The organism is Virgibacillus sp. W0181 (assembly GCF_051846915.1).
Classification (GTDB): domain Bacteria; phylum Bacillota; class Bacilli; order Bacillales; family Amphibacillaceae; genus JBPYCR01.
In genome coordinates, this window is sequence record NZ_JBPYCR010000006.1 from 1 (window position 1) to 57,671 (window position 57,671).

General features: G+C 36.5%; 60 protein-coding genes and 1 other annotated feature (1 of these 61 running past the window's edge). Of the genes, 8 read left to right on the forward strand and 52 right to left on the reverse strand.

The features are described from left to right. Positions 1–1,631: Na/Pi cotransporter family protein (locus ACLIBG_RS03830; RefSeq protein ID WP_439311398.1), on the reverse strand; the 1,631-nt coding region annotated here is incomplete at its 3' end. Between the two features lie 155 nt (positions 1,632–1,786). Next, on the reverse strand, positions 1,787–2,428 hold the full coding sequence (locus ACLIBG_RS03835; protein WP_439311399.1) for an NfeD family protein: 642 nt from the start codon (positions 2,426–2,428) through the stop codon (positions 1,787–1,789). Positions 2,429–2,476: 48 nt separating this feature from the next. Between ACLIBG_RS03835 and ACLIBG_RS03840 the strand changes: the two genes are divergently transcribed. Next, positions 2,477–2,815, forward strand: coding sequence for a hypothetical protein (locus tag ACLIBG_RS03840; protein ID WP_439311400.1), 339 nt, complete (start codon positions 2,477–2,479; stop codon positions 2,813–2,815). An 81-nt stretch (positions 2,816–2,896) separates the two neighbouring features. Here the strand turns inward: ACLIBG_RS03840 and ACLIBG_RS03845 are convergent, their stop codons facing one another. Further along, on the reverse strand, positions 2,897–3,313 hold the full coding sequence (locus ACLIBG_RS03845) for a hypothetical protein (protein WP_439311401.1): 417 nt from the start codon (positions 3,311–3,313) through the stop codon (positions 2,897–2,899). A gap of 169 nt (positions 3,314–3,482) precedes the next feature. Between ACLIBG_RS03845 and ACLIBG_RS03850 the strand changes: the two genes are divergently transcribed. Next, complete coding sequence (locus ACLIBG_RS03850; RefSeq protein ID WP_439311402.1) at positions 3,483–3,767, forward strand: DUF2624 family protein; 285 nt, start codon at positions 3,483–3,485, stop codon at positions 3,765–3,767. A 116-nt stretch (positions 3,768–3,883) separates the two neighbouring features. Here ACLIBG_RS03850 and ACLIBG_RS03855 read toward each other — a convergent pair whose 3' ends face one another. The 37 genes from ACLIBG_RS03855 to gpr all read right to left on the reverse strand — a co-directional run bounded on the left by ACLIBG_RS03855 (position 3,884) and on the right by gpr (position 42,617). Beyond that, positions 3,884–4,777, reverse strand: a complete 894-nt coding sequence (locus ACLIBG_RS03855; RefSeq protein ID WP_439311403.1) for a deoxyribonuclease IV — start codon at positions 4,775–4,777, stop codon at positions 3,884–3,886. Between the two features lie 18 nt (positions 4,778–4,795). Next, complete coding sequence (locus ACLIBG_RS03860; protein WP_439311404.1) at positions 4,796–6,112, reverse strand: DEAD/DEAH box helicase; 1,317 nt, start codon at positions 6,110–6,112, stop codon at positions 4,796–4,798. 48 nt (positions 6,113–6,160) lie between these two features. Continuing rightward, positions 6,161–7,273: a Nif3-like dinuclear metal center hexameric protein gene (locus ACLIBG_RS03865; RefSeq protein WP_439311405.1), complete on the reverse strand. Its 1,113-nt coding sequence runs from the start codon at positions 7,271–7,273 to the stop codon at positions 6,161–6,163. Further along, entirely contained in the window at positions 7,263–7,970 is a 708-nt protein-coding gene (locus ACLIBG_RS03870; RefSeq protein ID WP_439311406.1) for a tRNA (adenine(22)-N(1))-methyltransferase, read from the reverse strand. The genes ACLIBG_RS03865 and ACLIBG_RS03870 overlap by 11 nt, the downstream gene beginning before the upstream one ends. A 108-nt stretch (positions 7,971–8,078) precedes the next feature. Further along, positions 8,079–8,456 carry a cytochrome c550 gene (gene cccA / locus ACLIBG_RS03875; protein WP_439311407.1) on the reverse strand — a complete coding sequence of 126 codons (378 nt, stop codon included), beginning with the start codon at positions 8,454–8,456 and terminating at the stop codon, positions 8,079–8,081. Between the two features lie 98 nt (positions 8,457–8,554). After that, positions 8,555–9,100: a hypothetical protein gene (locus tag ACLIBG_RS03880; protein WP_439311408.1), complete on the reverse strand. Its 546-nt coding sequence runs from the start codon at positions 9,098–9,100 to the stop codon at positions 8,555–8,557. Between the two features lie 96 nt (positions 9,101–9,196). Beyond that, a complete protein-coding gene (gene rpoD / locus ACLIBG_RS03885) occupies positions 9,197–10,318 on the reverse strand; it encodes an RNA polymerase sigma factor RpoD (protein ID WP_439311409.1) in 1,122 nt (373 codons plus the stop codon). A 31-nt stretch (positions 10,319–10,349) separates the two neighbouring features. Beyond that, positions 10,350–12,161, reverse strand: a complete 1,812-nt coding sequence (dnaG, locus tag ACLIBG_RS03890; protein ID WP_439311410.1) for a DNA primase — start codon at positions 12,159–12,161, stop codon at positions 10,350–10,352. A 426-nt stretch (positions 12,162–12,587) separates the two neighbouring features. Next, positions 12,588–13,391: a pyruvate, water dikinase regulatory protein gene (locus ACLIBG_RS03895; RefSeq protein ID WP_439311411.1), complete on the reverse strand. Its 804-nt coding sequence runs from the start codon at positions 13,389–13,391 to the stop codon at positions 12,588–12,590. 16 nt (positions 13,392–13,407) lie between these two features. After that, positions 13,408–14,034, reverse strand: a complete 627-nt coding sequence (locus tag ACLIBG_RS03900) for a helix-turn-helix transcriptional regulator (protein ID WP_439311412.1) — start codon at positions 14,032–14,034, stop codon at positions 13,408–13,410. A 145-nt stretch (positions 14,035–14,179) separates the two neighbouring features. Further along, on the reverse strand, positions 14,180–16,267 hold the full coding sequence (gene glyS, locus ACLIBG_RS03905; RefSeq protein ID WP_439311413.1) for a glycine--tRNA ligase subunit beta: 2,088 nt from the start codon (positions 16,265–16,267) through the stop codon (positions 14,180–14,182). Beyond that, positions 16,268–17,146, reverse strand: coding sequence for a glycine--tRNA ligase subunit alpha (gene glyQ, locus ACLIBG_RS03910; RefSeq protein WP_439311522.1), 879 nt, complete (start codon positions 17,144–17,146; stop codon positions 16,268–16,270). 61 nt (positions 17,147–17,207) lie between these two features. Continuing rightward, positions 17,208–17,381, reverse strand: a binding site (T-box leader). Positions 17,382–17,438: 57 nt separating this feature from the next. After that, complete coding sequence (recO, locus tag ACLIBG_RS03915; RefSeq protein WP_439311414.1) at positions 17,439–18,188, reverse strand: DNA repair protein RecO; 750 nt, start codon at positions 18,186–18,188, stop codon at positions 17,439–17,441. Between the two features lie 20 nt (positions 18,189–18,208). Next, a complete protein-coding gene (locus ACLIBG_RS03920) occupies positions 18,209–18,331 on the reverse strand; it encodes a YqzL family protein (protein ID WP_439311523.1) in 123 nt (40 codons plus the stop codon). 109 nt (positions 18,332–18,440) lie between these two features. Then, complete coding sequence (era, locus tag ACLIBG_RS03925; protein WP_439311415.1) at positions 18,441–19,343, reverse strand: GTPase Era; 903 nt, start codon at positions 19,341–19,343, stop codon at positions 18,441–18,443. A 168-nt stretch (positions 19,344–19,511) separates the two neighbouring features. After that, positions 19,512–19,874 (reverse strand): diacylglycerol kinase, encoded by a 363-nt coding sequence (locus tag ACLIBG_RS03930; protein ID WP_439311416.1) that lies wholly within the window; start codon positions 19,872–19,874, stop codon positions 19,512–19,514. Further along, positions 19,864–20,328 carry an rRNA maturation RNase YbeY gene (gene ybeY / locus ACLIBG_RS03935; protein ID WP_439311417.1) on the reverse strand — a complete coding sequence of 155 codons (465 nt, stop codon included), beginning with the start codon at positions 20,326–20,328 and terminating at the stop codon, positions 19,864–19,866. The genes ACLIBG_RS03930 and ybeY overlap by 11 nt, the downstream gene beginning before the upstream one ends. Further along, complete coding sequence (locus tag ACLIBG_RS03940; RefSeq protein ID WP_439311418.1) at positions 20,328–22,469, reverse strand: HD family phosphohydrolase; 2,142 nt, start codon at positions 22,467–22,469, stop codon at positions 20,328–20,330. Before ACLIBG_RS03940 ends, ybeY begins: the two co-directional genes overlap by 1 nt. A 51-nt stretch (positions 22,470–22,520) precedes the next feature. Then, positions 22,521–23,477 (reverse strand): PhoH family protein, encoded by a 957-nt coding sequence (locus ACLIBG_RS03945; RefSeq protein ID WP_439311419.1) that lies wholly within the window; start codon positions 23,475–23,477, stop codon positions 22,521–22,523. Between the two features lie 33 nt (positions 23,478–23,510). After that, positions 23,511–24,734, reverse strand: coding sequence for a sporulation protein YqfD (gene yqfD / locus ACLIBG_RS03950; protein ID WP_439311420.1), 1,224 nt, complete (start codon positions 24,732–24,734; stop codon positions 23,511–23,513). A 25-nt stretch (positions 24,735–24,759) separates the two neighbouring features. Beyond that, complete coding sequence (yqfC, locus tag ACLIBG_RS03955; protein ID WP_439311421.1) at positions 24,760–25,041, reverse strand: sporulation protein YqfC; 282 nt, start codon at positions 25,039–25,041, stop codon at positions 24,760–24,762. 293 nt (positions 25,042–25,334) lie between these two features. Continuing rightward, the gene (locus tag ACLIBG_RS03960) at positions 25,335–25,871 is read right to left on the reverse strand and encodes a hypothetical protein (protein WP_439311422.1); all 537 of its coding nucleotides are present in this window, start codon (positions 25,869–25,871) and stop codon (positions 25,335–25,337) included. Positions 25,872–25,904: 33 nt separating this feature from the next. Next, positions 25,905–26,900: a flotillin-like protein FloA gene (floA, locus tag ACLIBG_RS03965; RefSeq protein WP_439311423.1), complete on the reverse strand. Its 996-nt coding sequence runs from the start codon at positions 26,898–26,900 to the stop codon at positions 25,905–25,907. Between the two features lie 27 nt (positions 26,901–26,927). After that, positions 26,928–28,265: an NfeD family protein gene (locus ACLIBG_RS03970; RefSeq protein ID WP_439311424.1), complete on the reverse strand. Its 1,338-nt coding sequence runs from the start codon at positions 28,263–28,265 to the stop codon at positions 26,928–26,930. A 609-nt stretch (positions 28,266–28,874) separates the two neighbouring features. Continuing rightward, positions 28,875–29,321, reverse strand: coding sequence for a GatB/YqeY domain-containing protein (locus tag ACLIBG_RS03975; protein ID WP_439311425.1), 447 nt, complete (start codon positions 29,319–29,321; stop codon positions 28,875–28,877). Between the two features lie 17 nt (positions 29,322–29,338). Continuing rightward, positions 29,339–29,512 carry a 30S ribosomal protein S21 gene (rpsU, locus tag ACLIBG_RS03980; RefSeq protein ID WP_439311426.1) on the reverse strand — a complete coding sequence of 58 codons (174 nt, stop codon included), beginning with the start codon at positions 29,510–29,512 and terminating at the stop codon, positions 29,339–29,341. Positions 29,513–29,633: 121 nt separating this feature from the next. After that, positions 29,634–30,980, reverse strand: coding sequence for a tRNA (N(6)-L-threonylcarbamoyladenosine(37)-C(2))-methylthiotransferase MtaB (gene mtaB, locus ACLIBG_RS03985; protein ID WP_439311427.1), 1,347 nt, complete (start codon positions 30,978–30,980; stop codon positions 29,634–29,636). A gap of 1 nt (position 30,981) precedes the next feature. Then, a complete protein-coding gene (locus ACLIBG_RS03990) occupies positions 30,982–31,743 on the reverse strand; it encodes a 16S rRNA (uracil(1498)-N(3))-methyltransferase (RefSeq protein ID WP_439311428.1) in 762 nt (253 codons plus the stop codon). Positions 31,744–31,752: 9 nt separating this feature from the next. Next, positions 31,753–32,688 (reverse strand): 50S ribosomal protein L11 methyltransferase, encoded by a 936-nt coding sequence (gene prmA, locus ACLIBG_RS03995; RefSeq protein WP_439311429.1) that lies wholly within the window; start codon positions 32,686–32,688, stop codon positions 31,753–31,755. A gap of 103 nt (positions 32,689–32,791) precedes the next feature. Further along, the gene (dnaJ, locus tag ACLIBG_RS04000) at positions 32,792–33,910 is read right to left on the reverse strand and encodes a molecular chaperone DnaJ (RefSeq protein ID WP_439311430.1); all 1,119 of its coding nucleotides are present in this window, start codon (positions 33,908–33,910) and stop codon (positions 32,792–32,794) included. A gap of 163 nt (positions 33,911–34,073) precedes the next feature. Then, positions 34,074–35,933, reverse strand: coding sequence for a molecular chaperone DnaK (dnaK, locus tag ACLIBG_RS04005; protein WP_439311431.1), 1,860 nt, complete (start codon positions 35,931–35,933; stop codon positions 34,074–34,076). 30 nt (positions 35,934–35,963) lie between these two features. Further along, entirely contained in the window at positions 35,964–36,542 is a 579-nt protein-coding gene (gene grpE / locus ACLIBG_RS04010) for a nucleotide exchange factor GrpE (RefSeq protein ID WP_439311432.1), read from the reverse strand. A 102-nt stretch (positions 36,543–36,644) separates the two neighbouring features. Then, entirely contained in the window at positions 36,645–37,676 is a 1,032-nt protein-coding gene (hrcA, locus tag ACLIBG_RS04015; protein ID WP_439311433.1) for a heat-inducible transcriptional repressor HrcA, read from the reverse strand. A 277-nt stretch (positions 37,677–37,953) separates the two neighbouring features. Next, positions 37,954–39,762, reverse strand: a complete 1,809-nt coding sequence (gene lepA, locus ACLIBG_RS04020; protein WP_439311434.1) for a translation elongation factor 4 — start codon at positions 39,760–39,762, stop codon at positions 37,954–37,956. 178 nt (positions 39,763–39,940) lie between these two features. Continuing rightward, complete coding sequence (locus ACLIBG_RS04025) at positions 39,941–40,243, reverse strand: hypothetical protein (RefSeq protein WP_439311435.1); 303 nt, start codon at positions 40,241–40,243, stop codon at positions 39,941–39,943. A gap of 2 nt (positions 40,244–40,245) precedes the next feature. Next, positions 40,246–41,412 carry a stage II sporulation protein P gene (spoIIP, locus tag ACLIBG_RS04030; RefSeq protein ID WP_439311436.1) on the reverse strand — a complete coding sequence of 389 codons (1,167 nt, stop codon included), beginning with the start codon at positions 41,410–41,412 and terminating at the stop codon, positions 40,246–40,248. A 113-nt stretch (positions 41,413–41,525) separates the two neighbouring features. After that, on the reverse strand, positions 41,526–42,617 hold the full coding sequence (gpr, locus tag ACLIBG_RS04035; RefSeq protein ID WP_439311437.1) for a GPR endopeptidase: 1,092 nt from the start codon (positions 42,615–42,617) through the stop codon (positions 41,526–41,528). Positions 42,618–43,116: 499 nt separating this feature from the next. Between gpr and rpsT the strand changes: the two genes are divergently transcribed. Next, positions 43,117–43,383 (forward strand): 30S ribosomal protein S20, encoded by a 267-nt coding sequence (gene rpsT, locus ACLIBG_RS04040; protein ID WP_439311438.1) that lies wholly within the window; start codon positions 43,117–43,119, stop codon positions 43,381–43,383. A gap of 89 nt (positions 43,384–43,472) precedes the next feature. On the opposite strand, the gene holA is transcribed toward rpsT, so the two are convergent. Continuing rightward, positions 43,473–44,498 (reverse strand): DNA polymerase III subunit delta, encoded by a 1,026-nt coding sequence (gene holA, locus ACLIBG_RS04045; protein ID WP_439311439.1) that lies wholly within the window; start codon positions 44,496–44,498, stop codon positions 43,473–43,475. Between the two features lie 285 nt (positions 44,499–44,783). Between holA and ACLIBG_RS04050 the strand changes: the two genes are divergently transcribed. Then, positions 44,784–44,915, forward strand: a complete 132-nt coding sequence (locus ACLIBG_RS04050) for a YqzM family protein (protein WP_439311440.1) — start codon at positions 44,784–44,786, stop codon at positions 44,913–44,915. 105 nt (positions 44,916–45,020) lie between these two features. On the opposite strand, the gene ACLIBG_RS04055 is transcribed toward ACLIBG_RS04050, so the two are convergent. From ACLIBG_RS04055 to ACLIBG_RS04105, 11 genes are all read right to left on the reverse strand, one after another. Further along, complete coding sequence (locus ACLIBG_RS04055; protein WP_439311441.1) at positions 45,021–47,303, reverse strand: DNA internalization-related competence protein ComEC/Rec2; 2,283 nt, start codon at positions 47,301–47,303, stop codon at positions 45,021–45,023. A gap of 43 nt (positions 47,304–47,346) precedes the next feature. Further along, positions 47,347–47,799, reverse strand: a complete 453-nt coding sequence (locus tag ACLIBG_RS04060) for a ComE operon protein 2 (RefSeq protein ID WP_439311442.1) — start codon at positions 47,797–47,799, stop codon at positions 47,347–47,349. A 60-nt stretch (positions 47,800–47,859) separates the two neighbouring features. Beyond that, positions 47,860–48,456 (reverse strand): helix-hairpin-helix domain-containing protein, encoded by a 597-nt coding sequence (locus ACLIBG_RS04065; protein ID WP_439311443.1) that lies wholly within the window; start codon positions 48,454–48,456, stop codon positions 47,860–47,862. Between the two features lie 156 nt (positions 48,457–48,612). Continuing rightward, positions 48,613–49,365, reverse strand: coding sequence for a class I SAM-dependent DNA methyltransferase (locus tag ACLIBG_RS04070; RefSeq protein WP_439311444.1), 753 nt, complete (start codon positions 49,363–49,365; stop codon positions 48,613–48,615). Beyond that, positions 49,352–49,729, reverse strand: a complete 378-nt coding sequence (gene rsfS, locus ACLIBG_RS04075; RefSeq protein WP_439311445.1) for a ribosome silencing factor — start codon at positions 49,727–49,729, stop codon at positions 49,352–49,354. The genes ACLIBG_RS04070 and rsfS overlap by 14 nt, the downstream gene beginning before the upstream one ends. Before the next feature lie 3 nt (positions 49,730–49,732). Beyond that, positions 49,733–50,302: a bis(5'-nucleosyl)-tetraphosphatase (symmetrical) YqeK gene (gene yqeK, locus ACLIBG_RS04080; RefSeq protein WP_439311446.1), complete on the reverse strand. Its 570-nt coding sequence runs from the start codon at positions 50,300–50,302 to the stop codon at positions 49,733–49,735. Next, positions 50,289–50,858 (reverse strand): nicotinate-nucleotide adenylyltransferase, encoded by a 570-nt coding sequence (locus ACLIBG_RS04085; RefSeq protein ID WP_439311447.1) that lies wholly within the window; start codon positions 50,856–50,858, stop codon positions 50,289–50,291. The genes yqeK and ACLIBG_RS04085 overlap by 14 nt, the downstream gene beginning before the upstream one ends. Positions 50,859–50,883: 25 nt before the next feature. Further along, complete coding sequence (gene yhbY / locus ACLIBG_RS04090) at positions 50,884–51,180, reverse strand: ribosome assembly RNA-binding protein YhbY (protein WP_439311448.1); 297 nt, start codon at positions 51,178–51,180, stop codon at positions 50,884–50,886. Then, positions 51,181–52,029 carry a shikimate dehydrogenase gene (gene aroE / locus ACLIBG_RS04095; RefSeq protein WP_439311449.1) on the reverse strand — a complete coding sequence of 283 codons (849 nt, stop codon included), beginning with the start codon at positions 52,027–52,029 and terminating at the stop codon, positions 51,181–51,183. It lies immediately after the preceding gene. A gap of 178 nt (positions 52,030–52,207) precedes the next feature. Beyond that, on the reverse strand, positions 52,208–53,311 hold the full coding sequence (gene yqeH / locus ACLIBG_RS04100) for a ribosome biogenesis GTPase YqeH (RefSeq protein WP_439311450.1): 1,104 nt from the start codon (positions 53,309–53,311) through the stop codon (positions 52,208–52,210). A 3-nt stretch (positions 53,312–53,314) separates the two neighbouring features. Beyond that, positions 53,315–53,830 carry a YqeG family HAD IIIA-type phosphatase gene (locus ACLIBG_RS04105; RefSeq protein WP_439311451.1) on the reverse strand — a complete coding sequence of 172 codons (516 nt, stop codon included), beginning with the start codon at positions 53,828–53,830 and terminating at the stop codon, positions 53,315–53,317. Between the two features lie 524 nt (positions 53,831–54,354). Between ACLIBG_RS04105 and ACLIBG_RS04110 the strand changes: the two genes are divergently transcribed. The 4 genes from ACLIBG_RS04110 to ACLIBG_RS04125 all read left to right on the forward strand — a co-directional run. After that, positions 54,355–54,495 carry a sporulation histidine kinase inhibitor Sda gene (locus ACLIBG_RS04110; protein ID WP_439311452.1) on the forward strand — a complete coding sequence of 47 codons (141 nt, stop codon included), beginning with the start codon at positions 54,355–54,357 and terminating at the stop codon, positions 54,493–54,495. 311 nt (positions 54,496–54,806) lie between these two features. Beyond that, positions 54,807–57,137, forward strand: a complete 2,331-nt coding sequence (locus ACLIBG_RS04115) for a Na+/H+ antiporter subunit A (RefSeq protein ID WP_439311453.1) — start codon at positions 54,807–54,809, stop codon at positions 57,135–57,137. Beyond that, positions 57,138–57,476, forward strand: a complete 339-nt coding sequence (locus ACLIBG_RS04120) for a Na(+)/H(+) antiporter subunit C (RefSeq protein ID WP_439311454.1) — start codon at positions 57,138–57,140, stop codon at positions 57,474–57,476. Further along, positions 57,469–57,671, forward strand: the beginning of a protein-coding gene (locus ACLIBG_RS04125; RefSeq protein ID WP_439311455.1) for a Na+/H+ antiporter subunit D. It continues 1,273 nt past the right edge of the window; 203 of the gene's 1,476 nt are visible here — the first part of the coding sequence; its start codon is at positions 57,469–57,471; its stop codon lies beyond the right edge, outside the window. The genes ACLIBG_RS04120 and ACLIBG_RS04125 overlap by 8 nt, the downstream gene beginning before the upstream one ends.

The window sequence follows — 57,671 nt, forward strand, 5'->3', positions numbered from 1 at the left end:
TATAATTTTTCGCTTAATACTTCTTCTGCTATGTTAACTGCATGATCCCCTATACGCTCTAAGTTACTAATAATATCAACAAAAACAATCCCGGCTGAACCAGAGCATTTCCCTTCATTTACTCGAATAATATGTTTTTTACGGTAAGTGCGTTCCATTTTATCAATTTGGTCCTCTTTTTGAACAACTACAAGTGCTTCCTCTCTATCCATTAAATTAAAGGCTTTTACTGCTTGCTTTACGGTTAAAATAGTTAGGTCAAACATATTATTTAAATCTTCAAGTGCACTATCAGTTAGATTGATTTTATTTGATATTTGGTAATCAATTAATTCAACAATGTTTTCAAAATGATCACCGATTCTTTCTATATCGCGAACCGAATCCATTAATGCGGTATGCTTCGCACTTTCTGCTTCGGATAAATTACCACTGGAAATACTAATTAAATAATCCGTAATATTCTGATCAAGGTTATTTAACGCCCCTTCTATTTGCATAGCCATTTCTGAATGTTTCTGTTGCTGGGTCGTTAAATATAAACTCGTCTCTTCCAACCCTCTATATGAATATTCTCCCATTCGAATAATTTCCGATTTAGCTTGGTCAAGGGCTAACGTTGATGATTGCTGGATGAAAATTGGGTCGAGATGTTTAGGCTTATATTCGACCACCACATCTTCTCCGGGAATTATTTTCGTTACGATCCAGGCAAGCATAGCAATAAATGGGAATTGAATAACTGTATTTGCTATGTTAAAACTCCCATGTGCAAATGCAATAGTCATTTCGGGATTTAAGTTAAATTGACTTTGTAAAAATAACACATATTTTGTAAATAAATCTAAGATTACTAAAAAAACAGTCGCACCTACTAAGTTAAAGATTACGTGTGTATAGGCGGCTCTTTTAGCTGCCACTGTTGCGCCTAACGAAGCAATGATGGCTGTAATCGTCGTACCAATATTATCTCCAAATAAAACTGGTACAGCTGCTTTTAAACTAATCGCACCTTCACTAAATAGACCTTGTAAAATACCAATAGTCGCACTGGAACTTTGTACAACTAACGTAAATACGGTTCCAATAGCAACGCCAAGTACCGGGTTAGAACTCATGTCGACGGTTAATTCATGGAACATTTCCAAGCTTCGTAAAGGTTTCATCCCAGAACTCATTAAACCTAGCCCAAAAAATAAAGCGCCAAAACCGAATACAGTCTGACCTACTGCATTTACTTTCTGATTTTTAAAGAAAAACAATAAAAAACATCCAGCAGCTATGATTGGTAAAGAATATTCACCAATATCAATACCGATAATAAATGCAGTTACAGTCGTACCTATGTTTGCACCCATGATAACGCCAATCGCTTGTCTTAACGTCATAAAACCTGCATTGACAAGTCCCACGGTAAGTACAGTCGTCCCCGAGCTGCTTTGAATTAGAACAGTAACAATTACACCAGCTAATACCCCAAGAAATGGATTACTCGTAAATTTATCGAGTATATCTCTTAATCGATCACCAGCCGATTTCTGAAGGCCTTCTCCCATGTATTTAATTCCGAGAAGAAATATCCCCAATCCACCGACGAACTCAAAAATGAGTTGTTGTACATTAATATCCAATTATTATTCAACCTCACTCATGTTGTGGCTTTTATGAATAGCTTGTCCACACCCTATTATCAAAAACTAAGCATTATTTGTAAAGTGATTTTAGAATAATTTACACTATGTTTACAATTGCTATACAAGGGTTGTCGTTTTCCAGATCCTTAGTGTTATGATTTCGATTTTTTTACAAGTATTCTTGTGCCGTTAACAGAGACAACTTCTATTGAACTGTCCTTTTCAATCCACTGTGCATTTGAAATACCGCTATAATCTTGTCCGTTGATTGTTATTGTGCCAACAGGACGTAAATCGGTAATTGCTTTTCCTTTCTCTCCAACGAGCTTTTCATATTCTTTATTCATGGAATTATACCCTCGGTCTTTTGTCATACGATCCTTAAGAGCAATTTTTTCCCACATATTTCTGCTTTTGAATCGTTTAAGTAATAAGAATGAACAACCACTTCCAACCAATACCCCGGTAATTGCATATAGCCCTGCATTAATCGTAGGTGCTGCTAAAGCTGTTGCTAATAGCATACTAGCCAAACCTAACGTTGCCAGTGTTCCATCATTGATAATTTTACCATCAATAATTATAAGTAATAATCCAATAAAGTATATAATAAGCATAAGTATAAAGGTGCCTGGTTCAACGATATTCTCATAAAAATAAAATGTTATAAGACTTATACCCAATAAACCAAACAATCCACGCATATTAACGAGTATTTCTCCAATTAAAAACATCGTCCCAAAAAAAGTAATAGCAAACAACATCCAGTCTGCATCAAATATACTTGATTCCATGTCCCATACCTCCTCCATTAAGCCACTCAACAGGATGTGAATATAAAAATGAATTGGTTTAAGAGAATGGCTATTTATCTGTTCGTTATTCTGTTATTAATGAGTATATATAATGACCTTACAAAAGGTACGCCATTGAAAAGTAAAGATTTCTTTGCTGAGGATGAAGTGGTTACACCTAAAGAAATAGGTGTTGTAAAAATTCAAGCTCATCATGGTGATACGATATTGACCTTATCTGAAAAACTGGAACAAACACGAACAGGAAAAATAAATATGAAAGATATAATTACCGACTTCAAAACACTTAACCCTGATGCAGATCCCTATAAATTGGATCCAGGTGCATATTATTACTTTCCTTTAAACAAATTCGACTCCCAATAGTATATCATTAATAATCAAAGCACGCTGAATTTCCCCATTAAATTTCAAGAAAAAAGAAGCTGAAATAAATCAGCTTCTTTTTTAAAAAAATGGCAAGATAAACAAGCTAAGGGCAATCGAGATTGCTCCAACAATGATAGCTGTATTGCCTAACATTTCCGCATTTCTACGTCTAGCCATAAAACCAAGAACTATACCGGCACCTCCAAATATTATCGGCATAATGAAGAAAGATATTACAGATAACGCTGCTGCAATCCATCCATATGCGCTATTAACGCCAGCATCTGATTCCTCAATTTCTTCTGAATCCGCCAAGGGATAATTATTATCAGCTAATTCTGCTGCTGTTTCTTCGTCTCTTGAACCATTTCTTTGAATATCTGCTTGATCATACATATGATTACCTGTGACTTCTGTATGATTTATTTCATTTGCATTCTCCACAGGCTGTAATTGTTTTTGCTCCCCGTTACGGTGTTGATTCAATTCATCCATAAACAAACTCCCTTTCTTGAGGTGCAACGTTAGTTTATGGATCTTTTTAATTTATAATGGTGTTATATTTTGGAACGAATCTGTTTCATTTTTAGTACTTAAACATAAAGTAAAGTAATGGGTCTTTAGATCAATGTATTTATACAAAAAATAATAAAGGAGCAGATTGATGTCTGATTTTATTAAAAGTATTGTGAAGACAAAGTTGCAAAACCTTACAACACAGGAATTGCTGTTCTACAGTAGAAAGTATCACTTTAATATTTCTTCCAGCGAAGCGGAGCAATTAACGGCTTATATACGAAACATGCGAGCCGATCCTTTTAAAGCAAACGGTCGATTAAAAATTCATCGCGAAATAAGTCGAATTACGACAAAAGATACCGCCGATAAAGCACAAAACTTGCTTGTAAAAATTGTTAAAGAACATGGTTTTGCACATTTACTTGAATAAGTGTGATTAATAAATTAAATATAAAAATCCAGAATCTATATCGAGCAACCAGCTTTGTGTTAATAAAACAATTAGATTTCTTAGCAGACTAATGGCAACACTGTTCTTTTAATTTATTATTGATTCATAATATGATCTTTTAATTCTGGGACAAATTTTCCGCCTTTAATCATTTCTATTTCAAATTTGTAAGGCGGCTTTTTATTTTTTTTGTCTTCACCTACATAAGGGGTCTCCAATATTTTTGGGAGGTTTTTTAATTGATCATGGAAAATCACATCATGCAAAGCATCAAATCCAATATGACCAAATCCAATATTTTCGTGTCTGTCTTTCCCAGCTCCCATGATATTTTTGCTGTCATTGACATGAACAACTTTAAGCCGGTCTATTCCGATTATTTTATCGAACTCATTTAATACCCCATCAAAATCATTGACGATATCATAACCTGCATCATGTATATGGCATGTATCTAGACATACGGACAGGTTCTCATTATGGTTCACACCATCGATTATTTTAGCAATTTCTTCAAAATTTCTTCCAATTTCAGTACCTTTTCCTGCCATCGTTTCCAAAGCAATCTGAACAGGTTCCTCATTTGTTAATACTTCGTTCAGCCCGGTGACAATTTGTTTAATACCCATTTCGACGCCTGCGCCAACGTGAGCTCCTGGATGCAACACAATTTGCTTCGCTCCAATTGCTGAAGTTCTGTCCAATTCATTACGTAAAAAGGAAACACCAAGTTCAAACGTTTCTTTTTTCGTCGTGTTTGCAATATTGATTATATATGGTGCATGCACAACAATATCAACCATATTATGTTTTGACATATGCTGTTTCCCAGCTTCAATATTTAATTCTTCAATTGGTTTTCTGCGTGTATTTTGTGGTGCTCCGGTGTATATCATAAATGTGTTAGCGTCATAAGATGCCGCCTCTTCACTTGATCCTAACAACATCTTCTTCCCGCTCATTGAAACGTGTGATCCCAATTTAACCAAGTATTCCACCCCATTAAATTATTTTTTATTTCGTCTAGTCTTTTTCTGTAACTGTTTTTTTATTGATTGTTGTTGCTGTTTCATTTTTTTCTTATAGCCCGGCTTTATTTTTTTGGGCTTTTTAACATAACGCCATGCTTCTTTATCCAAATTTGTTGTAGTATCTGTTCGCATTTTTCTTTTATTCCATGGATTGGCATTTTCCCATTCACCGTTCTTAACCTCACTATAAATAAAGGATATTCCTTTGTTTTCCAATTTATTTATTAAGGAAATGTCCTGTTCACCATAAATGCTAATTACGTCGCCTTCCATACCAGCTCGTGCAGTCCTGCCAACTCGATGGGTATAAAAATGTTCCTCTTTAGGGAGCTCTGCATTAATTACGTGACTAACCCCTTTAATATCAATACCTCTTGACGCCAAGTCAGTAGCAACGATATATTGACATTGTAATTGTTGAATTTGTTTTAATGCACGTTTTCGCTCTCTCGGACTTAAACCTCCATGCAGTATGACCGTATTTAGACCTTTTTCCTGAATTGATGCCCCTATCTCATTTGCTTTTTCTTTGCCGTTTGTAAAAATAATTGCTAAATAGGGCTGGATAACCTTACTTATATCCATAATGATATGAGTTATATCTCGATGCTTTAATGCAATTAACCTGTGCTCCAATGTTTCTGGCGAAATACCATCATCAATCTTAACGTATATAGGCTGATCCAAATATTTTTTAAAAAAGTGTTCCAACCGTTGAGGAATGGTTGCCGAAAAAACAAGCAGTTGAATATCTTTTTGACATCGAACTAACAATTGATCAACCGTTTGGATAAACCCTAAGTCAAGCATTAAATCCGCTTCATCAATAACAAAGGAAGAAGCTGAATAAATAGATAAGGCGTTTTCGTTTACAAGATCCATAATTCTTCCCGGTGTACCTACAATAATATCCGGGCTTTTTTTTAGTTGCCGAATCATTCGCTGTTTATCCGTACCACCAATCAATAGCTTGGCTGTCCATTCGTCTTCCTTTTCAGCCAGTTTAATAATCTTTTTCACTTCATCATAAATTTGTGTCGCTAGCTCACGTGTAGGTAGCGTTATCACAAGTTGAACTTCATTAATACCTGAACGAAGCTGATTCATAAGCGGCAATAAATAGGCGTGTGTTTTTCCTGACCCTGTCTGGGATTTACCTATCACGCTTTTTCCTTGTAAAATTTCAGGTATTGCCTCATGTTGTATATCCGTAGGTTTGGAAAATCCCAGTTTTTGAATGACTTCCAAAGTAGATAAATTAAACTCATAAGCATTGAAACGTTTATTATTCATACATTACTACTCCTTAGAATCCAGATAGGTACAGCGGTGTAGCATCTGTTATACATACTTAAAAGGATCTGTATTTGTTTCTGATATATAAATATCAAGTGATTGGCCAAACTTCTTTTTGAGAAATTGTTGTAACGCTTCTTTCATTGCACTTTCTATATAATGACCGGCATCGATAACTGCCAGTCCCATCTCCAATGCATCCTGGGCCTGGTGGAAACTCATGTCGCCAGTAACGTATACGTCAGCATCTTTTTGCTTAGCCTGCTGAATAAACTTTTCTCCGCTTCCACCTAAAACAGCAACTTTTTTCACCTTTTTATCCTGTTTCCCAATTAATCTAACGTGTGATTGTTGAAATGCTTTTTTGACTTGTTCGGCAAACACACCCAACGGTACACTGTTAGCTAAATTACCAATTCGTCCAAGACCAAGAGCCTTCCCTTTGTTTTGCAATGGGAATATATCATATGCAGGTTCTTCATATGGGTGGGCTGTTATCATTGAATCGATAACTTTCGTAAGATCGGATGATTTGACGATCGTTTCTATTTTTATTTCATTCACAAATTCCAATTCGTCCTTTGTACCGATATAAGGGTTTGTTCCTTGTTGTGGCTTAAATGTTCCTTGACCTTCTGTTTGAAATGTACAATGACTATAATTTCCTATATGCCCTGCGCCTGCGAGACTCATATTATTTCTTACTTTTTCGGCATGTGATTTTGGTATATATACAACCAGCTTAAAAAGCTTTTCATGTTCCAGATCAACAAGATTGTCCGTTATATCGATACCTAACAGATTACAAAGTATATCATTAACTCCATTTTCTGCGATATCGAGATTTGTATGCGCAGCGTAAACGGATATGTTTTGAGAAATTAACTTTTGAATAACTCTCCCTTTAACACTATTTATATTTATTTGCTTGATCGATTGAAATAATAACGGATGATGTGCAATAATCAGATCGATTTCCTTATCAATCGCTTCATCTACTACAGCTTCAGTAACATCCAATGTGACCATGACCCTTTTTGGTGTTTGCTTATAAGATCCAACTTGCAACCCTACATTATCCCAATCAAAAGCCAGATTTAATGGTGTCTCTTTCTCCATTGTTTGAAAAATAACATCATTGGTCAATTCATTCGTCAACTGTTAATACCTCCTTGATCCATTCCAGCTCAAGTTCATATTGCTTCAATTTTTCTGTGTTTAGTTCGTTGGCTTTTTTCATCTGTTTGGTTACACGTTCCAGTTTGTTTCGCTCTAATTCCCATTTTGTTAAAAATTGATCGGATTTTCTATCAAGTAATTTAGGTCCAAATAACAGCTGTCTGGGAGATAAATTCTGGCCCGTTTCACTGAGTTTATCAGCAATAATTATCTCGTATATGTGTCCATTTTCTTCTATAATATCTTCATTTGTAATGGTGAATTTGTTTTCTGTAAACCACTTTCGAACATCAATCGCACCTGTATTCGGTTGAATAATCATTCTCTTTACAAACGGAATGTTTTGTCTCCCATTTTGTAGTATATCTTTAATTAATGAACCGCCCATACCGGAAACTGTAATGGTCGTTACTTGTTCTTCAGGCGATAATACAGCTAATCCATCACCGAGGCGGACTTCCACTTTATTCTGCAGGTTCAAGTCCTTAACAGTAGTCTTTGCTCGTGAATATGGACCAGTGTTCACTTCACCTGCGATAGCCTTTGCCCGATCATCATGCAAACATATAAAACATGGTAAATAGGCGTGGTCTGATCCTATATCTGCTAAAAAGCTTCCCCTATCTATATAGGAAGCAATTGTTTCTAAACGTTTGGAAAGATGTAATGAACGCATCGCTTTCCCCTTTAAAGTAAAATAATAGCATATATTTATTTTTCATCTTGTAATTTTATAATGAAGAAAAGCTTTCTGTTTTATATTCAGAAAGCTTACTTTTTTCGTTTATTTCATTTCTCCTAGCCACTCGGCTAATGCTTCAGCTTGTCCATCGTTGACAAGACCGCCTGGCATGCCGCCATCTGTTCCATTTATAATAATTTCTTTTATTTCATCTTTTGACAGGTCACCGCCAACTTTTGTTAAATCCGGTCCAGCCCCTCCTGACAAATCAGCACCATGACAACTGGCACAACTGTTTGCAAAAATTGCTTCCGGGTCATCAGCGGATGCCTCTTCAGTATCCTCTGTTTGCGGTTCGCCACCATTCTCCTCAGCTTGTTGAATCTCTGCTCGTTGGGTCAATCCAATATAAGAAACGATAACAATTGCAAATAGACCTACAACGGCTATTGCTGCGAAAGGGAGAAGATTTTTCTTCATTGTAGTTCCTCCTTATGTAATCTCTGCATTATTTAGACAAAGGCTATACTTATTTTACTCGAAATTGAAATGACTTTAAAGCTAAATGTGTGAAAAAATTAGTACACTATATATACAATTAATAAAATGGCTCCAATAATGCCGCCAACCGAAATAAATAGGCTCCTTTTATAATAACCTATTATTAGCCAGCTGAACAAATTAATGAACATTACGATGTATAAAAACAATTGATTTAAAAAGAATGCATTTATTATTTTTATACATAACATCATAATTAAACATAAAAAGATAAAAACGGCTAAATTATAATAATGTTTATAACTATGTTTTTTGTACGAAACAATTGACCAATAGGCAGCCATTAAGAAAAGAATCAACATACATACTTGCCATATAAAATGCAAAGCGGAAAAGTATATAATCGAAAAGGATATGGGTATCATAATAACGAGAAAGAAAATTTGTAATAAAAAAAGCCATTCTACCTTGTCGTTATCGTTATTTTCTAACTCATCTACCTCATAATCGCCTTTCGTATACAATGCCAATAAAAAGTCACAGTAATGACGAGGCAGTAAGTTATGCGCTTTCCAATACTTTATCTCTTTAATAATTACCTCTTTACGCTGGCCTTCTTCCAAACCCAGAGCAGCTCACCTCCAGCCATTCCTGCCCGATATAGGACGGAATGTACTGGCCATTGTTCACAACTTGATAGATGTGAACAATGACTATTTTTATTCAAGAAAATCTTTCAAGCGTTTACTGCGACTAGGATGTCTTAATTTACGCAAAGCTTTTGCTTCTATTTGCCGAATTCGTTCTCTGGTTACCCCAAATACTTTACCGACTTCTTCCAGTGTCCTTGTGCGACCATCATCCAGTCCAAAGCGAAGGCGCAATACATTCTCTTCCCTATCTGTGAGTGTATCGAGAACATCTTCCAATTGTTCTTTCAACAGTTCGTACGAAGCATGATCGGATGGAGAAACAGCTTCCTGGTCTTCGATAAAGTCACCCAGGTGTGAATCATCTTCTTCCCCTATTGGGGTTTCAAGAGAAACCGGTTCTTGCGCAATTTTTAGTATGTCTCTTACCTTGTCCGGGGTTAATTCCATTTCTTCTCCAATTTCTTCCGGAGTCGGTTCTCTTCCAAAATCCTGTAATAGTTGCCGTTGTACGCGGATCAATTTGTTAATGGTTTCGACCATATGAACCGGAATACGTATCGTCCTAGCTTGGTCAGCGATTGCTCTCGTTATTGCTTGGCGGATCCACCATGTTGCATACGTACTAAATTTAAAACCTTTCTCGTGATCAAATTTTTCAACAGCCTTAATTAATCCCATATTTCCTTCTTGTATGAGATCAAGAAATAGCATTCCACGACCGACATAACGTTTAGCAATACTTACGACTAACCGTAGATTTGCTTCTGCCAGCGCTCGACTCGCTTCTTCGTCTCCTTCTTGAATCCGAATGGCCAAATTAACCTCTTCTTTTGCCGATAATAAATCAACACGACCGATTTCTTTTAAATACATACGAACCGGGTCATTTATTTTCACGCCAAGAGGTACACTAAGATCTTTTAGATTAGCTTCTTCCTCTTTAGCAATTTCCTTCATGGTTGGATCGCTATCCGATTCCCCTATTATGTCAACACCTTGACCTTCCAGGTACTCATAAAACTCTTCCAATTGATCCGGTTCGATGACAAATCCTGATAAACGATCTGCAACTTCTTCGTAAGCAAGCACACCTCGCTTTTTTCCAATTTCAAGTAATTCATCTTTAGCTTGTTCAATTGTCAAATCGCTATCATTATTCACTATTTGAGAAGACTTATTTTCTGACATGAGTCCCCCTCCTTCCAAAACTACATAAAATTTATTTTAACTGTTTTAGCAGCTTTTCCTTTTCAATGATCTCCATTGCAATTTTAGCTGCTTTAATTGGATCATTTTGTTGTTCTGCTTGCTTTTGTTGCTTTTTCAATTGACCAATACTTGCACTATCTTCGTATTCTGTCTTAATGATATGAATGCAATCATTTATCACATTTTCACTAATTGTTTCGTCTAAAGGTATCATTGCCAACTCAGCAACAAGCTGTTTCAGCTTATCGTCTGTGATTTTATTCATAAAAAGACCAATATCAGCATTTTCATACTCTTCGTAAAATGCATATAAATGTGTTACAATTATTTTATGTGCTTCAATGTTAAAAGAAGCACCCAATTGTGTTTGTACTTTATCCACAATCGATATATCTTGAAGCATAGAAGCAAGCAAGAGTCTCTCTGCGTTATGAAATGCGGGTAATAAGTTCGGTTGGACAACATCTGTTTTTGTTTTATTAGTATATCTGTTCTTATCTCTTTTATCCTTATGACGCAATACCTTGTTATATTTCCTTAATTCATTATTTAATGTTTCCACCGACAAATTAAATTCTTCACTTAACTCTTTTATATAATATTCCCGTTCAATCGAACTCTCAATCATTGCAAATTCTTTTAAGACATTTTCTATATATTGTATGCGTTCCCCTTCAATGCTTAAATTAAAATCCTTTTTTACATATTGCATATAAAATTTAATAAACGTGTCACTTGCCCGGATCACTTCGTCTTCAAATGCATCAGCTCCGTATTTTAATATAAAACTATCCGGATCCATATCGTCCTTTAAGTTAGCAACTTTCACTTCACAACCCGCTTCACGTAACAGCCTGGCCGCCTGGTAACTGGCTTCTACTCCTGCGTGATCGGCATCATAACAAATGATAACCGTATTCACATACCGTTTTAGCAATTTGGCTTGAAAACCGGACAAAGATGTCCCCAGTGTGGCTATTACGTTTTTTGTCCCTGCCTGATAGGCGGCAATTACATCCATATATCCTTCAAAGATGATTACTTCACCTTTTTTCCGAATATGCCTTTTGGCCAAATCAAAATTGTATAATAATTTACTTTTGTGAAATAAATCACTTTCCGAACTATTTAAGTATTTAGGCCCTCGACTGGAAATGGATCGTCCACCAAAGGCGACAGGTTTACCTAAGTGATTTCTGATCGGGAAAATTACTCTACCTCGAAAGCGATCCACTACAGTATGATCATCGTGCAATGTAAGTAATCCCGATTTTATTAAGAATTGTTGATGAAATCCTTTTTTTTGTAAAAAGTCAGCAGTGAAACCGGCTGTAATAGGAGCATAACCGAGTTGGAAAGTGTTTATGCTTTCTTCTGTTATTCCCCGATCAATTAAATATTGCAGTCCTTCTTTTCCATCCTTTGTATACTTTAGTAAATGATGGTATAACTTGCTCAGCCAAGTGTGTGCAGCCAAAATATTTTGATTGTCCTCTGTCATCGTTGGTTCATCTTCGTTTTTTAAATTCGGCAGTTGAATACCACTACGATCTGCTAAATTTTTTATTGCATCCAAAAAAGTTAAGTTTTCCATTTCCATTAGAAAAGAAATGACGTTCCCACCTTTTCCACATCCAAAACAATGAAAAATTTGCTTCTCTTCTGTTACCGAAAATGAAGGGGTTTGCTCCCCATGAAACGGGCATAATCCAAAATAATTTCTGCCTTGTTTTTTTAGCTGTACATATTCACTGACAACATCTGTAATATCAATTGATTTTCGGACATTTTCTATTACTTCTTCAGAAATTCGATTTGACATTTTCACCACCATGCTTGTCTACAAATAACATTTCGCTATAAATTCATATAGTCCTTCAAATTTCGACAGATTTTTTTTACATATCGAAAAAAATGTCCTTCTAAATGTGTATTTTCTAAAGAAGGAAGGTTTGATTCTGTTAAATAAAATTATGTTATTGACTCAAATTAAACACGTACTATTAAGCTGAATCTCTTATTCTACTGAAACATTTCTACAAGAACAACCGAAAATCCTGCCAATAGTTAAATAATCATACTGGGAGCGTGTCATTGATGAGATTATAGTTTGCTAGTTTTTCATCACAAATAATAATTATAATACACATGGTCGATAAAAGCCATTATATCGATTTCAGTGTATAATAATCGGTTGAACGAGAAAACATCCTACAATACTGTAGAATGTTCTTCCTTATTTTAAAAGTTATTTTTGTACCATTTTTAGAATGATATTAGCTGTTTCCTCTACTGCTTTATTCGATACATCAACAATTTCGCAACCGATACGGTTAACGATGGTATTAAAATAATTAAGTTCTTCCTCGATGCGCTGCATATTAGCATATGTTGCGTGATCACCTAGTCCGAGCGCTTTTAGTCTCTCTTTTCTAATGTCATTCAGCTTATCTGCACTTATTCTAAGCCCAATGCACTTATTCTTGTCGAGCTCAAAAAGTTCTCCAGGAGGATCTACTTCGGGCACTAGTGGGACGTTGGCGACCTTTATCCGTTTATGTGCCAAATATTGTGACAATGGAGTCTTGGATGTACGCGACACTCCTATTAATACAATATCGGCCCGTGATATGCCACGTGGATCTCTACCGTCATCGTAACGCACTGCAAATTCAATCGCTTCAATACGTTTGAAATAATCTTCATCTAGTTTATGTACCAAACCAGGCTCAAGCCGTGGCTTCATTTTGAATTCACGTTCCATTGAAGTTAACATTGGTCCCATAATATCAATTGCTGCGATGTTCATCTTCTTCGCTTGATCATTTATATAATTTCGCAAGTCTGGATCAACTAGCGTAAAGCCTAACATACCATCTTTCTCTTTTATCATTTGCATAGATTCATCTATTGTTGATTTATCATCTACGTATGGGATGCGTTGTATTTTAAATTCCCCATTATTAAACTGACTTAAACCGGCCTTAATTACTAATTCTGCCGTCTCTCCAACAGAATCAGAAATGATATATACAATTGGAGTTTCCTCCATGTTTTCCACCTCCAGCTTATATCTCATCCATAATCAATTCTACAAACACCTTGGTAATCGTCGTTTTTGTAATTCGTCCGACTACTTGCAAGCCTTGTTTCGTTTCTTTTACAACTGGTAGTCCGTCAATTTGTTTATCAATGAGTTTTTTTGCACCATCAATAAGCAAATCTTCTGGTTCACAAATTGTAATATTGGGCATTCTCGTCATAATAATATGTACTGGAACAGCATCTAAATCCTTTTGCCCCATACTCGCACGTAATAAATCTTTTCGTGATAGAACGCCTGTCAAACAAGAATTATCATCAACGACAAATAATGTCCCCACGTCCCCCAAAAACATGGTAGATATTGCATCGTAAACTGATGAATGTTCTTTTACTACTACCGGAACGGATTGAAATGCTTTAATTTTATACTTTTTAATCTTCTCCGTTAATAATTCAGAACCAGTCTTACCTGTATAGAAATAACCAACACGAGGGCGAGCCTCAAGAAACCCGGCCATTGTTAAAATAGCTAAATCGGGCCGCAATGTAGCTCGAGACAGACTTAGTGTATCTGCTATCTGCTCACCTGTAATTGGTCCATTTTCTTTCACAATGACAATGATTTTTTCTTGCCGGTCGGATAGTTCCACTTTTTCACCACCTAACACGTACAGCACTCTACTAACCCAATTATAGACTAGTTATCCTGAAAAAGTAAATTTCAATCACTATTAAATGTAATAGATGGAAGAGTTTCGTCGACTTTTCCATCTATTAGTTTACTGGGAAATTTAACTAAAACTGCTGCTTCCATTCAATTAAGGATAAGTCTGCATAATTTAGTATTAAGTTAGATACATGAGTGATTAAGGCAATGCGATTGTTTTTAAGTTGGACATCATCTGCCATAACCATATTATTGTCAAAAAAGTCATGGATCGGGTCTGTCAACTCAGCTAAATAATTCAGGCCATTTTTTGCTTCTTGTTTTTCATTTGCTTTTTTGAAACGTTGTTGCACATCTTCATATTTTTCAAACAATAATTTTTCTGAAGTTGTTTTAAATAACTTTTGATTTATCTGCTCAACGCTGTCTTCTTTTTTACTCAAGTTAATGACTCGAACGAGCGCCTCTTCAACTCGCTTAAACGATGGCTCATTGCGTTTTTTCGATAAGAGAACTGCCTTATCAAGTGTATAAGATAGCTGTCCAATCGTACGATGCAATACCGCTTGGACTACATCGGTCTCTAATCCTGACTCCTTGAATAGATAGACCAATCGCTGATTAAAAAAGCTACTTAAATCGTTCGAAACTTGCTCCATATCTCTTTGCTCTATAGAACTTTCTCTATATAATTTTTGAACCGAAAGAATTAGGTCATCTAACGTAATATTCCATTTTCGATCTTTTAAAATATTTAGTATACCTATGCCTTGTCGTCTTAACCCATAGGGGTCTTGAGAGCTTGTAGGCACAAGTCCAACCGCTATACATCCTACAATTGTATCTATTTTATCAGCGATACTTACTAGTGCTCCTACTATGGTTTCTGGCAATTTATCCGTAGCGTGTATCGGTAAATAATGTTCCCTGACTGCTTGTGCTACTACCGGGTTTTCCCCGAAATGAATAGCATATTTCTCTCCCATGAAGCCTTGAAGCTCGGTAAATTCATTTACCATATTGGTCATTAAGTCAAATTTGGAAATTTCAGCCGCTCGTGCAGCCTGTTTTTCCGTCTGTTCATCTAATTGCAGTTTTTCTGATAACATATGTGTTATTTTCACTACACGCTTCACTTTATCAGCAATGGTACCGAGCTTATCTTGGAAAACAACCCGTTCCAATTTAGCTAAATAAAACGAAATCGACTCACTTTTATCTTCTTCATAAAAGAATTGAGCATCCTTTAGCCGGGCACGTAATACTTTTTCATTTCCCTTTATAACATTATCCAGATGGCGTTTATCACCATTTCTAACACCGACAAAATGAGGGAGCAGATTTCCATCTTCTGAAGCTACCGGAAAATAGCGTTGATGTTCCTTCATAGAGGTAATTAATACTTCTGATGGAAGCTTTAAAAAATCGGAAGAAAAAGTACCACAAAAAACACTAGGATATTCAACTAAATTTCGTACTTCTTGTAATAGATCCTCATCCACTGCTATGTTAAAGTTTTCTTTTTCTTCCATCGCTTTTATTTCGTTAACAATCATTTTTTGTCGTTTATCCGGACTTACAACTACAAATTGCTCTAATAGCTTCTGTTCATATTCAGCCGGATCAGTAATGTAAATTGTGCTACCGAGAAAACGATGGCCATACGTCCAGTTACTTGTCTGTACACCGGAAATTTCAAAAGGAACGATCTCGTTATCATATAATGCAACAAGCCAGCGAATAGGCCGAGCATATCGGATGCTCTTTTTTCCCCAGCGCATATTTTGCCTGAATTGGATAGATTCAATTATTTGTTTAAAATCAGGAAGCAGCTCAATTGTTTGTTTTCCCTCGATATGATTTTTTACATAAATATAGTTTGTTCCTTTTATATCTTTTAAATATATATCATTTGTCGTTTTTCCTTGTCCCTTTGTAAAGCCAATCGCAGCCTTCGTCCAGTTGCCGGCTTCATCTTTAGCTATACTAACAGATGGTCCTTTTGTTTCTTCCTCAATCGTTGTTTGCTCAGGAGCGATTTCTTTAATTAACACTGTCAGTCGTCTTGGTGTAGAATACGTTATTATTTCATGATAAGAAATCCGTAGTTCTGTTAGCCATTTTTCCGTCTTATTTAGCAGCTGTCTTTCAGCATCATCAATGAATCTCGCCGGTAATTCCTCTAGCCCAATTTCAAATAGAACATCTTTACGCATTTATTTTCCCTCCTTCTTCAGCATTGGAAACCCAAGTCTTTCTCTTTCCGCTATATATGTCTTGGAAATGTTTCTTGCTAAATTTCTGATGCGTGTAATATACCCCGTTCTTTCTGTCACAGATATAACTCCTCGAGCATCTAATAAATTAAAAGTATGTGAGCATTTTAGTACGTAATCATACGCTGGAAAAACAAGACCTTTTTCCATTGTAGATTTCGCTTCTTGCTCATATAGGGAGAATAACTCAAATAAAGTATCAACGTTGGATTCTTCAAATGTATACTTGGAATGTTCGTATTCCGGCTGCAGAAAAATATCTTTTAGTGTAATTCCACTTACCCATTCGAGATCAAATACGTTTTCCTTATCTTGAATATATGAAGCGAGTCGTTCGATTCCATATGTTAACTCAACAGCGACTGGATTCGCTTCTAGCCCTCCTATTTGCTGGAAGTAGGTGAATTGGGTGATTTCCATGCCATCAAGCCATACTTCCCATCCTAGCCCGGAAGCTCCTAATGTAGGATTTTCCCAGTTATCTTCTACAAAACGGATATCATGTTCAAGCGGATTGATTCCTAATGCTTTCAAGGAATCTAGATATAAATCCTGTATATTATCCGGAGAAGGCTTCATAATCACTTGAAATTGATGGTGCTGGTACAGTCGGTTCGGATTTTCTCCGTATCGCCCGTCATCCGGTCGCCTTGACGGTTCAACATACGCTACATTCCATGGCTCTGGCCCGAGACTGCGCAATAATGTCATTGGTGACATCGTCCCTGCACCCTTTTCAACATCATAAGCTTGCATTAAAATGCACTTTTCATCTGACCAATATTTTTGCAGTGCTAATATCATTTCTTGAATATTCATCATCAAATTACCTCCATAAACGTAATAAAAAGACCCGTCCCTATGTCTGTAGATCTACAAACATAGGGACGGGTCTTTGCCCGCGGTTCCACCCTATTTGCTTCTATAAAAGAAGCCACTTTAACCAACCGTTGCTCTGGAGTGCCCTTCTTTATCATTTCCGTACCGGCTTTCACTCTTCCGGACTCGCTTTAACGAAAAATCGATAAGTACTCTTCTCCTTCACCGCATACAAAATAGCTTGTTAGTTCAAATCGTACTGTATCTTGACTCAATTTGTCAACTGAAAGAACTATTGAAATTGATCCAGCTGGTTTAAAAACTTTTTAGACTTTAAGAGATACCCACCGTACTGCTCGTAATACACATCGAGTAACTGTCGAAAAAATTGTTCATTTTCTTTTTTAATTGAAATATTCCCGACTTTCTCCAATGCTGTAGTTTTAAAAATGGACAGCAACCTAGCTGCTCTTTCAGATATGGCTAGTGCATAAGGATCTGTTTTAGAACAGGCAGAACAAAGCAATCCACCTTCTTTAATGGAAAAAGTGTATGGCACAAGATGACCGCCACACATGCTACAAGCTTCTGTAATCGGTGCAAATCCGCCTTTTTCATACATTTTCAACTCATACATGATGATAGGAATGATTGCTTGGTCATTTTCATTTTCTTGAATCCATTTCATTGTTTGGTAATACTGGTCATATAAGAAGGCATCCGGTGATAATGTTTCCATTAATTTATCGGTTAATTCAGATATATAAGCGGCATAAGCAGTTTTAACAATATCTTCTCGTATCGAGCGAAATGAACTGATTATTTCTCCTTGCTGTATAGTACTTAATCCTTTTTTTATGTATATTAAAAACTGAGCATGTATAAATGGCTGCGTAACAGCAGCCATTCTGCTTTTTGTTTTTTTTGCACCTCTGGCTATTGCAGAAATCTTACCTGCTTTATTTGAAAATACAGTTACAATTTTATGAGTTTCACCATAATCCTGTGTTTTTAATACAATGCCCTCGATTTTTTCGAGCATATTCATTCACCTTTTTAATGCTACATTTTTGAATGGAGCGTATACACATTCTTCTCTTCAATTTTATTGCGATCATCATAAGGTTCACTTTCAAATTCTTTCAACAGTAAATAGGTTTCAATGTTTCCTGTATGAACAAACATTTTCCAAGCGTCAATCACAAGAAACCCCACCTTTCTTTTGTTGTTAAAATGTAGCTTACTAATAGAATGACCACACAGCCTAAAAAAATGAGTATTAAATTTTACCAACCTAATATTGGTCACTTCTAAAGCCGTATTGATTAAGAATATTTTGTCTGTTACGCCAATCTTTTTGAACTTTTACCCATAGTTCCAAATACACTTTTTTTTCGAGTAATTCTTCAATATCATGTCGAGCATTTTTTCCAATACTTTTTAACATACTTCCTTGCTTGCCAATAATTATTCCCTTTTGTGATTTTCTTTCTGTTACGATTGTAGCTTGGATAAAGGTTGTTTTTGCATCCCGAGCTTCTATATTCTCGATCACAACATTTAATGCATGAGGAATTTCTTCCCGTGTTAGTAGTAAGGCTTTTTCCCGAATGATTTCACTAATGATAAACCGCTCCGGATGATCTGTCACTTGATCATCTGCATAGTATTGAGGCCCATACGGTAAATGGTTTTTCAAGTAAGAAAGCAGTGTGCTGACATTATTTCCTTCCAGTGCTGAAATCGGAATAATTTCAGTAAAGTTGCATTTATTTTTATATGTTTCAATTAAAGGAAATAAATCATCGGGATGAATGAGATCAACCTTATTCATAATTAAAAAAATTGGACTTTTTACTTGCTGCAAGCGATCCAATATAAATTGATCTCCTTTTCCATACCCTTCCTTTGCATTTATCATAAATAAGACAGCATCCGCTTCATTTAAAGTATTAATGGCCAATTTTACCATAAAGTCACCTAGTCGATGCTTCGGCTTATGAATTCCAGGCGTATCGATAAAGATCATCTGCATATCTTCTTCTGTTAATATTCCATGTATTCTATTTCTTGTTGTTTGAGCTTTGTCACTGATGATGGAAACTTTTTGGCCAATCACCCGATTCATAAATGTCGATTTGCCGACATTTGGTCTTCCAACAATTGCAATAAATCCTGACTTATAGTTTGGCTTCATGGTGGTTCCTCCAAAACGTCTATTATCTATGTATGATACTATAACTAAAAACAGTTTCCACATTTTCGACAAAAGTTTCTAAAACGTTGATCATTTCTTGTTAATGTGACAAATAATACATAATTTTCCAGAATATTCCTTCGTATATGGTTGACCGTCTGGATTTCATCAAAACAGTCCGAATATTTTGGGACCGAAAATAAGTAAACCAATACACACGGCAACGAGGGCAGCAACTAAAACTGCGCTCGCAGCAATATCCTTAATTATTTTCACCAAGGGATGTATATCTGGCTTTATATAATCCATCATTCGCTCTATCGCACTATTGATAATTTCTGTAACTAATACTGCACCGCTGGCTAGCAGTAAGATTGCCCATTCAATTAAGGTCAAGCGAAGAATAATGCTGGCTAAGATAACAATAAACAAGAAAAATGTTTGTATTTTAAAGTTTCTTTCTGTTTTAAATACTTCTTTTAAACCATTCCATGCAAAGGAAAAGCCTATTGATTTCTTTTTACCGTTCAAGTTTGAAAGCACCAAGAATTTCATCTTGCTTATTGAACATAATCCGTTCATTTTCTTCACTATAATGATCATACCCCAATAAATGAAGAAAACCATGAACTGCTAAAAAGCCAATCTCTCTTTGCAATGAATGATCATACGTAATAGCTTGTTCTTTTGCCTTTTCAACTGATATAACAATATCACCCAATAATAAAGGAATATCTTTGCCGACTATGCTTACTTCACCATCCACGGAATCTTGCAAAGCAAATGAGATAACATCGGTAGGATTATCCTGCTGCCGATAGTTTCTGTTCAATTCCTGCATTTCGCGATTATCTACAAAATTGATTGAAAGCTCCGATTCGTGGGAAACCCCTTCTGTTTTACCGGCATATTCAATGATTCGCTGCAATAAATCAATATCATCTGCTGTTATAGATTTTGTTTTATCATGAAAATCGATATGCATTACTTTGCCTCCTTCATCGGATATTGGATTCGAGTATGAAAAATACCCTTTAACGTAGTACAAATCGTTTGCTCTATCGTTTTTAGTTCTTGTAAAGTAAGAGGAGTTTCATCGAGTTGTCCATCCATTAATCGGTCATCTACAATTGAAGAAACAATTTCTTCAATTTTCTCTTCTGTTGGTTCCTTCAATGATCTTACTGCGGCCTCTGCTGAATCACATATGCATATAACTGCCGCTTCTTTTGTTTGTGGCTTAGGACCCGGGTAACGATATTTTTTTTCCTTGACATTCGGATTTTTTTCTTTTTCTTTATAGTAAAAATATTTCAGTAAAGTTGTTCCATGGTGCTGAAGCGCTATATCGATAATTTCCTTAGGCATTCGATGTTTCCTCAACATTTCTGCACCGTCTTCCGGATGACTGATAATAATGTTCGCACTTTGATCAGGTGGAATACGATCGTGCGGATTTTTTATCGAAATTTGATTTTCAATAAAATAATGCGGCCGAACGGTTTTTCCAACATCGTGATAGTAAGCACCAACACGAGCTAAAAGTCCATTTGCACCAATTGCTTCACATGCAGTTTCACTTAAGTTGGCGACCATAACTGAATGATGATAGGTCCCAGGGGCTTCTGTTAAAACTTTTTTAAGTAAAGGTTGGTTTGGGCTTGCAAGAGCTATTAGCTTCATATCTGATAGTATACCCAATCCAGTTTCAAAAAATGGCAGTAAGCCTATCGTTAATATAGCTGACAGCAGGGCGGATGCAGTTGCAAAGCCCATATGGAGTAAAATATCTTGGATTGAATATTTCTCAAAAGATAGGAATAAAAAGAGCATTACAGTAATAATATTAATACTAACGATACCTATTCCCGATTTAACAATTGCTAAACGATCCTTAACATTGACTAGAAAAATTACACCTGCCAATTGTGAAAATAAAAAGTAAATTCCTGCTTCCATATTTAAAGATCCGGGTATCTCTCCGTTAAAGATCAGACTGCCCAATATAGCATATAAAATTGCTAGTACGATACTTAACCGTTCATGAATCAATTGTTTAATTAAAAGTGCGCCTGTTGCGATTGGTACAGCATAAAACAAATTACTGATTTCATTTGTGAATATGCTGACAACTTTCATTAGTGTAATAGTAATTATACTGATAAATAGAATAGAGGCAATGGTTCCTTTGTCCAGTGGTCTCTTCTTATGAATAACATTCATTTCATAAGCAATGACGCCTGTGATGAGTATAATTAACAAGCCGAGCGCTATAATGGGGTAAATATTTCTTTCTTTATCCAATAAACCAACCAGTTTCAGTTCTTCGTACATTTCGTTTGTAATGGTTTGTTCTTCTCTTACAATAGTTTGACCTGCACGTATAATTACCGGTTCCACATTACTGGCAGCTTCTTTTCGGGCTTCCATCGTTTGTTCTACATCAAAAAATGAATTCTCCACAACCGCAAATTCACTTAGGTCATGTAATACTTTCTTCATATCTTCATTTAAATTGGTATATTTAATATTTTGCTTTAATTGTTCGGTAGCACTTTGAATATTTTCTGTTCTGACACCATCTTCAAGAACTGTTTGTAAAGAGTCAATAAATATTTTCTTACCCTGTTTCCGGTCATCAGGGTTTATTTGGATGAGCTTTCTTAATGTATGTTCCTCTATCGATTCGTTTATTTCTGGGGACAATACTTGTTTTAAATGCTGAAGTTTGTCTTCATTTGTTTGTAACATGTCCGCTGTTTGTTCTACTTCATCTTTTTTTACGCTTTCCTTATCCAAGTTGGCAACTGCGTCAAACAGTTCATTTGTATATGCCAATCGTTCCTCGGTTACCTCTTCTGAAACATTATAACGATCTGCAACTGCTTGAACCGTTTCCCTTGTTTTACGCTTTGTTTCAACTTCATTTTCTATCGTAATTGGTGATTGAATCGTCTTTTTAGCTCGATTAAATCGTTCAATATCATACGTTTCGGTAAAAACATTGTTAAGTGTAATCAGAAAGAAAAAAATACCTAATAGAAGCATAGGTAAAAAAATCGTAATTATTTTTGAATTAAAAATATCTTTTTTATTAAAAAATGATTTAAACGAGCGTTTGAACATGTATACCACCCCATCACTTAACGTTGCATTCACATTAGAACGTTTTTACAGTCAAGCTTTTTCATAGGCATCAATAATACGCTGAACTAATGGATGTCTTACTACATCTGTCTGTTCCAGGTGCACAAACGAGATACCTTGTACGTTTGCCAATAATTTGTCAGCAATCCGCAATCCCGAAGTAACCCCTTTTGGTAGATCAATTTGTGTTACATCGCCTGTAACAACCATTTTTGATCCAAAACCAAGTCTAGTTAAAAACATTTTCATTTGTTCGGGAGTTGTGTTTTGTGCTTCATCCAGAATAACGAATGCATCGTCCAGTGTTCGGCCACGCATATAAGCAAGCGGTGCGATTTCAATAATTTCTTTTTCTATTAACCGAGCCGACTGTTCAACACCTAAAACGTCATGCAAAGCATCGTATAAAGGTCTTAAATAAGGATCAACCTTCTCTTTTAAATCACCGGGCAAGAACCCTAGACTCTCTCCTGCTTCCACCGCCGGCCGGGTTAGTACGATTTTTTTTGCGTGTCCATTTTTCAGAGCGCGAACAGCAAGTACAACTGCTAAATAGGTTTTTCCGGTTCCTGCAGGGCCAATACCAAAAACAAGGTCATGCAGCTTTATTGCACCTACATACTTTTTTTGACCTAAAGTTTTAACACGGATTGGTTTGCCTTTAACGTTTTTTGTGATTTCGTCTTCGAAAAGTGTTTCAAACTGATTTATTTTCCCATTTTTGGCTAATTCGATAGCATATAATACATCCTGTTCGGATATTACAATTCCTTTTTCTATGACAGTCAATAATGCATGAAGAATGACTCTAACTAATTCCCTATCCTCTTGATTACCGGATACAAGTACATTTTCTCCTCGTGTTACAATGTTCACCTTTAATTGATCTTCCATTTGTTTTAAAAATTTATCGTTATTCCCAAATAATGCGAATGCATCACTAGGATTATTAATTTGTAATTCAACTTGATGAAGGTTTGCGGGCATATTGACTCTCCTTGCATATGGTGTGACAACAATTTATTCTTTTTCATTATTGTGGTGACTTATTTTTTCTTCTTGTACAATATTTTCTAAAACACTTATATACAACTTTACCTTAACTTTACCATTCTCGATGGCTTCATGCAAAACTTTTTCAGACAAAAATTGAGCTTCAGGGCCAATCTGGAGCTGTAATTCGTTTTTTGCTTGAATAATTGCTGTTTTGATTGCTTCTTCTTTCGTACGCTTCATTTTCTTATAAATCTTTTCATGATACGTTGTTTCTACAAGGTAAAGGGGTAACTTCCATTTAAGAAAATATACTGGTGTTTCCGAAGTTTCCTGATATATATGTTTATATTCCGGTCGTCCAAACCCCCAATATGGAATTTTTAAATTTTTCATTCGAATCATTTTTTTTGTTTTATAATTACCGGTCAATTGTTCCTCGCTCGTTGTTAAAGGTGCGGAAACTTGTACCTCATACCATGTATTTGCCATTACTTCACCTTCAGCAGCTACGATTTCCTTTTTATCTTTCTCATCTTCATCATCACTGCTAAGTGTATCAATTTCTCCTGACACTAATAAATCTCCGCGTTCCACATAATCGTTAACGTTTACTTTAGCTTGTCCGTTTACAATATACATTTTGTTAATAACACCATTTTTGGCAGCAACCAAATTTCTTGGAGAATGTATTTCTCTCTTATCTACAATCTCTTTTTCCACACCTTCCAAAAATAAGGTTGTACCTTTTTTGTGAACACCAATCCATAATAAATCCGGAACATCTTTTAAAAGCTGTTGCTGAATGGCACTGGAGGAATCCATGGAATTCATCGTTGAACCACGATGAATTCCATATTCGTTCAATTGTTTACTAATTTTCTCCTCAACATCTTTCGTTACACCGGTAATTCTTACATCCCATATAATATTAGAAAGAAAGACTAAGAGTAAAACAGAAGCTAGTATAGCAAATAAAACTTCTTTCCTTTTCATATAATTTTTAAGTATAAATGGTAATCCTTTCTTGTCGATAAACGATATTTTATAGTTTGTTTTTCTCCTCGTCGATTTAAGTGCCGATACATGTTTTAAAGCTATCTTTCCTTTACATTTTGCCCTTGCTGTTTTTTGGACGTCCCACACTGGAATTCCTTGGTTAATTAAGAGTTGAAAGAATTGTTCAGGATTTTTACCGCTAACGAGGATCGTTACATAACCTGTTATCTTTTTTCCTTGTATATGTTTCATCATTTCCCCCTCTTCCCCCGGTAGACTATCGTTGTATAAATTTCACTTCTTTTATGTTACCTTCTAATAGTATTTCTTCGGGAAGCATCATTTTTATAATAAAAGCATGACCGGTTATTTGTACAAAACCATCATGTGTTCTTAGCTTTAATTCTGAATCACTATAAACGATTAGTCCTTGATGATTTTCGATATATAAATGGAGTTGACCAATTAAAGTTATTCTTGGTAGTTCCAAAACAACATCTGATGGAAGAGCGAAATATTTTGTTAATATGGGATGTAATCGATATCGCCATTTCTTCACTTACGCATCCCCCTCTCACAAATATATTTATGAACAAATGGAAAATATAAGAACTTGAAATGGAAAGAAGCATCGGATTTAAACAATATGGAATTTGGATGGTAAATTCAGAAGAAGATTATAACCATTTATTCGGTTAGCTCTAAGGTTGATATAGTGAGGAGCACACCAACATCATCATTTGTATGAAAAGCTAGAGTTATATCTGATTAAACATTAAAAAACCATCCAAATGCAGTCATTTGCTGCAAATGGATGGTTCAATTTTATAAGCAGTATAGCTTATCTTCATCTTAAAAGGATTGTCTGTCGTATATTTTTGAGCGATATGGTTTTAGTGATCGGGGACTACCGAGCACTTCTGCCATAACAATACTTTCCAATAAACCGCCTCTGTTCAACTGTCCTTTAATTTTTTTCTTAAAGTGATCGTCTTGCTTACTGTCAGATAATCTTCTATCAGTTGATTCAGGGAGTGGCTGAAAAGATTTGTGATTGTCTTGCACATCTTTGGATGCGTTGTTGCTCCGTTGACGATTCATATGACTGTTTGCATTGACTTGAGATTTAAGACGCTCTAATTGCTTTTCTCTTTGCTCTTCGGAGGTCATTGTTTCAATCGATTCCTGCATCCGTTCGTCAAGTTGCCAGTTATCACGAACTTCTTCTTGTTTAGATTGTGTTTGCGATCTTGTTTCCGGGATATTTGAAGGTCTTTGTTTACTTTGTTGTTCGCCTGTCTGTTTATTTCTAAACAAGCTAATTAGTCCACCAATAATGATGACAAACATAATGAAGTTGCTTGTAATAAACTGAAATAACTCCTCCATTTAATCCCTCCTAATCCTAAATCTTAACATCAATTAATTTTCACCGTTTTCATTGTCGTGATCTTTATCGGTCATCTTCCCGATTGTATCGCGCATATCTGTATCTGCATCGATATTTTTATAGTTCATATAGTCCATCACACCCATATTTCCAGAACGCAATGCCTCTGCCAATGCTTTTGGCACCTCTGCCTCTGCTTCCACTACGTAGGCACGCATTTCTTCAACTCGAGCGGACATTTCTTGTTCTTGTGCAACAGCCATTGCCCGTCGCTCTTCCGCTTTTGCCTGGGCAATGTTTTTATCGGCTTGTGCTTGATCCGTTTGTAAAATAGCACCGATGTTTTTCCCAATATCAACATCCGCTATATCAATCGACAATATTTCAAAAGCAGTACCGGAATCAAGACCTTTCGCCAGTACTGTATGCGAAATTGAATCCGGGTCTTCCAACACTTGCTTATGTGTTTTTGAACTACCGATCGTACTTACAACACCTTCACCTACACGTGCAATAACTGTTTCTTCACCTGCACCACCTACGAGGCGATCAATATTCGCTCTCACTGTAATCCGTGCCAAAGCTTTCACTTCTATCCCGTCCATTGCTATACCCGCAATAAAAGGTGTTTCAATCACTTTTGGGTTAACACTCATTTGCACAGCCTCAAGTACGTTACGGCCAGCAAGATCAATTGCTGCTCCACGTTCGAACGGCAGGTCGATATTAGCTCGATGGGCAGCTATTAGAGCATTAACAACTCGGTCCACATTTCCTCCAGCTAAGTAGTGACTCTCTAATTGGTTCGTGTTCACATCAAGACCTGCTTTATAAGCCTTGATTAACGGGTTAATGACTCTTGATGGAATGACTCGACGAAGACGCATCCCGACTAATGTAAACAATCCAACCTTTACACCTGCCGCAAGTGCACTAATCCACAGCATAACAGGTACAAAGGTAAATAAAACTGCTAGTGCAATTAAGATAATTGCTATAATGATTATGGGTAAGATATCTAATTCCATATTTTTTCCTCCTGATACAACTTATTTTTATATTTCTCTAACAACTACTCTCATACCTTCCGTTTTTACAACTTTTACTTTCTTATTCACATCGATAAAGTTACCTTCTGTTACTACATCAAGCCGTTCGTTTTCAAAAACAGCAATACCAGCGGGCCTTAATGGAGTTACTGCAACTCCGGTTTTACCAATTAACTCGGTTCTCGCTATAGAAGATACATACCCCAGGTCAGAAGTAGTTCGATCCCTTAAAATAATATGCCTGAAGATACCTTTTTCCAAGCCGATTGACTTGAAAAGAATTACCGCCGCAATAATCGCCACTATAAATGCAATAGCAATACTCATTGACATATGACCAAGGTCGTAACCGGATAAAAATAAAGATCCGATTACAGCACCGACACCAATGATGCCAATAATTCCTCCAGGCACGAAAAACTCCAAGATGATCAGTATGATGCCAAGTACCAATAAAATAATCGCTTCCATTCCTGCAAGCCCTGCAATGATATGACCATAAAAAAACAATACTAAAGAAATTAAGCCCATTGTTCCAGCTACACCAAAACCGGGGGAATACAGTTCGACAATCAACCCGAGACTTGCAACAGACAAAAGAATTGGAATGACGATCGGACTTGTTACAAAGCGGGCAACTTCTTCCGCTAGTGTTGTTTCGGTTTCAACAATTGTTGCATTGGATAGACCCAATTCATACAATAGTTCGACACGATTATTGACGATTCCTTTCGCATACTTTACTTCTACTGCATCTTGCGGGCTTAATGTTAAAAATTCACCTTTTGGTGCACCATATTCTGGCAAATTTTTATCTGCATCTGCCATCGCTATTGCATATTCCGGATCACGTCCTTTCGATTCAGCAGCGCCCTTCATTGAAGCTATCCAAGCAGACTGTGCCTTTTTATCGGCAGCGGTACCATCTTGTGTAATAACTCCACTGGCTCCCATTGTAGCTTGTGGACTCATATAGATATTATCCGTATTTAAAGCTAAATACGATCCAGCTGACAAGGCTTCATTTACGATGTAAGATGTTGTTGGTATATCCAAGTTTTGCATTAATTTGCCAATTTGTCCGGCAGAATCCACTCTACCGCCAGGTGTATCAATTTCAAAAATAATATGGTTCGCTCCGGCAGCTTCTGCTTCTTCAGTCGTTCGCTGTAGAAATGCTTCGAGTCCTCTTTCTACTTCATTTTCAATTGGTATGATATATACTAGCTTATCTTCCCCGCCCGTATCACTTTTCTCTTCAGCAAAGCTTAATGAAGCGTGGCTAGTTAACAGAAGTAATGAAAAGGCTATCAATATGTAACATCGATTTCTCAATCCGGACATCATAATTCACCTCTATCCAGGCAGCAGTAGATTTGATGCAATAATTTAATGATAGCATAAACATAAAGCGATATCACCATTCAACCCATTTTCGGTGTAAAAGAGCTTGAACTTAAGAAAAGCGCAAGCGCCCCACTTAGAAACGTAGCGACTGGACCGAAGCAACTGAGATAAAGGAATCATGCCCCTGCAAAAGGGGTATGCCAACGTTGCCCGCAAAGGGCGTATTTAGTTGGCCCTCCTTTACCTGTGCGAATCGATGATAACTTTCACCCAAGGGCATAAGGGCGACAAAGCCTCTGTCTAAAGCCAATCGGCAAGTCTTCTTTATCGTAAGGCGCTGCGGGAAGTCGCCTAGTTTCTGGGCGATTAAGCTAGACAGCTATGCGCAAAAACTTATACTTTCTTACCTTTTAAGAAAAGCGCAAGCGCCCTGGTCAGCTCCAATAAGCTTAAGCTAGAAATCGTAGTGGCGGTTATTGCCACGAAGAGTTATTGCTTAAGACCTCGAGGGGCTGGGCGATTAAGCTAGACAGCTATGCACAAAATTTTATACTTTCTGACCTACTTAAAAAGGTTCTTGCACAAGCCGGCAAGAACCTTCAAGGATTAGTTTAAATGTTTCTGTACGATTTTATTGATTAAAGAACCGTCTGCCCTGCCTTTTACCTTTGGCATAATCGCGCTCATTACTCTTCCCATATCTTTTTTGGAAGTAGCATTAACTTCCGTAATGGTTTGTTTGATTATTTGTTCAAGTTCTTCACTTGTTAACTGCTTAGGCAAATATTGCTGGACAATTGAGATTTCAAATTCAAGCTTTTGTGCAAGATCATCACGTCCGGCTGATTCAAATTCCTGGAGAGAATCTTTTCTTTGCTTTAACTCGCGTGATAGAATGGAGAGTTCTTCGTCCTCGGATAACTCAGCTTCACCGGTACGAATTAATTCGTTTTGCAGGGAAGCTTTTATCATTCGAATGACACTAAGTTTTTCCTTATTTTTATCTCTCATTGCTTGTTTCATATCTTCATTTAAACGTTCTGCAACCGTCATGCTTTGCACCTTCTTTATTATTTACGCTTTCGTGCAGCTTCCGATTTCTTTTTGCGTCGTACACTTGGTTTTTCATAGTATTCACGCTTACGATATTCGGATAAAGTACCGCTTTTCGATACACTGCGTTTAAAGCGACGAAGAGCATCTTCAAGAGACTCATTTTTGCGAATGCGAGTTGTTTTTGACATACTAGTTTCCCTCCCTCCGGAGTATAACACAAGATTCTGTTGGCATTAGATTAAAGAAATGCCTATTAAAATTATAATATAACCGCTGTGTAAGGTCAACAAATTAATTTGAAAATACTTCCTACAAACTGGTGACAGGAATGTCTGAGGAGGGATCCATTACACGTACGAACGTGCCTTCATTTAGCGGATAACCGGGCTCAGTTAATTTTACTTTAACAATTTTACCAATTAAATCAGTTGTTCCCGGGAATTGTATTTTTAAATAGTTATCCGAATAGCCGATTAATAAATTGGAATTTTTTTCAGATTGCTCTTCAGGTATAACCTCCAGCACTTCTTTATCAAAAGTTGATGCGTATACTTTTGCCAATTGATCAGAAAGTTCTATCAGTCGTTGTACTCGATCATTTTTCACTGTTTCGTCCACTTGATCACTCATTCTTGCAGCAGGCGTACCCGTTCGACGTGAAAAAGGAAAAACGTGTAACTCTGAATAACCTATTTCTTTTACAAAATTATACGTCTCCATGAATTCTTTATCCGTCTCGCCGGGAAAACCAACAATAACGTCCGAAGTTATTGCCAGTCTGGGAAGAGCGCGTTTGATTTTATCAATCTTTTGCTTATAAAACGCACTTGTGTACTTTCGTCTCATTCTGTCTAACACGGTATCTGATCCAGATTGCAACGGAATATGTAAATGACGGACAATTTTTTCCGATTTATCTAGTACATTGATTACTTCATCTGTTATTTGGCTTGCCTCAATGGAGGAGATTCGGATTCGTTTCAATCCTTTTACTTTCGTTTCCAAATCCCGAAGCAGCCTAGCAAAATTATAGTCTGCCATATCTTCACCATAACCTGCTGTATGAATACCGGTAAGAACGATTTCCTTGTAGCCTGCATCAACAAGCTGTTGCGCTTGTTTTAATACATTCTCTGGTTCTCTGGATCTTAGTAAACCACGAGACCAAGGAATGATGCAGAACGTGCAAAAATTGTTGCATCCTTCCTGTATTTTAAGTGAAGCTCTTGTTCGATCGGTGAATTCAGGAACATCCATTTCTTCAAATACACGATTTTTCATAATATTGGTCACACCATTTATTGGTTCTCTTGTTTTTTGATGTTCTTCAATATATTCGATCATTTTTTTGCGATTTTGCGTACCAACGACAACATCAACTCCAGGTATCTCCATAATTTCACCAGGAGAAGTTTGGGCGTAACATCCTGTGACACAAACAATTGCTTCCGGATTTTTTCGAACCGCCCGCCGAATAACTTGGCGACTCTTTTTATCTCCCGTATTTGTAACTGTACACGTATTAATGACATAAACATCCGACTGACGATCAAAATCTACGCGATCATACCCGTTTTCCATAAACATTTGCCAAATACCTTCTGTTTCATAATGATTTACTTTACACCCCAATGTATGAAAAGCTACTTTAGGCATCTTAACACCTCATTTCTTCAAAATGGTATGAAATACTCGATAATAAATAAAGCGCTGCTGTTTCTGTACGCAGTATTCGCGGACCGAGCCTCACAGCTACAAAGCCGTTAGATTTCAAAACTGCTATTTCTTTTGCAGAAAAGCCGCCTTCCGGACCAATGCATGCAAATACCGTATGATTCGATTCCAGCTTTTGGAGTTCAGATGCTAGCAAATGGCTTTCAGAAGTCTTTGCTTCACCCTCATAAGCAACTATTTTCAAATGATAGTCTTTGCTTTCCTCAATTAGTTCGAACAATGTCATGGGATTTTTAATAAAAGGCACAACATTACGATGGCTTTGTTCACTTGCTTCTTTTACTATTTTTGAAAAGCGCTGCATTTTTTTTTCTATTTTTTTTGCATCCCAGCTTACAACTGTACGCTCAGTTTTAAATGGGATAAAACCACCAGCACCAAGTTCTGTCCCTTTTTGGAGCACCAGTTCTATTTTATCTCCTTTAGGCATTCCTTGAGCAATTGTTACTTTTACCGGTAACTCAGCGGATTCCTTCAGCCATTCTAAAATAGCTGTTTGAATCGTTTGCTTATCAAGTGAAACGATTTCACACACTGCCGCTTCCCCTTCAGGATGATTACAGATAATGCGATCCCCCGGCTCGTTCCTCATTACCCGCATCACATGATGAGCGTTATCACCTGTCAAATAGACTGTTTGATCTTGCCAATGTTCATCACTTATAAAATACCGTTGCACTTCCATGCACCTACTTCACTTTTTTGCAATAAAGGAAATCCAGCCATTTAATTCATTTTTTTCAATGATGTGAAAGCCGCTTTTTTCCAATTGTGTTTTTACATCTTGTTGTTTGCTAGATATAATACCAGAAGTAATAAATAAACCCCCGGCCTTTAAGTTATTCCATGCATCGTCTGTAAATTTCATAATAATTTCCGCTAAAATATTTGAAACAATCACATCAGCTTGTTTTTCGATACCCTTTAGCAAATCATTTTGTTCGGAAATTATTTTATCTTTGACAAAATTAAGATCCGCATTGATCCTCGTACTGCTGACAGCAACTTCATCGAGATCGTATGCATAGACCTGTCCGGCTCCCAGAGCTGCAGCAACAATGCTTAATATACCTGAACCGCAACCGACATCCAAAACGAGATTGGTTTTGTGAACATACTTTTCGAGAGCTTGCGCACTTAATATTGTTGTCGGATGTGTTCCTGTTCCAAAAGCCATACCCGGATCAAGCTCAATAACTTTTTCTTCATTAGATGCCGGTGTGTATTGTTCCCACGTAGGAACAATCGTTATGTTGTCTGTAATTTTGACTGGCTTGTAATATTTTTTCCACTCATTTTCCCAATCACTTTCTTCAACCTTGTTTATCGTAATTGTTTTTGGTCTGAGCTGAAAACCAATCTGCTCCAACTCTGTCATATACTGCTTTATTTTTGTTAATTTAAATTGAAGCAGATCATTGTCATGAAAGTAAGCTTTGATCAATACACCTTCTTTAGGATAATCATTCGGATCAAGATCATACATTTCCCCAAAAAAATAGGATTTTTCTTTTGTTAAGTCAGCTGGATCCTCAGTGATCGTGCCATTTGCTCCCACTTCATTTAATAAATTGGAAATGGGTTCAATTGCTTCATTTGTAGTATGAATATTAACTTCTACCCATTTCAATAATGCCACTTCCTCTATTATTATTTAGATTCTCGTAATATAGTTGTGAGAAGTAGGTTTTTCTTTATGCAACAATCTAAAGCAGCCGATAAATGAAGATACTTTAATAATCACCTTTAAACGCTTTTTTAAAACGTTGAAAAATGGAATCATCCTGTTCAACAACTGGGTCATTTTCACTGATTTCGTTAAACTCCGACAAAAGTTCTTTTTGTCTGCTCGTTAATTTCGTAGGAGTCACGACTCTAATTTGAATGTGCTGATCACCATGTCCGTATCCACGAACATTAGGTACACCTTTTCCTTTCAAACGGAATGTTCTTCCTGTTTGTGTCCCAGCAGGTACTTTTATCGATACTTTGCCATGTACGGTAGGAACTTCTATTTCATCACCAAGGGCTGCTTGCGTAAATGTGACAGGGAGTTCACAATATATATTGTCGCCTTCCCGTACAAAGAAATCATGGCTTTTAATTTGGATAACAACAAACAAATCTCCTGGTGGACCACCATTAATTCCGGCATCGCCTCGTCCAGAAACCCGAATTTGCTGCCCTTCATCAATCCCCGCAGGAATCGATATTTTTACTTTTGTATGCTTTTTAACTTTTCCGGAACCACCACATGTAGAACATTTTTCCGGTATGATTTTACCGCTACCTTGACAATGATGACAGACTCTTCGGTTTACAACTCTTCCGAATGGTGTATTTTGCTCCGTGTTTAATTGCCCTGTACCTTTACAGTAAGAGCACGTTTTTGGTTTTGTGCCTGGTTTTGCTCCTGAACCGTTACACGTATCACAATCTTCTTCTTTTGGTATGCTGACTTCCGCTTCTTTTCCAAAGATGGCCTCTTCAAAATCCAGCACCATGGTATATTGTAAATCAGCTCCTTGTCGTGGAGCATTAGGATCCTGGCGCTGTCCCCCACCGAAGAACATATCGAAAATATCGCCAAATCCGGAAAAGTCTGAAGCACCAGCACCGAAGCCTTGACCGTCTGTTGCAGCGTGCCCAAACTGATCATATTGAGCACGTTTCTGTTCGTTTCCAAGCACTTCGTAAGCTTCTTTAGCTTCTTTAAATTTTTCTTCTGCATCAGCTTCTTTATTTACATCCGGATGATATTTCCTTGCCAATTTTCTATATGCTTTTCTAATTTCTTCTTTTGATGAATTTTTATTTATACCAAGGACATCGTAATAGTCTCTTTTACTCACGTTTTCATCACTCTCCCAACACACTCTGATTGCATAAGTTTAATCTTATCATTTTTCCCGCATGAAACGCAAACGGCCCTTAACGAAGATTATAAAGCTGATTAAATATCAGAAAAAAGTCAAAGCCAAGAAAATCCCGACTTTGACTTTATCAATTTATTCTTTATTTTTCTTCATCTTTTTTGTTGTCTTCAGATTGATTATCGTCTTCATTTACTTCTTTGTAATCTGCGTCAACGACATCTTCTGCTTCACCGGAAGCTTCTCCGCCCTGTTCTGCTTGAGACTCTTGAGCCATTTGCTCGTAAAGTTTAACAGATAATTGTTGTACTTGCTCTTCTAAAGCTTCTTTTTTCGCCTTAATTTCTTCCATATCGTCCGATTCGATCGCTTCTTTCAATGCTTCTTTCGCATCTTCAGCTTGTTTCTTTTCGTCATCGGAAACCTTGTCTTCCAAATCCTTTATTGTTTTATCTGTTGTAAATATTAGCTGGTCTGCCTCATTTCGCAAATCAATTTCTTCGCGACGCTTTTTATCGGCCTCTGCATTTTCTTCTGCATCTTTAACCATACTGTCAATCTCGTCATCGGAAAGACCGGATGATGATTTAATAGTTATGGATTGCTCTTTGTTTGTGCCTAAATCTTTTGCACGAACATTTACAATACCGTTAGCATCGATATCAAAAGACACTTCTATTTGTGGGACTCCACGTGGTGCAGGTGGAATATCCGTCAATTGGAAACGACCGAGCGTTTTGTTATCAGCGGCCATTTCACGCTCCCCTTGCAATACATGAATATCCACAGCTGTCTGATTATCGGCAGCCGTTGAAAATACTTGAGATTCACTTGTCGGGATTGTTGTATTACGTTCTATTAACTTCGTTGTAACTCCACCCATTGTTTCGATACCTAACGAAAGTGGCGTAACATCAAGCAATAATACGTCTTTTACATCCCCTTGTAGTACACCGCCTTGAATTGCTGCACCTAGCGCTACTACTTCATCAGGATTAACTCCTTTAGAAGGATCCTTACCTGTTTCCTTTTTGATTGCTTCCTGTACAGCTGGAATACGTGTGGATCCACCAACGAGAATAACCTTATCGATTTCACTAGCTGAAAGATCAGCGTCAGAAAGAGCTTTGCGTACAGGCGTCATTGTACGTTCTACAAGATCAGAACTTAATTCTTCAAACTTTGCTCGAGTTAAGGTCATTTCCATGTGTAATGGTCCTGCATCACCTGCAGTAATAAACGGCAAAGAAATCTGTGTTTGAGAAACACCGGATAAATCCTTTTTGGCTTTTTCAGCCGCGTCTTTTAAACGCTGTGTAGCCATTTTATCCTTGGATAAGTCAATTCCGTTTTCTTTTCTAAATTCCTGCACCATATAATCAATGACCACTTCGTCAAAGTCATCCCCACCTAAGCGGTTATCACCGGCAGTTGAAATAACTTCGAATGTTCCATCACCAATATCAAGAATAGAAACATCAAATGTTCCGCCACCCAAGTCGTAAACAAGTATTGTCTGGTCCTGATCTTCTTTATCAATACCATAAGCCAAAGCAGCTGCAGTAGGCTCATTAATGATACGCTCTACTTCTAAACCAGCTATAATACCAGCGTCTCTTGTTGCTTGACGCTCTGCATCATTAAAATATGCAGGTACTGTAATAACTGCTTTTTCTACTTTTTCGCCGATGTAATCCTCTGCATATGATTTAATATGCTGAAGAATAATTGCGGACACTTCTTGAGGTGTGTATTCTTTTCCATCAATCGTCACTTTATATTCTGTACCCATATGACGCTTAACTGATTGGATTGTATCCGGGTTTGTAATTGCCTGTCTTTTTGCTACTTCACCAACTTGGCGTTCTCCATTTTTAAATGCAACAACAGAAGGGGATGTTCGATTTCCTTCCGGGTTCGGAATTACAACAGCTTCTCCACCTTCCATTACAGAAACGCATGAATTTGTTGTACCTAAGTCAATTCCAATAATTTTACTCATAACGACATTCTCCTTTACTACAAAGACAAATTATTTATTTACTTTAACCATTGCTGGTCTGATAACACGATCTTTTAGCATATACCCTGCTTGTAATTCTTCTACAATTGTATTTGAATCTTTTTCTTCATCTTCAACTTGCATCACTGCATGGTGCAAATTAGGGTCAAATTGTTCATTCAATGTTTCCATTTTTTCAATACCTTGTGCTTTTAATGCTTCTTCAAGCTGGCTGTAGACCATTGTAATGCCTTCAATTAAATTACGATTGTCATCATTAACTTCTACTTTTAATGCACGTTCAAAATTATCAAGTGCAGGAAGTAACTCGTTCGCTAAATCTTGTGATTTATATTTTTGGGCTGCTGACTTTTCTTTTTCAGTACGTTTTTTAAAGTTTTCGTATTCAGCTTGCAATCGAAGCGATCGCTCAAGCGCAGCTTCTTTTTCTTCGCGCAAGCTCTCAAGTTCTTTACGAAGTTCAGCGAGTTCTTCTGCGTGATCATTTTCGTTATTATCACTATGTTCAACTTCTATATCTTCTGGTTCGATTTTTTCAATTGTTTCTTCTTCGTCTGAAACAATCGTTTCCTTATCCTGATCTCCCACTATAGCACCTCCCATTTAAATAACCATTGTACACTCTATCATGAATTGTCATCGAAATAAACAAATTGCATTTTTACGGATTTAGCATCAATATTAAGGTACTTATTGGTTGTTTTTATACCAAATATACAACGCATCCGTCATCTCACTTGATAGAGCATTTAGTAATGTAATCACTTTTTTATACTCCATTCTCGTTGGTCCTATGAGACCGATGGTTCCTCCTTGTTTATTTCCTAATTGATAATTTGCAGTAATCAAGCTAAAATTTTTAATTGCCTCTACCTTATTTTCATTACCGATAGAAACGTTTAAGCCGTTATGTTTATTTTTTAACAAATTAGCAATCGCCTCTTCATTTTCCAACATGGAATAAAAAGAATGAACTTTATCAACATTTTGAAATTCCGGTTGTATTAACATGTTTGATTTTCCGCCAATGTACAATTTCACAGAGTCATCGTGAGAAAGCACCACTTTCAAATAATCGAATAATTGTTCCGAGTTTCTGATGTACTTTTTCATTAACAGATGAATTTCGGTATTCAATCGATTCGATAATTGCACAATCGGAACTTCATACAACCGTTCATTTAAAATATTGACCATTTTTTCCAGATCAGCCGTACTTACCCCTTCTGGGATGGTAAAGGAGCGATGTTCTACATGGCCAGTATTTGTTACCAATATTGCTACAGCAGTCTGAACAGATAGTGGAACTAATTGAATCTGTTTTAACTTTGTTTCATTTACTTCCGGACCAAGTATGATTGACGTATAATTTGTTAAATCAGATAGTACTTGAGCGGACATTTGTACAATTTGCTCAAACTCAAAAAAACCATCTTGTATCATATGTTTAATAACGTCAACTTCTTGAAAATGAATAGAAGGGCCAATGACATGATCTACATAATAGCGATATCCCTTTTCCGACGGGACTCTTCCCGATGAGGAATGGGTTTTCTCCAGTAATTCCATATCTTCCAGATCAGCCATAACATTTCGTATGGTAGCTGCACTAAAGGTTATATTTTCCTTTTTGGAAATTACACGTGAGCCAACCGGCTGAGCGGATTCGATGAAGTCATCAATTATTGTTTGTAATATTAGTAACTGCCTTTCTGTTAACATGATGATCACCTCTGTTAGCACTCTATTACCACGAGTGCTAATGCTATTTATAAATTATCAAAACATCATTTTTTTGTCAATATGGATGCTTCAAAAATATAATAATGTGTTTTTATAATATTTCTTTTCATCATACATTAGCCGTTTAGTAGTGTTTTTCCTTAGGATGTTTTCATTAGGAATGAAATAACAACGAATGAATTCAAGGTCTATAAATTGAAAAAATTATTTAGTAAATGTTTACTAAATAATTTTTTCATTTGCTCATTGATTTAGTTTAGTCATCACCTAACTGCAAGACAGCCATAAAAGCTTCTTGAGGTACTTCAACAGAACCAACCATTTTCATTCGTTTCTTACCCTCTTTTTGCTTTTCTAGAAGTTTTCGTTTTCTCGTCACGTCACCGCCATATAGTTTGGCAGTTACGTCTTTTCGTACTGCCTTAATCGTCGAGCGTGCCTGAATCTGATTTCCAATTGCCGCTTGAACAGGTACTTCAAACTGCTGTCTCGGAATTAAATCCTTTAATTTTTCTACAATTTGCTTCCCTCTCATATAAGCAAAATCCTTGTGGACAATGATCGAAAGGGCATCTATCGGCTCTGAGTTTAATAATATATCCATTTTCACAAGATTGGAGACTCTGTTACCGATAAATTCATAATCCAGTGAAGCATACCCTTTTGTTTGTGACTTTAATTGATCAAAGAAATCATAAACAATTTCGGACAATGGTATCTCATAAATTACGTTAACACGAATATCATCCAAATATTGCATATCAATAAATTGCCCGCGCTTTTTTTGGCAAAGCTCCATAACTGTACCTACATAATCATTTGGGACCATAACTGTTGCTTTTACAAACGGTTCCCGTATTTCACTAATCACTTGTGGATCAGGCATCAAGGACGGATTATCTACGTTTAGTTTTTCTCCATCTGTTTTTTCTACTTCATAAATAACACTTGGTGCTGTTGTTATTAAATCAATATTATACTCGCGCTCAATTCTTTCCTGGATGATTTCCATATGCAATAAGCCCAGAAATCCGCTACGAAAACCAAAGCCGAGTGCTTGTGATGTCTCAGGCTCATATTGCAAGGAGGAATCATTTAATTCAAGGCGTTCCAAAGCTTCGCGCAAATCATTGTAGTTTTTTGAATCAACCGGATATAAACCACAAAATACCATTGGATTTAACCTCCGGTAACCGGGTAACGGTTTTTCAGCAGGATTTTTTGCCAATGTGATTGTATCCCCTACTTGCGTGTCACCAACTTGCTTAATTGCTGCAGTCAAGTAGCCTACATCTCCTACAGTCAGCGCATCTTTCTTTATTGGGCTTGGGGTAAAGACGCCTAACTCTTGGACTTCATATTCCTTACCGTTTGCCATCATACGTACTTTGTCGCCCACTTTTACAGAACCATCTTTAACACAGACATATGCAATTACTCCGCGGTAGGAATCGTATAGCGAATCAAAAATTAATCCTTTAAGTGGGTTGTTTTTATCACCTGTAGGCGGTGGAACAACCTCTACAATTCTTTCTAAAATCTCTTCGATACCGATGTTCGCCTTCGCTGAAGCTAAAATAACATCATCCGGATCTATTCCAATAACATCAACCAGTTCTTGTGTTACCCGTTCAGGATCCGCGTTTGGAAGATCAATTTTATTAATTACAGGAATAATTTCTAGTTCATTGTCCAAAGCTAAATAAACATTGGCAAGTGTTTGGGCTTCTATTCCTTGGGCAGCGTCTACTACGAGAATAGCGCCTTCGCACGCTGCTAAGCTACGAGAAACTTCATAAGTGAAATCAACATGTCCCGGGGTATCAATCAAATGGAATGTATATTCTTCGCCGTTATTATGATCGTATTTTAATTGAACTGCATTTAGTTTGATTGTTATGCCTCGTTCACGTTCTAGGTCCATACCATCTAAAAATTGTTCTTTCATTTCTCGTTCGCTTAATGCTTTTGTATTTTCCAAAATTCGATCGGCTAACGTTGATTTGCCGTGGTCTATATGTGCTATAATGGAAAAATTGCGCACATTTCTTTCTACTTTCGCCATATATGCTGTTCACTCCTACGATTATAACTGCATCGATTCCTAAAGATTTATTTATCTTTAGCTAGCATTGATTATAGCAACAGTAGACCTTCGTTTCAATAAATACAGAAATACAGAATAGGTTAGACGTAATAATCTCTTTAAGAAACATGTTTCACTTACAAATACCGATCATCATTTATTCAAAGAATAGCTTAGTAAACTGGTACATGACATGGACAACTAACTCATAAAATGCACGAACACCCTTTTCTAAAAAAGATGCTACCTTCTGAATAAAGTGCTCTTGTCCAGTTATAACGGCAGCTTGTTCCGGAACAAGCTCTTCCACAATGATTGGGGTATCATCCATTAATTCCTCTTCCTTCTCTACTACTTCCACATTCTTATCTGCGGACTGCTTATTTTGATCAATGCCAAAAACCATTCCTGATAAAAAAAATAGTGCAAAAAGCAGGATAACAATAAATGCCCGGACCATTTCTATTCCTCCTTCACTTCTGCATCAACCTTTTCTGCATTCCAATATATTTCACTGAATGTTTCTGCAACGATATCAGCTGTTCGATATAACTCTTCCAAATTATTATCTACACCGCCTATTTCGAGCAGCAAAGCATTTTCGGATAAATCCTGATTAAAGACACCGTTCGTTCCAGCACCTTCTTTCGTAATTACGGCTTTACTCAATCCGGGGTATTTTTCTTGAATTTTATAATGCATCTCTGTAGCTAAAGCCAGATTTTTCTCAAAGCTTGCATATTCCGCACCGATTACAAATAAAACTTGCGCATATTCCTTGCCGTTAATTGTTGTCGTTGTTTTTTCTCTACGTAAACTATCCCGATGAATATCAAACACATATTCAATATCTTTATTTGTAGCCATCGCCTCTTCCACAATAGGACGTGAGGTTGCATAAGAACTTCCATATTTCAGCCCCTTTTGTTGTAGAACTTGCATAATATCCGTTGTGTCCATACTTGTGCCTATGCCATTCTGTCGAAGCGTTTTTGCTACACGATCGCTCACTTTCGAAACGTTCACTTCTTTATGGTGGGCCTTATTTGGGTCTGTAACTTCTGGTAAATGAGGTAAAAATGATTCCCTATTATGTGTATTGTAAATAAATACAACCTCTCTATCACCTGTCGTTAAGCCATTATTGTCCTGCTTCTTAATATTTTCATCGGGCTCTTCAGCGACTGCTTCACGATTTCTCAAAACCTCTTCCAATGGAGGGGATGACTCATAGGATAGACTTGAATGACTCGTCCCTTCCCCAGCAACAATTATCCGATTTTCAAATGAAGAAAAACCGGGAATAACATGTGTAAGCAAACTTCTTGTATCGCCTGATTTTATATTTGTTACAACTTGGAAAAGTGCCGTAGACAATTTGGGCACTGCTTTGTCTTCTGGAAATGCATTTTTAAAAATGCGGTTTTCCAATCCAAGCAAATATAAAAAAGTGGAACTGTCCACATCACTTGTCCATGTAGTAATTGTTTGGGAAGAGAATCGATATGCAGGTTTAATAGTTGTTAGCATACCTATAAACACAATTAATATAATGACACTTATTAAATACAATCCCCCACCTTTTTTAAATAAAGGATTTAAAAGGTGTTTACCATTTTTAAAAAACAATGTTCCATCCTCCCCACAATCGATCTGCTCTCATAGTTAACTCTATGAGGCAAAAGGAGAAGATAGAACATAATCTTTTAATTTCTTATGTGATTTAATAGAGCATACTTTTGTTATCGTGTATAAGACGCAAAATTATCTGTATTAACATTCTCATGCAACGCTGCATTGATTCCGCTTGCCAGCACAGTTGCCATGTCTATCATAAAACCATCTACTTCCTTAGGGGTTACCATCAAGTTATGTCCAATTGGAGTCAATACTTCGGAAATCAACTTTCTTTTTTCACCTTCAGACAAATTTCCTACAAGCCCAAGAAAGGTATTTCTTTTTTCGGCATCCGGTAAATCAGACTCTTGAAATGTTTTTGTACCAAAGGTCATACTTGCCGGTGCAAGCGCTTTTGATGGTTTATCTTTATCTTTCCACTCTCTACCCACATGTTTCAGTAAAAAATCGATTGTATCACTCGTAATAGTTACAGCATCGACGACTGTTGGAACACCAATCGCAATGACCGGTATTCCCAGTGTTTCGACACTTAATTCTTTCCGTTTATTTGCTACGCCCGACCCTGGATGAATGCCGGAATCAGACAGCTGAATCGTTTCATTAATACGTTCAATTGACCGTGAAGCAAGTGCATCAACGGCTATGATGAAATCGGGATTAAATTTTTCGACAATCCCATGTATAATATCACTTGTTTCCATCCCTGTGACCCCCATGACTCCGGGAGTAACGGCGGCAACCGCTCGGTACCCTTCAGCAACTGTTTCATATTCTAACTCAAACAAGTGATTTGTAACGAGAATTTTCTCAATCGACATCGGCCCAAGCGCGTCTGGTGTTACATTCCAATTTCCTAATCCAACGACTAATCCTTTACTATCTTTTCCAATGTTATTTTGTTTCAATAGATTCTTTAATTCATCTGCTAAAATATTTGCAGCTTCATGCTGTTTTTTCGTGTCTCGCTTTTTAACTCCATCAGCATAAATCGTCACATAGGAGCCGGGCTTTTTCCCGAGCTTTTCCGCTCCTTGTTCATCAATTGTTACATAGGAAATTTTTATATTATGGAGCGTCCGATCTTTAACTGTAACCCCGCTGAGTTCATTCTTTTTTTCGTCACCAACATGCATGTCTTTTGCTTCTATCGCCAGGTCTGTTCTTACTTGTAATTCCTGGAATGAGTGATTCATCTGTAACACCCTTTCATTCGTTTATAGAGCTTGTTCAAAAGTCCGGTAAAAAACGCTTTGATACAAAGGGAGTTCGACTTAGTACTGACACATCCGGGGATTGTAATTACGATTTCGTCCATAAAAATGTGTCAATCACCTATCCTGTGGCTATAGCAGAACTTCTACTAAGATCCCCATATTATGTGAAAACATAGAAGTCAGTGACCCTTCACAAGCCCGGTATTCAAAACTTTAGCGGCTTGAATTTCGCGCTTTTTATCCATTGTTTTAGAAAACACACTTATATGGTTATATCGTATACAAAATACATAAAAACATGTACTTGAAATAATACAGTTGAAATAAAGAGATTCTTTTGGTAAAATATTTCTTGTTCTTGATAATTGGGAATAGAGATAGCAAATCGGAAGAATTGACTAGTGTTTTATTTTCGAGTTAATCTGGATATCCAGTTTACTATTTGACAATTATTTGATCTATTAGGAGGTGGAAATACATGGCAAATTTAAAATCAGCAATTAAGCGTGTGCGAGTTAACGAGAAAAAACATGCATTAAACCAGTCGTTTAAATCCGACATGCGTACACATATTAAGCGTCTTGAACATTTAATTCAGGCAAAAGATGTTGATAATGCAAAAGCCGCATATAATACTGTAGTAAGTAAAATAGATAAAGCAATGCAAAAAGGCGTTATTCATAAAAACAACGGAAATCGTCAAAAAACACGTCTTGCTAACAAAATAAACCAACTGAGTGCTTAATTGCACACGAAAAAAACGATCCTCATCATGAAAGGATCGTTTTTATTTTGCGATATTTTTTTACGTAATTTCACTCTTCTGCTATATTTTCATGAAGCAGCTTGCGTTAAATCGTACAGCAACAGTTCAAAAGCAATACCTTTATCCATTTTCCCTTGTTTAATAGCAGCATCCGCGGTTGTTAATTTATTAATTATTTCTTTTAACATTGCCGATGAAAAATGCTGATCCCGGTTATAAGCAATTTTAATCACATACGGATGAGCTTTAAGCTGTTTCTGCATCCTAAATTGATTATAACCTTTTGATTTTAATACTTTCACCTGCAAAATCATTCTAAATTGGTAAGCGAGTAATGCAAGTATCGCTATTGGCTCTTCTTTCATTTTCTCCAGATCTTTATAAATATGAATTGCCATTTGTAAGTTCCTATCCATTACTGCTTCTGCAAGCTTTAATGATGATTGATTTACTGTATGACCGATTAAGTTTTCCACGATATCTTTTGTAACGGTTCCACCTTCACCAATATACAAAGCAAGCTTGGTGATTTCATTTTTTATAAGGTATAAGTCCGTCGATAAATTCATCGCTATAACATCTGTGGCATCTTTATCTATTGAAATCTTATGTTGGTTTGCCATCTTATTAATCCATTGATGAACCTCTTGTTCTTTAACGTGTTGACATGCCACCGCCATGGCATTTGCTTTTATAGACTTTACAATTCGCTTTCTTTCGTCCATCTTCTCAAATGGTGCAACAAGGATTAATATCGTATAGTCAACAGGATTAGTCAGATACTGTTCTAATCGGGTTAAATCGTGATCAAATAATAATTTTTCTTGCTTTGCTTGTAAAAAAACAGCATTTTCCGCAATAATTATTTTTTTATCACTAAAAAACGGATAAGTTTCCGCGTCAGCAATCACTTCTTGAATGGAAGTTTCCTTTAGATCGTAAACAGATGTCTCAATTTGATTTTCAGTCGACATACTATTTATGATATGCTGTTTGATATTTGTTATAAAATAAGCCTCTTCACCGCACAAAAGAACGACGGATGGAAAATTTTCTTTTTGTATTCTTTGCCGTGCCTCATCAAAAGACAACATAGGATCCACTCCGATAGCTATGGTATATTGTCTATTATAGCAGGTAAAATTTTGGAGAGAAATGTTTTTGTCACTTCTCTCCGTCATCTATATAAACGTTTAAAAAACAGTCCCGGGAACTGTTTTCAAACGGGATCCCTTATAGCTTTTGCCGAATGTCCCTTTCATATAGCTGTAAAGTCTTTCTAAAATTGGAGAATCCTAAATTTTTGTTACAATTTGTTGTTTGGCTAGATTTATTTTAAAAAGTGATTTATACTAACAGAAGATATAGGAGGGATGGATATGAACGAATTTGAAAAAGACCCACAATCTCAAGGTAATGATGTGGTCGATTCCATAAAAGGTTTTGGTTTCTCATTTCTTTTCTTTGTCTTCATGTTTGCAATTGGTGCAGTCATTAGTTATATGGGCTAATCTTAAAAATTCATTGATAATGTATATTGAAACAAAAGGGGCTGTTAATCGTTAATTAAAACAGCCTCTTTTTATAGTGTAAGTGCTCCATATCATTAATTTATCTTATGGTAAATACGTACGGAATGTTCCAATGTTATTTCTGTAAAAAAACTGAACCGCACCATGTTTATCCGTTCGAAAAATAGTTATATTACTGTCTTCCAGCGTCTGTATTACTTCATTTGTTGGGTGACCATACCGATTATTTTTCCCGACTGATATGAGCGCTGCTTGCGGCTTTACCTTTTTTATGAAACTTGGATCTGTTGAGGTGTTACTCCCATGGTGACCTACTTTTAACACGTCAATAGTAAGTTGGTCGTAAAAAGTAATTATCTCCTGCTCGGTTTCCTTACCCGCATCACCGGTAAACAGCCAGTCAATCCCTTCAAACGATGTGTAAATGATGAGTGAGTTTTCATTACTTGACTCATTATCTTTTAATGGGGATAAAAAATAAAAAGTTTGTCCAGAAATGGTGACATTCTCATTATAAGCAACGCGCTTTACAGCAACATTGTTCTTTTGCAGGTCCTGTATTTTATCTTCATCCATTTCGTAAAATTCACTAATAAATATTTCCTTCACATCCATATCATTTACAATATACGACACACTTCCATCATGATCCAAATCCTCATGACTCAAAAAAATAGCATCAATTTTATGTATACCTCTCGAATGTAAATATGCCTTTATTATTTGCTCATATACAGTTTTCGTCGGTTTGTAATCAGTAAATGAAAATTCAGCACCGGCATCAATTAAAAACACACCTTTTCGATATGGCAGCTCCACAATATATGCATCACCCTGTCCAATATCAAGCATAGTTACTATACCAGTCGGAGAAAAATAAGGACGGACGGCAAGCCAGACAATTAAAAAAACAACGGACCCACCATAATAAAAAGCATACTTCAGTCGTTTTAATTGCAAGTGGTTCATGCATAGAGCAAACAACAGCATGTAAAGTGCTCCAAATATAAATGGATATTTACCTATCATAAATGGATAGTATGCAGCTTCGTCTACTACTTCTAGAGCAAATAAAAATGTATCGTGAATCTGTATAAATAACGATTCAAAAAAATAAAAAGCGAAAGATGGGAATAGAGAAATAAATAAGAGGAAAAACAAATATGGAATAACGAATAAGGTGAAATAAGGGACGACAAGTACATTTAATAAAATGGATAAGGGGTGGAATGCTGAGAAATAAGCAACTTGAAGCGGAAAAATGATCATTTGCGAAACGAAACTAATTTGAAAAAGCTGAAATAATTTTGAGTCCGTATCTGCAATCCATTGCCTAGAAATAATCAAGCCAAAAGTGACCATAAATGAAAATTGAAATCCTATATGATAGACGATGTACTTATCCGATAAAATGAATGTTAAAAACACAATGCTAACGATATCTCCTAGGCTGTGCCGGCTTTTTACCTTGTTTAATACGATGACCAACACAACCATCATACTTGCCCGCAAAATGGAAGGCTGGCTACCTGCCAACAAAGAATAAATTGGTAGAAATATTAACACAACCCATTGCGCTTTTTCCTTCGTCATTAAATTGAATTGAACGAGCGAAAAATACAAAAGCGCAACAATTATACCTATGTGCAAACCTGAAATTGCCAGTAAATGTGATAAACTCCAACGATTAAACAATTCCGTGACATAATCGCCCAAGTCAGTACGGTCACCAAACAACAATGCTTTTATCCATACAGATGTTTCAGGACTCGCAATTTCTTCTACATGTTCCATTAAGGCAGAACGTACCGTATATACATAATGAAGCACCGATGAACCAGAGCATACCATATGATCAATTTCTTCAATAATGAATTGCTGTATAATCCCTTGTTGCTTTAAATAAGTTTGATAATCGAATTGCCCTGGATTGGTTGCCGGTTCTGGACTAACTAACTCACCCCTGATCGTGCAAGTTGCACCGTGCTTAAGATCGTTTATTCCTTTTGAACTTTCTTCTTGTTCAAGAAAAATAACGGCAAGTAATTTTTGGTTTTGTTCACTTTTGAACGTAAAAGCTATTCGTTTCGCTGAAGTTGTTATGGAACTTTTAATTTTTCCGGTTAATACTTGTTCAGTAGAAGCATCACTTTCAGTGGGGGTGGTCGAATCGATCGAAGGTATATAGTAGGAGAAAAAAAGATAAATAATGAGCGAAAGTACAATCGGTATTATCCTTAACCGTTTTAAATAATATAAATAAAACAGCCATAGCAGCAAAATAACTGCAAACCAGTTAGTCTGAAACCGTACGGTCAAAATGCTGCATACGACTGCAAATGCTGTAAAATGCCAATATCCTTTCATGTATGTGCCTCACCTATCTTCAAAGTTCTTAAATGCAGGATTTTTATAAGTTCGTGGCAATGTGCACATCTTCTAGTTCCACTTTTTGTGTATGTATACCTGCTTCTTTAAATAAATCTATTGCATAATCATGATTACGGTAGTCGACTGCATAAAAAACGTTAGAAACACCACTTTGTATAATCATTTTGCAACATTGAAGGCAAGGATAGTGTGTCACATATATATCTGTTTTTTCTGTAGAAACGCCAAATCGTGCACATTGCAATAAAGCATTTGCCTCTGCATGTACTGTTCTGACGCAGTGTCCATCGACCATGTAACATCCGTGGTCAATACAATGTGTGCCATCGGAAACACTTCCATTGTACCCACTCGCAATGATTCGATTGTCACGCACAATAATAGCGCCGACATTCAATCGTGTACACGTGCTTCGCAAAGCAGCAAGATAACTTTGTGCCATAAAATATTGTCCCCAAGAGATTCGTTCCATCGGATATGCTCCTTTGTCTTTTTAATCAGTGTATAGATATTCCGTATGTTTCGTCAATACCTATGGAATTTCGATGTCATCACGTATGTTTTCTAATGTTTTTTCTCCAATACCGGAAACCTCGAGTAAATCTTCCTCAGAGCTAAATAAACCTTGTTCTTCACGATGTTTTATAATTGCCTGTGCTTTAGCTTGTCCAATTCCATTTAATGTTACAATATCCGCTTCTGACGCGATATTAATTTTCACTTTTTTATCCTGTTCATTAAACACGCTTGTAGCGCCATGATTTTCACCTTCTTTGTTTACAAATATAACCATTTCATCTTGAACTTTCTGAGCAAGATTTACACTTGTTTCATCTGCATTTGAAGTAAACCCGTCAGCAAGTTTAATGGCATCATTCACCCGATCACCTGAACGAAGCTCATATACCCCTGGTTGTTCAACTTCACCTTTTATATCGACGAGAATAACATGATCTGTATCGACCGCCGTTTCAAGTTCTACTATTTGTTTTTCATCAGAAAAAATGATATCTGCTTGATCGTCTCTGTCCTGAATATCTGTTTTTTTGTCATTTGTAATAAAAAAGATAATTCCGATAACGATGGCACCGATAATGAGAACCGCATACTTCTTAATTGCTTCAAACACGGTATAGTATCACTCCCTTTCTATTTTATGATTAATCTCGAATCGGAAAAATCAGACATGAAGTGTCGTTTTGAGGGTTTAAAGAAGGGCTATAACCTTACTTCCATACTGATTGCTACTAATCCTGCCTATGAGAAAAAGATCGGGAAAATCGAATTATCCCAATCTTTTTTCAGCTGAAAAGAAAATTCTTTCTGTTTGATCCTCTTGTTGTTTCGATTTCACTGCAAAATCTCTATAAAAATTAATATTTGTAAATCCGCTTTCCTCTAATAATTGTATATAAAATGAAATAGGATAGGTTTTTTGATGGTGTATTTCGTCGAACCGTTCATATACTCCATTCACTTTACGAAAAAAAGTTAATTCATGGAACATTTCACCCGGTTCCTCACCTTCCAAACAAAACCATATATAGCTTACTTCTTCCTCTACATCCGCAAATGTACTTCCTATGTAATAATTTTCAATATATTCCAAGTCGTGCACATCAAATATAAATAAGCCACCTGGCTTCAGTGAATGATTAATATGAAGAAAAGTTTTTCGTAACTCTGCTTCCGACGTTACATAATTGATTACATCACAATAGCTTACAGCAGCATCCAAATTGGAAAGCCCCTGTAAATCACGTAAATCCTGCATTATCCAGTCAATGGAAACGTTGTTAACACTTGCTTTTTGCTCCGCATACGTCAACATATCACCGGAGGCATCAATGCCTGTCATTTTAAAGCCTTCTTTTGCAAGTGCGGTTGTGATAGACCCTGTACCGCAACCGAGATCTGCAATGGTTTGCACTTTTTTACCGGACTTTTCTATGATTTCTTTTGTAAATGTAGTCCAACGACTGTAAGGGACATGAGCCATTAATTGGTCATAGAGGGACGCCATCTCATGATAAGTCATTTCGTAATCTCTGGTCCCCGTGTATATTCAGTTCAACGCGTGCTGCATCTCCCCATAGCCGTTCCAAGTTGTAGTAATGACGTTCCTCTTTATGGAAAATGTGACAAACAATATCTCCCGTATCAACTAGAACCCACCGTGCCTGCTCAAACCCTTCCAGACGATACACACGGATGTCCTCTTTTTCTAATGCATTCTGAACAGACCTTGCAATTGCCTGTACCTGGCGTTCATTATTCCCGTGACAGATAACAAAATAATCCGCTATTGAAGATAACTCTTCCATATTTAAGGCAACAATGTTTTCTGCTTTACGATCATCACTCGCTTCAGCAATTAGTTGTACAATATCAGTTATTTCCATGTATTACATTTCTCCCATCTTTTTCGTTAAATCATTATATGCATAAAATGTATCCGGATAAATAGTTGCTTTGTTTTTGAACAAAAATTCAATCGTATTCCGAACAACAAGCCAGGCCGAATATCGTAAATCTTTTAAAGCTGCCTCCCGAACTTCTTCTACTCCGGGAAAATGTCTTCCCGGCTCAATATAATCAGCTACAAATAATACGAGTTCTAAATTGCTCATATGTGCCCTGCCTGTTGTATGGTAGCGAATAGCATTTAAAATATCTTCATCCTCAATATTAAAATTGTGCTGTATTAAGTGTGCAGCAATTGGACCATGCCATAATTCCTTATGGTAATCCAATAAGCGAATGGGCAGATGATTCTCTTTTATGTAATTTTTTAATGTAGTCGTTTCCCAACATTTCGCATAGTCATGAAAAAGGGCAGCGAGTTCTACTTTATGTGCGCATGCATCATAAATATGAGCCAACTCATTCGCGGTTCTTGCTACCCGAAGCGTATGATTAAATCGTTCATTTGTCATTTGAGGTTTTATACGTGAAATAATATCAGCTTTCTTCATATAATCGCCTCTCTTTTATGTAAGTATTCACGCGTTCGGGTATTAAGTAAGTGACCGTTTGGTTGTTGCGCAACCTCTCTCTAATGAAAGATGAGGATATATCAAAAACTGGTATATCCACTTCAAGTAATGGGTAACTTGTCTCCACTTGAAAACCTGGGCGCTCAACTCCTACAAAATTCATCAATTTAACTAGTTCATCCACATGTTTCCACTTTGGTAAATATTCAACCATATCTGCTCCGATAATAAAATAAAAAGTGTAACCCGGATACTCCTCTTTTAATTCTTTTATCGTATCGACCGTATAAGATATTCCAGATCGATCAATTTCCAATGTGTTTAACTTAAAATGGTCATTTCCCTGTATTGCTAATTGTAGCATGTTAATACGATGGTTCGCATCTATCATTGCTTTGTTTTTATGAGGTGGATCATAGGATGGTATGAACCAGATTTCATCTAATTGGAGCGCATTCTTTACTTCTTCTGCAATGATTAAATGGCCCATGTGCGGAGGATCAAAAGTTCCACCCAAAATGCCTATCTGCATCATTGTCCCCCCTTTGTTCCAATATGATTTAGTTTGGAAGTTCCAGTTGCTTATTTTCTTGTGACTCTTTGTATAATACAACGTTGTTACCAATGATTTGAACTATTTCCGCTCCTGTACCTTCCGCCAAGCTATCTGCTACTTCATCCTTATCTTCCAGACAGTTCTGTAAAATGCTAACTTTAATCAGCTCACGTTTTTCCAGTGCTTCTTCTATTTGCTTAATCATGTTATCATTTACCCCTGTTTTACCAACTTGAAAAATTGGCTTTAATGTATTTGCTTTAGACCTTAAGAACCTTTTTTGCTTTCCTGTCAAAGCCATTCACTCATCTCCTTGCAATATGTTTATTAATTCTTCATCCATTGTTCCTGTTTCTGCCTTCGTTCCAGTCCATATTTCAAATGCCGCCTGTGCCTGAAATAACAGCATTGTATGTCCATAATGGATAGATGCATCATGCTCTTGAGCTTGTTTCAGAAATTCCGTCTGTAATGGTTGATATACAATGTCACTGACAATACTGCCAGTTTTCAAATTGTTAAGTTGAATAATGGACTTATCCGAATGTGGTTTCATTCCGACAGAAGTTGTTTGAATAATAACATCATACTTGCTTAACATATTTTCTGCTTCTTTAAGTGTAAGGATACATGTATTAATCTTACCATTATTCAACTGCTTTATATTTTCAGCCGATTCCTTCGTTCGGTTTGCAATGTCTATCTGGCTAAATCCTGCTTTAATTAAGGCATAATAAATCCCCCGTGCCGCTCCACCTGCTCCAACCAATAATACATTTGCAGTTTTGTCTGTAAACAGCTGTGGAAAATTACTTTCCAACGACCGGACATACCCATCTCCATCTGTATTGTATCCGATCCAAGCTCCATTCTCCTTGACGACTGTATTGACAGCACCCATTAATTTGGCATTTTCGTCAACTTTGTCCAAATAAGGAATAATTTTTTCTTTATATGGAACCGTTACATTAAAACCATTTATTCCCTCTTCTCGCATTTGTTCCAGTTCTTCCGAAAAAGATGCATTTGGCTCTATTTCCATAATACGATAAGAACCAGACAGTTTTGCAATTTTGAAAAACTGTTCATGAATCCATGGAGACAAAGAATGTTGAATGGGATACCCGATTAAACCTAATTTATAGTGCATCATTTCATCTCCTTTTAGAGGTTTGATCTTCATTGCTTGCGAAGGGGAAACTTCTACTAAAACCGCCTACGTCCTTTAGCCAACGTAGAAGTCAGTACCTCCTGTACAATCCCGGTACTCAAAGCATCGCCGCCTTGAATATCTTCGCGCTTTTTATCCTCCTTTTGAACACGCATTTTTACATAAATGATTTTCTTAATGAAACTGAAACGCCTTTCGGACTATATACACGAATCGTTGCATTGCCCTTTTTTATACTGATCCACCCTAATCCCGGAAATACTACGTCGATGTTGTCTTCTTTTATTTTATACGTACTTTCTTCCATGTCTGGTAATAACTTCAATGTTTCCTTCGAAGGCGGAGAAAGTAATTCGCCAACCTGTTTTTCGAATAAATTATTCGCATTTTCCAGCTTTGTACGATGAATGGGAATACGGTTTGAGAAATAGCATACAAATGATTGTTTCTCTCCTTTTATAAATTCAAACCTAGCTAACCCGCCAAAAAATAGCGTTTGGCCACTGTCCAGCTGATACGTTCGTGACTTAATTTCATTTTTTGGTGTGATAAGCTTTAAATCATGATCCGACACGTAATGTGCCATTTGCCTTTTATTAACAATGCCTGGTGTATCTATAAGAGATGTTGTCCTGTCCAATGGAATTTTAATAAATCCTAAAGTCGTCCCCGGAAAATAGGAGGTCGTAATCACATCTTTTTCTCCGGTAGATCGTTTAATCAATCGATTAATAAAAGTTGATTTACCTGCATTGGTTACACCAACAACGTAAACATCTTTCTTGTTTCGATATGCTTCTATTTGAAATGCCAATTCTTCTAAACCGTGCCCTTTTTCTGCAGAAATTAAATATACATCCGCCACATCTAGCCCAGCATCTTTAGCTAATGATCGGATCCAATGAACGAGCTTACGTTTGTTAGTTGACTTTGGAAGTAGGTCCATTTTGTTTCCAACTAATAAAATAGGATTATTGCCTGTTATCCGCGGCAAACTTTTAAGTAAACTTCCTTCTGTATCAAAGATATCAATAATATGTATAATAAGTCCTTCTTTATCACGAATGTGACTGACCATACTCAGAAAATCGTCGTCTGTCATTTCCACTTCCTGTACCTCATTGTAATGTTTTAACCGAAAACAACGTTGACATAATATATTTTCACTTTTTGATGATGTTTTTGGCATGTATCCGACTGCATCCGGGTTGTCCGTCTGAATCGCTGCGCCACATCCTTGACAATAAATGGTATAGTCCACTTGCTATTCCTCCCAGCTTATTTTACCCTTTTTGCGCATATAGGTTAATACTCTTCTTTCAATTTTCCTATTAAATCGTGTTATTTTTGCGTCTGTTTCTACGATTGGCACAACTAATATAGTATAAAATCCTGCAAAATTACCACCTAGAACATCGGTTAATAGTTGGTCTCCAATAACTACAACTTCTTCTTTTTTTAATCCCATCTGTTTGGCACCTTTTTTGAATGCTTTCGATAATGGTTTCTTGGCATCAAATACAAATGGTGTATGCAGTGGTTCGGAAAAGAGCGTGACGCGCTCTTCTTTATTATTTGATATAATCGTAACTTTAATATCGTGCTCCCTCATTAACTCCAACCATCTGATTACTTCTTGTGTCGCATTCGCAACATCCCAAGCGACCAACGTATTGTCCAAGTCTGTAATAACTCCTTTAATTCCTAACAACTTTAAGTAATCCGGCTGAATATCAAATATACTTTTCACATGTTCGTTCGGCAAAAATAACTTTAGCAAATCATCACATCCATGTTCATATAGGTCTTTTTTAACTAGTTATCCATTTGCGAAATATCTTGATGGCGTTAAATTTATTATCCATGTACGTCCATCGTATAATATCTGTACTCTATTATAAAGAAATATATTATTTTGTATATATTTGTCTATTTTTGAAAAGTGTTCGACATTTTTCACCATTCACAAGAGTTGTGGATATCTTTATCAACATTTCGACCCCCTATTCGATAATTGTTTCTAGGCTTATCCAGGAAGTATTAACAAGTTATATACAGCCTCCTGTTGATAACTATGCACTTGTTTTTACTCTATCAATCATGATAAGTTATTAATAACCTCAACTGAGAAAAGTCTGTCGTAGCGACAATATTTTCAATGCACTGACTAGAAACGTGACTTATCGCCAAAGTCTGAGCATATGGCAATGATATAACCGTTATTAATGCATTAGATTGTTTACTTTCTTACATGCTAAATTTAACAACCAGACACTATAAAATTAGTTAAGGGGAGCATTTATTATGAAACGTCTATCAGATGAATTGTTATTGGAATCTTACTTTAAGGCTAACGAGTTAGATCTTAATCTTGATTTCATCTCTATTATTGAAGATGAAATCCATAGACGAAATTTATCGCATAAAATCTACGTATTAAAATAACAGTGTAACATTATCTCCGTAATATCAGGGGATAATTTTTTTGACCTATTTTTCTACTTGCATAAAATTTCCTGACACGAATATGGTCTGACTATTCTGATTAGATGAACTGTTCAAACCTTTTCATATAAGCTACTTTAATCTGGAAAAGGCTTTATTTTTCCAGAGATAATCTTTATACTTAATTGTGTACTTACATTTATAAAATTATAAGGACAGGCGCTTCACTTAATAAAAACGTTTACATATTTTGGTATCGTTATTGAAATGTCTACATTGAGAGCGTTTAAGAACAAGGAGGAACTAGCTAGATGATATATGCTGTATTGGCACCACTTTTTTTTGCTTTTTTTATACCAAAATTGAGCAAATTAAAGCATAAGATACATACAGGTGTGTTCGTATTTTTTATCCCTTTCGCTATTTTTCTTTATTTTTTATCATTTTTAGCGAAGGATTTCTCTGTATACAAACAAACATATAATTGGATTCCATCATTGAATATTAATATAGACTTATATTTGGATGGACTTAGTTTATTGTTTGTATTATTAATCAGTGGAATTGGTTCGCTTGTTGTATTGTATTCCGTTTATTATTTGGATATATCAGAACGGCTTGGACATTTTTATGTCTATTTACTTATGTTTATGGCTGCAATGCTTGGTGTCGTATTATCAGACAACCTTTTTGTACTGTATACTTTTTGGGAGTTAACTTCGATCTCCTCATTTCTGTTAATAGGTTATTGGCACTTTAAAGAACGTTCACGCTATGGAGCATTAAAATCAATGATGATTACCGTCACCGGCGGATTAAGTATGTTCGGCGGTTTCATTATTTTATATGTGATTACAGGGACTGCAAGCATCCAAGGTATAATTGAACAGACGGATATAATTTTAAACAGTTCTTACCTTCCGCTAATTCTTATTCTCATTTTATTGGGTGCATTTACTAAATCTGCCCAGTTTCCATTTCATATTTGGTTACCTGATGCGATGGAAGCTCCTACTCCGGTAAGTGCTTATCTCCATTCTGCAACAATGGTTAAAGCAGGTATATATTTAGTTGCACGCTTCTCGCCTGTCTTTTCGGCATATGAATGGTTTTTTATTACGGTAAGTTTATTCGGTATCATTACATTATGCTGGGGCTCTTATATGGCTGTACGACAAACAGACCTAAAAGCAATACTTGCATTCTCTACAATCAGCCAATTAGGGATGATTATGGCGATGCTTGGTTTTGGAACGAAAGCAGCTGTGTTTGCGGCTGTATTTCATATATTGAATCACGCCACTTTTAAGGGTAGTTTATTTATGGTTGCCGGTATTGTCGACCATGAAACAGGTACTAGGGACATACGCAAACTTGGTGGTTTATACACATTAATGCCAATAACAGCTACATTGGCTTTATTCGGTACTTTTTCCATGGCGGGGGTACCCTTGCCATTCTTAAATGGATTTTATAGTAAAGAACTATTTTTCGATGCAAGCATTAAATTAAACACTGGCAGCTTAGAAATAACGGACATTTTGGCAAGTGCCATTCCTTACTTGGCTGTGTTAGGCAGTATTTTCACATTTGTTTATTCCATGTATTTGTTTTTTGGTGTGTTTGGAAAGAAAAAGAACAAACTGTCTACGAAACCGCATGAGGCACCGATTGGCATGCTTTTAGCACCGCTCATTCTAGTCATAGGTGTTATTAGTATCGGTTTATTCCCTAACGTTTTTAATGGATCATTTCTTGCACACGCTGCTACTGCCATCAGTGGTGAGACACAGTTTGGACAAATTAAATTCTGGCACGGAATTGACAGTCCAGCATTACTTATGTCACTAGCAGTTGTAGGGATAGGTACTATTCTTGTCGCCACCCGTTTGAAATGGCAGCGTGTTTATACGGTCATTCCCGGCAAACGAAGCATGAATAATGTTTATGATCAAATGATGAAAAAGTTGGATTCATACTCCGAACAATTTACTAATTTTTACATGACTGGGTCATTACGAACCTACATGGCTATTATTATTAGTACCATTGTTGTTGTTACGTTTACTTTTATGTATATAACAGATGGCTTTTCTATTCAATTCAATAATCTTGCCAATTTCAAATTTATTGAAATTGCGATTGTATTCTCTATCATTATTGCTTCTGTGTGGACCATTTTTTCTAATCATAATTTAGCAGCCATTTTAATTCTGGGAATTGTTGGATATGGAGTGGCGATGTTATTCGTTATTTATCGTGCACCTGACTTGGCATTGACTCAACTAGTTATTGAAACCGTGACAGTAGTATTGTTTTTGCTATGTTTTTACCATTTACCGAAATTGCGGAAAAGAAATGAATCTAAAACGACAGTTATTACCAATCTGATCATTTCTGTCAGTTTTGGTCTGCTTATGACGATGATTGGCATTTCTGCTCATAGTACAAATTGGTTTGATAAAATTTCCGATTACTTTGTTGAAACGTCCTTGACCGTCGGTGGAGGCCACAACATCGTAAATGTGATTTTAGTTGATATGCGGGGAATTGATACGTTATTTGAAATTGCAGTCCTTGGTATCGCAGCGCTTGCTATATTCGGCCTTATCAAACTTCGTAATGATAAGGAGGCAAAGTAAATGGAATTTATTATTTCAATATTAGCGGGTATTTTGTTTACCACTGGTATTTATAATATATTACAAAAACAATTGTTACGTATTGTAATTGGAACAGGGCTCATATCACATGCAGCTCATCTGTTTATATTAACTATGGGAGGATTAAAGGGCGGACAACCTCCTGTACTGGAAAGTGGAATTACGGAATATACCGATCCTTTACCACAAGCATTAATTTTAACATCTATTGTAATTAGTTTTGGGGTAACGAGTGTTGTTCTTGTCTTGGCTTATCGTACAATAAATGAGAATGACTCAGATAATATGGAACAATTAAGGGGTAGCGAATATGAGTAATTTTGTTGTTTTACCGATTATAATTCCTTTGTTAGCTGGAATAGTTACCGCTTTTTTCAACAAAAAAGTAGTTATTTCGCGTATTTTGACAAAAATATTAATCATCGTCAATTTACTATTTACAAGTTTTTTATGTTTTTACGTACTACAAAACGGAAACGTCATTTTAGAAACGGGAAGCTGGCCGGCTCCATA

What these genes read in the sequence shown, in the direction of transcription:
- ACLIBG_RS03870 (WP_439311406.1), bottom strand. Translation starts at nt 7,970, where the DNA reads ATGCGTTCATTACATCTTTCCAAACGTTTAGAAACAATTGCTTCCTAT.
- gpr (WP_439311437.1), bottom strand. Translation starts at nt 42,617, where the DNA reads ATGAATCACTCATTCCAGGAATTACAAGTAAGAACAGACCTGGCGATA.
- ACLIBG_RS03940 (WP_439311418.1), bottom strand. Translation starts at nt 22,469, where the DNA reads ATGTTCAAACGCTCGTTTAAATCATTTTTTAATAAAAAAGATATTTTT.
- ACLIBG_RS03945 (WP_439311419.1), bottom strand. Translation starts at nt 23,477, where the DNA reads ATGCCCGCAAACCTTCATCAAGTTGAATTACAAATTAATAATCCTAGT.
- rsfS (WP_439311445.1), bottom strand. Translation starts at nt 49,729, where the DNA reads ATGGAAATAACTGATATTGTACAACTAATTGCTGAAGCGAGTGATGAT.
- rpoD (WP_439311409.1), bottom strand. Translation starts at nt 10,318, where the DNA reads ATGTCAGAAAATAAGTCTTCTCAAATAGTGAATAATGATAGCGATTTG.
- dnaG (WP_439311410.1), bottom strand. Translation starts at nt 12,161, where the DNA reads ATGTCAAATCGAATTTCTGAAGAAGTAATAGAAAATGTCCGAAAATCA.
- aroE (WP_439311449.1), bottom strand. Translation starts at nt 52,029, where the DNA reads ATGCACTATAAATTAGGTTTAATCGGGTATCCCATTCAACATTCTTTG.
- ACLIBG_RS03960 (WP_439311422.1), bottom strand. Translation starts at nt 25,871, where the DNA reads ATGGAGGAGTTATTTCAGTTTATTACAAGCAACTTCATTATGTTTGTC.
- ACLIBG_RS03990 (WP_439311428.1), bottom strand. Translation starts at nt 31,743, where the DNA reads ATGGAAGTGCAACGGTATTTTATAAGTGATGAACATTGGCAAGATCAA.
- dnaK (WP_439311431.1), bottom strand. Translation starts at nt 35,933, where the DNA reads ATGAGTAAAATTATTGGAATTGACTTAGGTACAACAAATTCATGCGTT.
- ACLIBG_RS04060 (WP_439311442.1), bottom strand. Translation starts at nt 47,799, where the DNA reads ATGGAACGAATCTCTTGGGGACAATATTTTATGGCACAAAGTTATCTT.
- yhbY (WP_439311448.1), bottom strand. Translation starts at nt 51,180, where the DNA reads ATGGCTTTGACAGGAAAGCAAAAAAGGTTCTTAAGGTCTAAAGCAAAT.
- glyS (WP_439311413.1), bottom strand. Translation starts at nt 16,267, where the DNA reads ATGCGTAAAGATGTTCTATTTGAAATTGGGCTAGAGGAATTACCGGCG.
- ACLIBG_RS03835 (WP_439311399.1), bottom strand. Translation starts at nt 2,428, where the DNA reads ATGGAATCAAGTATATTTGATGCAGACTGGATGTTGTTTGCTATTACT.
- ACLIBG_RS04050 (WP_439311440.1), top strand. Translation starts at nt 44,784, where the DNA reads ATGAACGAATTTGAAAAAGACCCACAATCTCAAGGTAATGATGTGGTC.
- ACLIBG_RS04085 (WP_439311447.1), bottom strand. Translation starts at nt 50,858, where the DNA reads ATGATGCAGATAGGCATTTTGGGTGGAACTTTTGATCCTCCGCACATG.
- ACLIBG_RS03860 (WP_439311404.1), bottom strand. Translation starts at nt 6,112, where the DNA reads ATGAATAATAAACGTTTCAATGCTTATGAGTTTAATTTATCTACTTTG.
- yqeK (WP_439311446.1), bottom strand. Translation starts at nt 50,302, where the DNA reads ATGAAGAAAGCTGATATTATTTCACGTATAAAACCTCAAATGACAAAT.
- ACLIBG_RS04115 (WP_439311453.1), top strand. Translation starts at nt 54,807, where the DNA reads ATGATATATGCTGTATTGGCACCACTTTTTTTTGCTTTTTTTATACCA.
- ACLIBG_RS03975 (WP_439311425.1), bottom strand. Translation starts at nt 29,321, where the DNA reads ATGACGGTTGCAGAACGTTTAAATGAAGATATGAAACAAGCAATGAGA.
- rpsU (WP_439311426.1), bottom strand. Translation starts at nt 29,512, where the DNA reads ATGTCAAAAACAACTCGCATTCGCAAAAATGAGTCTCTTGAAGATGCT.
- ACLIBG_RS03970 (WP_439311424.1), bottom strand. Translation starts at nt 28,265, where the DNA reads ATGTCCGGATTGAGAAATCGATGTTACATATTGATAGCCTTTTCATTA.
- ACLIBG_RS04055 (WP_439311441.1), bottom strand. Translation starts at nt 47,303, where the DNA reads ATGAAAGGATATTGGCATTTTACAGCATTTGCAGTCGTATGCAGCATT.
- ybeY (WP_439311417.1), bottom strand. Translation starts at nt 20,328, where the DNA reads ATGCATATCGATTTTCATGATAAAACAAAATCTATAACAGCAGATGAT.
- hrcA (WP_439311433.1), bottom strand. Translation starts at nt 37,676, where the DNA reads ATGTTAACAGAAAGGCAGTTACTAATATTACAAACAATAATTGATGAC.
- cccA (WP_439311407.1), bottom strand. Translation starts at nt 8,456, where the DNA reads ATGAAGAAAAATCTTCTCCCTTTCGCAGCAATAGCCGTTGTAGGTCTA.
- mtaB (WP_439311427.1), bottom strand. Translation starts at nt 30,980, where the DNA reads ATGCCTAAAGTAGCTTTTCATACATTGGGGTGTAAAGTAAATCATTAT.
- recO (WP_439311414.1), bottom strand. Translation starts at nt 18,188, where the DNA reads ATGCTCGAAAAAATCGAGGGCATTGTATTAAAAACACAGGATTATGGT.
- ACLIBG_RS04025 (WP_439311435.1), bottom strand. Translation starts at nt 40,243, where the DNA reads ATGGTCCGGGCATTTATTGTTATCCTGCTTTTTGCACTATTTTTTTTA.
- ACLIBG_RS03850 (WP_439311402.1), top strand. Translation starts at nt 3,483, where the DNA reads ATGTCTGATTTTATTAAAAGTATTGTGAAGACAAAGTTGCAAAACCTT.
- ACLIBG_RS04110 (WP_439311452.1), top strand. Translation starts at nt 54,355, where the DNA reads ATGAAACGTCTATCAGATGAATTGTTATTGGAATCTTACTTTAAGGCT.
- era (WP_439311415.1), bottom strand. Translation starts at nt 19,343, where the DNA reads ATGAAGCCAAACTATAAGTCAGGATTTATTGCAATTGTTGGAAGACCA.
- lepA (WP_439311434.1), bottom strand. Translation starts at nt 39,762, where the DNA reads ATGGCGAAAGTAGAAAGAAATGTGCGCAATTTTTCCATTATAGCACAT.
- glyQ (WP_439311522.1), bottom strand. Translation starts at nt 17,146, where the DNA reads ATGAATATTCAAGAAATGATATTAGCACTGCAAAAATATTGGTCAGAT.
- ACLIBG_RS03845 (WP_439311401.1), bottom strand. Translation starts at nt 3,313, where the DNA reads ATGGATGAATTGAATCAACACCGTAACGGGGAGCAAAAACAATTACAG.
- yqfD (WP_439311420.1), bottom strand. Translation starts at nt 24,734, where the DNA reads ATGAAACATATACAAGGAAAAAAGATAACAGGTTATGTAACGATCCTC.
- holA (WP_439311439.1), bottom strand. Translation starts at nt 44,498, where the DNA reads ATGTTGTCTTTTGATGAGGCACGGCAAAGAATACAAAAAGAAAATTTT.
- ACLIBG_RS03840 (WP_439311400.1), top strand. Translation starts at nt 2,477, where the DNA reads ATGAATTGGTTTAAGAGAATGGCTATTTATCTGTTCGTTATTCTGTTA.
- floA (WP_439311423.1), bottom strand. Translation starts at nt 26,900, where the DNA reads ATGGAATTAGATATCTTACCCATAATCATTATAGCAATTATCTTAATT.
- ACLIBG_RS04070 (WP_439311444.1), bottom strand. Translation starts at nt 49,365, where the DNA reads ATGACTTATCATGAGATGGCGTCCCTCTATGACCAATTAATGGCTCAT.
- ACLIBG_RS03895 (WP_439311411.1), bottom strand. Translation starts at nt 13,391, where the DNA reads ATGGAGGAAACTCCAATTGTATATATCATTTCTGATTCTGTTGGAGAG.
- rpsT (WP_439311438.1), top strand. Translation starts at nt 43,117, where the DNA reads ATGGCAAATTTAAAATCAGCAATTAAGCGTGTGCGAGTTAACGAGAAA.
- ACLIBG_RS03920 (WP_439311523.1), bottom strand. Translation starts at nt 18,331, where the DNA reads ATGTTTGTTCATACAGGAAACATTGAAACCTATTTACTGTTGAAAGAA.
- ACLIBG_RS04120 (WP_439311454.1), top strand. Translation starts at nt 57,138, where the DNA reads ATGGAATTTATTATTTCAATATTAGCGGGTATTTTGTTTACCACTGGT.